Source organism: Cohnella caldifontis (assembly GCF_029360585.1).
Classification (GTDB): Bacteria; Bacillota; Bacilli; order Paenibacillales; family Paenibacillaceae; genus Cohnella; species Cohnella caldifontis.
Window position 1 is genome coordinate 230686 of sequence record NZ_JAQZSJ010000004.1, and the last position, 51781, is coordinate 282466.

43 protein-coding genes, 1 pseudogene and 1 riboswitch (1 of these 45 cut by a window edge) are annotated in these 51781 nt (G+C 60.2%); of the genes and pseudogenes, 8 read left to right on the forward strand and 36 right to left on the reverse strand.

What is annotated here, in order from left to right:
* The 20 genes from PTZ19_RS09320 to galU form a co-directional block, all read right to left on the reverse strand.
* Window positions 1-60: the beginning of a right-handed parallel beta-helix repeat-containing protein gene (locus PTZ19_RS09320; protein WP_276353937.1), read on the reverse strand. Its footprint begins 912 nt before the window's first position; 60 of the gene's 972 nt are visible here — the first part of the coding sequence; it begins with the start codon at window positions 58-60; its stop codon lies off the left edge, out of view.
* Between the two features lie 58 nt (window positions 61-118).
* Complete coding sequence (locus tag PTZ19_RS09325) at window positions 119-1207, reverse strand: glycosyltransferase (protein WP_276353939.1); 1089 nt, start codon at window positions 1205-1207, stop codon at window positions 119-121.
* Window positions 1107-2477: an O-antigen ligase family protein gene (locus PTZ19_RS09330; RefSeq protein WP_276353940.1), complete on the reverse strand. Its 1371-nt coding sequence runs from the start codon at window positions 2475-2477 to the stop codon at window positions 1107-1109. The genes PTZ19_RS09325 and PTZ19_RS09330 overlap by 101 nt, the downstream gene beginning before the upstream one ends.
* Window positions 2474-3865 carry a phenylacetate--CoA ligase family protein gene (locus PTZ19_RS09335; RefSeq protein ID WP_276353941.1) on the reverse strand — a complete coding sequence of 464 codons (1392 nt, stop codon included), beginning with the start codon at window positions 3863-3865 and terminating at the stop codon, window positions 2474-2476. Before PTZ19_RS09335 ends, PTZ19_RS09330 begins: the two co-directional genes overlap by 4 nt.
* A 46-nt stretch (window positions 3866-3911) precedes the next feature.
* Window positions 3912-5216 (reverse strand): lipopolysaccharide biosynthesis protein, encoded by a 1305-nt coding sequence (locus PTZ19_RS09340; protein WP_276353943.1) that lies wholly within the window; start codon window positions 5214-5216, stop codon window positions 3912-3914.
* A gap of 25 nt (window positions 5217-5241) precedes the next feature.
* The gene (locus PTZ19_RS09345; protein ID WP_276353944.1) at window positions 5242-5895 is read right to left on the reverse strand and encodes a CpsD/CapB family tyrosine-protein kinase; all 654 of its coding nucleotides are present in this window, start codon (window positions 5893-5895) and stop codon (window positions 5242-5244) included.
* On the reverse strand, window positions 5876-6613 hold the full coding sequence (locus PTZ19_RS09350) for a YveK family protein (RefSeq protein ID WP_276353946.1): 738 nt from the start codon (window positions 6611-6613) through the stop codon (window positions 5876-5878). Before PTZ19_RS09350 ends, PTZ19_RS09345 begins: the two co-directional genes overlap by 20 nt.
* 18 nt (window positions 6614-6631) lie before the next feature.
* Window positions 6632-7792 (reverse strand): acyltransferase family protein, encoded by a 1161-nt coding sequence (locus tag PTZ19_RS09355; protein ID WP_276353947.1) that lies wholly within the window; start codon window positions 7790-7792, stop codon window positions 6632-6634.
* Between the two features lie 18 nt (window positions 7793-7810).
* The gene (locus PTZ19_RS09360; protein WP_422614985.1) at window positions 7811-9145 is read right to left on the reverse strand and encodes a UDP-glucose dehydrogenase family protein; all 1335 of its coding nucleotides are present in this window, start codon (window positions 9143-9145) and stop codon (window positions 7811-7813) included.
* Window positions 9146-9205: 60 nt separating this feature from the next.
* Window positions 9206-10141, reverse strand: a complete 936-nt coding sequence (locus tag PTZ19_RS09365) for an NAD-dependent epimerase/dehydratase family protein (RefSeq protein WP_276353948.1) — start codon at window positions 10139-10141, stop codon at window positions 9206-9208.
* On the reverse strand, window positions 10138-11208 hold the full coding sequence (locus PTZ19_RS09370; RefSeq protein WP_276353949.1) for an NAD-dependent epimerase: 1071 nt from the start codon (window positions 11206-11208) through the stop codon (window positions 10138-10140). The genes PTZ19_RS09365 and PTZ19_RS09370 overlap by 4 nt, the downstream gene beginning before the upstream one ends.
* A 20-nt stretch (window positions 11209-11228) precedes the next feature.
* On the reverse strand, window positions 11229-11969 hold the full coding sequence (locus tag PTZ19_RS09375) for a YveK family protein (RefSeq protein WP_276353950.1): 741 nt from the start codon (window positions 11967-11969) through the stop codon (window positions 11229-11231).
* A gap of 26 nt (window positions 11970-11995) precedes the next feature.
* Window positions 11996-12490, reverse strand: coding sequence for a DUF1854 domain-containing protein (locus PTZ19_RS09380; RefSeq protein ID WP_276353951.1), 495 nt, complete (start codon window positions 12488-12490; stop codon window positions 11996-11998).
* Window positions 12487-14670 (reverse strand): ABC transporter ATP-binding protein, encoded by a 2184-nt coding sequence (locus PTZ19_RS09385; protein WP_276353952.1) that lies wholly within the window; start codon window positions 14668-14670, stop codon window positions 12487-12489. Before PTZ19_RS09385 ends, PTZ19_RS09380 begins: the two co-directional genes overlap by 4 nt.
* Window positions 14633-15142, reverse strand: a complete 510-nt coding sequence (locus tag PTZ19_RS09390; protein WP_276353953.1) for a S24/S26 family peptidase — start codon at window positions 15140-15142, stop codon at window positions 14633-14635. The genes PTZ19_RS09385 and PTZ19_RS09390 overlap by 38 nt, the downstream gene beginning before the upstream one ends.
* Window positions 15132-15401, reverse strand: coding sequence for a PqqD family protein (locus PTZ19_RS09395; RefSeq protein ID WP_276353954.1), 270 nt, complete (start codon window positions 15399-15401; stop codon window positions 15132-15134). The genes PTZ19_RS09390 and PTZ19_RS09395 overlap by 11 nt, the downstream gene beginning before the upstream one ends.
* Complete coding sequence (locus PTZ19_RS09400; RefSeq protein ID WP_276353955.1) at window positions 15398-16207, reverse strand: hypothetical protein; 810 nt, start codon at window positions 16205-16207, stop codon at window positions 15398-15400. Before PTZ19_RS09400 ends, PTZ19_RS09395 begins: the two co-directional genes overlap by 4 nt.
* A gap of 111 nt (window positions 16208-16318) precedes the next feature.
* The gene (locus PTZ19_RS09405; protein WP_276353956.1) at window positions 16319-16447 is read right to left on the reverse strand and encodes a hypothetical protein; all 129 of its coding nucleotides are present in this window, start codon (window positions 16445-16447) and stop codon (window positions 16319-16321) included.
* 88 nt (window positions 16448-16535) lie between these two features.
* The gene (locus PTZ19_RS09410) at window positions 16536-17546 is read right to left on the reverse strand and encodes a nucleotidyltransferase domain-containing protein (protein ID WP_276353957.1); all 1011 of its coding nucleotides are present in this window, start codon (window positions 17544-17546) and stop codon (window positions 16536-16538) included.
* A complete protein-coding gene (galU, locus tag PTZ19_RS09415; protein WP_276353958.1) occupies window positions 17543-18454 on the reverse strand; it encodes a UTP--glucose-1-phosphate uridylyltransferase GalU in 912 nt (303 codons plus the stop codon). Before galU ends, PTZ19_RS09410 begins: the two co-directional genes overlap by 4 nt.
* Window positions 18455-18855: 401 nt before the next feature.
* Between galU and PTZ19_RS09420 the strand changes: the two genes are divergently transcribed.
* Window positions 18856-20688 carry a hypothetical protein gene (locus PTZ19_RS09420; RefSeq protein WP_276353959.1) on the forward strand — a complete coding sequence of 611 codons (1833 nt, stop codon included), beginning with the start codon at window positions 18856-18858 and terminating at the stop codon, window positions 20686-20688.
* Window positions 20689-20791: 103 nt separating this feature from the next.
* Here PTZ19_RS09420 and PTZ19_RS09425 read toward each other — a convergent pair whose 3' ends face one another.
* From PTZ19_RS09425 to PTZ19_RS09435, 3 genes are all read right to left on the reverse strand, one after another.
* Window positions 20792-21559 carry an ABC transporter permease gene (locus PTZ19_RS09425; protein ID WP_276353960.1) on the reverse strand — a complete coding sequence of 256 codons (768 nt, stop codon included), beginning with the start codon at window positions 21557-21559 and terminating at the stop codon, window positions 20792-20794.
* Window positions 21552-22475, reverse strand: a complete 924-nt coding sequence (locus PTZ19_RS09430; protein WP_276353961.1) for an ABC transporter ATP-binding protein — start codon at window positions 22473-22475, stop codon at window positions 21552-21554. The genes PTZ19_RS09425 and PTZ19_RS09430 overlap by 8 nt, the downstream gene beginning before the upstream one ends.
* A gap of 119 nt (window positions 22476-22594) precedes the next feature.
* A complete protein-coding gene (locus PTZ19_RS09435; RefSeq protein ID WP_276353962.1) occupies window positions 22595-22759 on the reverse strand; it encodes a hypothetical protein in 165 nt (54 codons plus the stop codon).
* Window positions 22760-23114: 355 nt separating this feature from the next.
* On the opposite strand from PTZ19_RS09435, the gene PTZ19_RS09440 reads away from it, so the two are divergent.
* Window positions 23115-23483, forward strand: coding sequence for a helix-turn-helix domain-containing protein (locus PTZ19_RS09440; protein ID WP_276353963.1), 369 nt, complete (start codon window positions 23115-23117; stop codon window positions 23481-23483).
* A gap of 90 nt (window positions 23484-23573) precedes the next feature.
* On the opposite strand, the gene PTZ19_RS09445 is transcribed toward PTZ19_RS09440, so the two are convergent.
* Together PTZ19_RS09445 and gltB are read right to left on the reverse strand one after the other, a co-directional pair.
* Window positions 23574-23726, reverse strand: a complete 153-nt coding sequence (locus PTZ19_RS09445; protein ID WP_276353964.1) for a hypothetical protein — start codon at window positions 23724-23726, stop codon at window positions 23574-23576.
* Between the two features lie 214 nt (window positions 23727-23940).
* Window positions 23941-28554, reverse strand: coding sequence for a glutamate synthase large subunit (gene gltB, locus PTZ19_RS09450; protein WP_276354008.1), 4614 nt, complete (start codon window positions 28552-28554; stop codon window positions 23941-23943).
* 293 nt (window positions 28555-28847) lie between these two features.
* Here gltB and PTZ19_RS09455 point away from each other — a divergent pair, with 293 nt between their 5' ends.
* Window positions 28848-30164: an SGNH/GDSL hydrolase family protein gene (locus PTZ19_RS09455; protein ID WP_276353965.1), complete on the forward strand. Its 1317-nt coding sequence runs from the start codon at window positions 28848-28850 to the stop codon at window positions 30162-30164.
* A gap of 118 nt (window positions 30165-30282) precedes the next feature.
* On the opposite strand, the gene PTZ19_RS09460 is transcribed toward PTZ19_RS09455, so the two are convergent.
* The 4 genes from PTZ19_RS09460 to PTZ19_RS09475 form a co-directional block, all read right to left on the reverse strand.
* Window positions 30283-32628: an Ig-like domain-containing protein gene (locus PTZ19_RS09460; RefSeq protein ID WP_276353966.1), complete on the reverse strand. Its 2346-nt coding sequence runs from the start codon at window positions 32626-32628 to the stop codon at window positions 30283-30285.
* A 160-nt stretch (window positions 32629-32788) separates the two neighbouring features.
* Window positions 32789-34900, reverse strand: a complete 2112-nt coding sequence (locus PTZ19_RS09465) for a YhgE/Pip domain-containing protein (protein ID WP_276353967.1) — start codon at window positions 34898-34900, stop codon at window positions 32789-32791.
* 287 nt (window positions 34901-35187) lie between these two features.
* Window positions 35188-35331, reverse strand: a complete 144-nt coding sequence (locus PTZ19_RS09470) for a hypothetical protein (RefSeq protein WP_276353968.1) — start codon at window positions 35329-35331, stop codon at window positions 35188-35190.
* 451 nt (window positions 35332-35782) lie between these two features.
* Window positions 35783-36370 (reverse strand): TetR/AcrR family transcriptional regulator, encoded by a 588-nt coding sequence (locus tag PTZ19_RS09475; RefSeq protein WP_276353971.1) that lies wholly within the window; start codon window positions 36368-36370, stop codon window positions 35783-35785.
* A 219-nt stretch (window positions 36371-36589) separates the two neighbouring features.
* On the opposite strand from PTZ19_RS09475, the gene PTZ19_RS09480 reads away from it, so the two are divergent.
* The 3 genes from PTZ19_RS09480 (at window position 36590) to PTZ19_RS09490 (ending at window position 40398) form a co-directional block, all read left to right on the forward strand.
* Entirely contained in the window at window positions 36590-37708 is a 1119-nt protein-coding gene (locus PTZ19_RS09480) for an MGDG synthase family glycosyltransferase (protein WP_276353974.1), read from the forward strand.
* A 13-nt stretch (window positions 37709-37721) separates the two neighbouring features.
* Entirely contained in the window at window positions 37722-38042 is a 321-nt protein-coding gene (locus PTZ19_RS09485) for an MGMT family protein (protein WP_276353975.1), read from the forward strand.
* Between the two features lie 85 nt (window positions 38043-38127).
* A riboswitch (cyclic di-GMP riboswitch) is annotated at window positions 38128-38220 on the forward strand.
* Window positions 38221-38328: 108 nt separating this feature from the next.
* The gene (locus PTZ19_RS09490; protein WP_276353976.1) at window positions 38329-40398 is read left to right on the forward strand and encodes a stalk domain-containing protein; all 2070 of its coding nucleotides are present in this window, start codon (window positions 38329-38331) and stop codon (window positions 40396-40398) included.
* A gap of 41 nt (window positions 40399-40439) precedes the next feature.
* Here PTZ19_RS09490 and PTZ19_RS09495 read toward each other — a convergent pair whose 3' ends face one another.
* From PTZ19_RS09495 to PTZ19_RS09510, 4 genes are all read right to left on the reverse strand, one after another.
* Window positions 40440-42059: an ABC-F family ATP-binding cassette domain-containing protein gene (locus tag PTZ19_RS09495; RefSeq protein ID WP_276353978.1), complete on the reverse strand. Its 1620-nt coding sequence runs from the start codon at window positions 42057-42059 to the stop codon at window positions 40440-40442.
* Complete coding sequence (locus PTZ19_RS09500; RefSeq protein ID WP_276353979.1) at window positions 42056-43042, reverse strand: MBL fold metallo-hydrolase; 987 nt, start codon at window positions 43040-43042, stop codon at window positions 42056-42058. Before PTZ19_RS09500 ends, PTZ19_RS09495 begins: the two co-directional genes overlap by 4 nt.
* Window positions 43043-43263: 221 nt before the next feature.
* Window positions 43264-43770: an MgtC/SapB family protein gene (locus PTZ19_RS09505; protein WP_276353981.1), complete on the reverse strand. Its 507-nt coding sequence runs from the start codon at window positions 43768-43770 to the stop codon at window positions 43264-43266.
* Window positions 43771-43884: 114 nt separating this feature from the next.
* Window positions 43885-44193 carry a hypothetical protein gene (locus PTZ19_RS09510; RefSeq protein WP_276353982.1) on the reverse strand — a complete coding sequence of 103 codons (309 nt, stop codon included), beginning with the start codon at window positions 44191-44193 and terminating at the stop codon, window positions 43885-43887.
* A gap of 241 nt (window positions 44194-44434) precedes the next feature.
* Between PTZ19_RS09510 and PTZ19_RS09515 the strand changes: the two genes are divergently transcribed.
* Window positions 44435-45592 (forward strand): conserved virulence factor C family protein, encoded by a 1158-nt coding sequence (locus PTZ19_RS09515; RefSeq protein WP_276353983.1) that lies wholly within the window; start codon window positions 44435-44437, stop codon window positions 45590-45592.
* A gap of 149 nt (window positions 45593-45741) precedes the next feature.
* Here PTZ19_RS09515 and PTZ19_RS09520 read toward each other — a convergent pair.
* From PTZ19_RS09520 to PTZ19_RS09530, 3 genes and pseudogenes are all read right to left on the reverse strand, one after another.
* A pseudogene (locus PTZ19_RS09520) lies at window positions 45742-46203 on the reverse strand (substrate-binding domain-containing protein); the annotation flags it as partial.
* A gap of 1067 nt (window positions 46204-47270) precedes the next feature.
* Window positions 47271-47936, reverse strand: coding sequence for a LysE family translocator (locus PTZ19_RS09525; RefSeq protein WP_276353984.1), 666 nt, complete (start codon window positions 47934-47936; stop codon window positions 47271-47273).
* A gap of 23 nt (window positions 47937-47959) precedes the next feature.
* On the reverse strand, window positions 47960-48640 hold the full coding sequence (locus PTZ19_RS09530) for an HAD family hydrolase (protein ID WP_276353985.1): 681 nt from the start codon (window positions 48638-48640) through the stop codon (window positions 47960-47962).
* A 151-nt stretch (window positions 48641-48791) separates the two neighbouring features.
* Here PTZ19_RS09530 and PTZ19_RS09535 point away from each other — a divergent pair, with 151 nt between their 5' ends.
* Window positions 48792-50819: a hypothetical protein gene (locus PTZ19_RS09535; RefSeq protein WP_276353987.1), complete on the forward strand. Its 2028-nt coding sequence runs from the start codon at window positions 48792-48794 to the stop codon at window positions 50817-50819.
* Window positions 50820-51781: the final 962 nt, after the last annotated feature.

Here is a 51781-nt window from a genome sequence, read left to right on the forward strand (position 1 = left end):
GGCGGCGCCGATCGCGCACAGCAGGACGATCCCTATGGCCGCAGTCGTTTTTCGTTTCATCCGGATTCCCTCCAATAAACGGGATCGGGAGGATCCCTGGCCTCCGATTGGTTTTCGTTCATCCGATCAGCACCTCTTCGTACTTGCCCGTAATGACGGAGCTGTCGTAATCCATCGCGCGGACGAAACCTTCCCTGCCGGGCGTTCCGCCGCACCCGAGCAGCATGCCCTCCGCCAAACGCTCCGGACAACCCGCGGGAACGAGCAGCCCGTATTCCGGCCGGGTCAAAATTTCCCGCGGCCCGCTGGGGCAATCCGCCGCCACGATGTTGGCGCCGCAAGCCAGCGCTTCCAGCAGCACGTTGGGAAATCCCTCGAAACGGGAGGAGAGCACGAACAAATCGGCATGCTTCATGTAAGGATACGGATTTTTCCGGAATCCCGGAAAATGGACGCGTTCGCCGATGCCGAGCGAGACGGCCAGCCGCGACAGCTCCTCCCGCAAGCTTCCTTCTCCCAGCAAATGTAAATGGGACTCCGGTTCGCGCTCCAGGAACGCCCGGAAAGCGCGGATCAGAAGGTCGAAGCCTTTCTGAAACTCCAGCCTGCCGACCGCCGCGACATGTTTGCCGGGCCCTTCCGGGAACGGGTTCCTCTCCCCGGCGAGTTCCGCGATCGCCCTGGCGTCGATCGGGTTGTGGATCGTCACCACCTTCTCGGGACGGACGCCCGTATACGCGACGATCTCCTCTTTCATGCGCTCCGATTGGGCGATGATCCGATCCGCCCGCGGATACAGCTTCCGGTAGAGCATCCGGTACAAGCGCTGCCGGGAAGGAGGGAGCAAGGCGACCGTCTTGGAGGGCAGGTTGACTTCCCGGATGACGAGTTTCGCGCGGCGGCGGAAGAACGGCCTGGCCGCGAGCAGCGCGAAATTCATCCGCTCGAACGTCGACAGGATGACGTCCGGCCGCCTTCGGTTGATGGCGCCGAGCAGCTTCGGCATCACGTGGCGGACTCTCGCGACGCCCAAGTCCTCGGCTTCGGCGTCCGCGGGCAGTTGTCCGGCCAGGGGACCCGTAAGGCTGGCGGCGACGAGCACGGGGTCAATCCGCCCGCGGTCGAACGAATGCAAGAGATTGACCAGCACCCGTTGCGCTCCGCCCCCGTTCATGGTCGGGGTCAAGAGCATCAGCTTGGTTCGCATGTCTTTCCGTCTCCTTCTTCCGTTGCTTCGCGGCGGCCGGTTCACGATCCGTACCCGGCAATCGGTACGCGTGATAAGTGAGGCCGATCAACACGGACAGCGTGAACCATTGCAGCTTGCTGTAATACGAGACGAGCGCGAAATCCCAGAAAATCAGGATCAACACGACCGATACGTTCAGCCAGCCGTAGTGTTTCTGCCTGTCGTTGCCGCCCAGCAGCAAGCGCAATCCGGCCCCTAGCAGCGTCACCATCATCGAATAGTAGAGGATCAGGCCGACCAATCCGTTATTGCTGAGCAGCTCGACGTAATTGTTGTGCGAGTAGGTTTGGTAGCCGGACAAGTACCGGAACTGATCCGTCCCCCAGCCGAACCAAGGCTTCCGTTCCCATAAAGCCAGCCCCGTGCCGATCATGTCCGCCCGCTCGTTGAGGCTGCCTTCGACGACGTTCGAGCCCGTCAGCATATCCAAGGCGCGGCTGAATCGTTCGAAGAACACCGATTGCCGCATCATCGCGTACAATCCCGCCAACACGCCGGCGCCGGCGGCCAGGATGGCGAATTTCGCGAGAAACTTCACTTTGACGAGCATCCTCAGGAAATAGAAAAAGCCGAACAGGAACAAGCCGATCATCGCTTTGCGGGAACCGGCCAAAAACAGGATTTCATAAGCGAACAGCAAGATGAGCAGCAAATACAGGCTTTTGGAGACGGCCCGGAAGGCAAGGCTGCGGGAGCCCCCCGTTTCCTTGTTGGCCAACTGCTCCGCGCACAAAATGATGCCGATGAATAACGCGATCGCGAACACGTTGGCATTGCCCGCGAAGGAACTGATCCGGTCCCAGCCGTTCTTGACCGTAAAACCTCCGAGCTCTTTCCACACCTGGTAGGTCGCGATCAGCAAAGAAGCGACGAATCCGTACGTCAAATAGCGGACATGGCCCGCGTGCAGGATCAGGTTCACCATGAACAGCGAACTGACGAACAGAAGCAGCAGCGTGACGATCATGCTCAGGCTTTCGTTCGTCTCGATCAGGCTCAGGAACGAATAAAGCATGAACGCGAAGAAACAGCCCAGCGGCAAAGGCACGGAAAAGGCGAAACGCGGCGCCCGGAACATGACCTCGTAGAGGAACGCGGCGATGAACAGAAAGCCGCATGCCTGCGTGACGATCGTCAGTCCGCCGCGAAACGAGAACAACAGAATCGAGCAGACGTACAAGGCCGCGCACCATTCGGTCAGCGCCATCCGGTTGGCAGCGTGCGTCATGTCCCCGCGTTCTCCCCCGCGAAATGGGCTTCGGCCACCCGGGACAGCGTGTACCGGAATTTGCCGGAAGGGCTCGGCGGAATGTCGTCCCTCTCCTCGAAGATCACCTGGCAATCCCCTCCCATGACGAGCCGGATTTTCCCCGCGATATCGGAGATCGCGCGCTCCCCGGGTTTCGCCCGGCCATCCGCGCGATCGCCCGGAACCCAGACGACCCGGATGCGGGCGTAATCTTCCTGGATGACCTGGAACTGTTTCACCCAGTCCTGGAAGTAGAACAAATGGGTGAAATATTCCCCGTGCACGCGCGTGCCGGACCGCGTAACGAACGTATCCGTAACCCGGCCGGCCAACTGCCCGATCAGGGGGTAGGACCGGCCGCAGGGGCATTTGCCCTCCGCCCAAGCCCCCAGGTCTCCGATGCGGTAACGGATGATCGGCATCGCGTAGTTCGTCAGGAGCGTGACGACGATTTCCCCGGTTTCGCCGGGCGCGGCCGGGCGGCCGCCCGGACCGAGAATCTCGACGTAATGCGTCGGCACCGAAACGTGCAAGCCTTCGTGATGGTCGCATTCGCAAGCGATATCCCCGACTTCGCGGGAGCCGTAACGGTCGAAGACGGGACAGCCGAACGTCCGCTCGATCCGCTCCCGCATGGGACGGAACAGCGTGCCGGCCGAAGTCATGATCGCCCGCGGACGGTGCGCCGGCGTCCCGGTCCGCTCGGCATGCTGAGCCAGCTGGTCGATGCTGTCGGCGTACGCCAAAATCTGCACCGGTTTGAAATCGTCGATCGTCCGCAAATACCGGTCCATCTGCGTCTCCGTCATCCGGAACGCGTTCAGGTGGATTTCGTTTTTGACCCATCTCCCGACATAGGTCTTCAAGCTTTCCCTGCCGACGAGCAAGTCCCTTTCGGATCCCCACAGGCGGATTTGGCGGTCCCCCATCCGGCGGCCCGACCAGCTGTCGTCCAGCAGCTTCACGGCGGCGGTCCAATCGGCGTACTCTTTGTCCTGGATGAACCGAACGGGGTCCCCCGTCGAACCGCCCGAAGTATTGAAATACCACCGGCGTTCTTCCAAGTCGGCGGATTTCATTTCGTCCAAGCGGTCGCGGATATCGGCTTTGTCCAGCAGGGCCAAACGGCCGAAGCGGTCCAAATTCACGGAGAATCCGTCGCATACGCCCGCCTCCTCAAGCCGCTGCCGGTAGAACGGCACGTAGTGGTACGCATGAATCAGCAAGTCGGACAGCCTTTGGCGCTGCATGGCGGCCATCCGGCGTTCGTCCAGCCATTGCCAGCGGCTGAGCAACGCCAAATTCCGCATCGTGTTGCCCTGGTTGTTCAACTGCGTCCGATAAAGTTTTTGTTTGAGCACGTTCATTGGCACCTAAGTCCCTCCAAACGTTGCGGTTCTTCGGATCGATCCGCTAGACGGCCATCCTCGCCTTTTTCCTCACCGAGCTTTGCACGCCCAGGATCAAGAAGAGATTGAAAACGGCCCCGACGATACTGTAAACCGCGACGCATCCAAGCGGATTCAAGTAAAGGCCGCCGACATACAAAGCGCCGAATCGGAAAGCGAGCAGCGCGCATTCGTACGCGAGCAGCATGCGCTGCATGCCGAACACCGTCGACAGCACGTTCGCGGGCGGGTTCACGAACGCGAAGAACAGCCAGACGGCCATCCACCGCGCGTATTGCCCGGCTTCGTGCCATTCGGGGCCGAGCACGGCCTGGAACAGCGGAGGTCCGAACGCCGTGAGGACGATCAGCGGAACCGCCGCCAGCATCGCCAGCGTCAGCGTGAGCTTGCGGAACATGCGGACCGCGCGGTCCCCGTCATGCTTCGCTTCGCTGGCCTGCTGAAGGAACACTTGCCGCACCGACTGCGACACGAGCGTGACCGGTAGTTGCAGCAGCCGGATGGAAATGGCATAGAAAGCCACGACCCGCGTGTCATAGAAGATCGCCAGCATGAACACGGGCAAATTTTGCGACAAGGCGTTCAGCAGCGCCTGCGGGGTGCTGTACAGCGGAAACTCCGCGTATTGCCGCGCAAGCGACCGCAAATGGCGCCACGACATCGCCCGCTTCAACCGGCTTCCGCATTCCCGCCAGCCTTGCAAGCCCAGTACGGCGGAGGCGGCGGATTGGCCGGCAAAATGTCCACCGATCAATCCAACGGTTCCGATGCCGAAAAATCCCGCGGCGAGCTGCATGGCGGACACGGCGACGGAGCGGACGGCTTGCGACAGCGACAGCCGCTTGAACCGGGCGTTGCGGGTGCTCCAATAATTGAGGTTCTGATAAAGGCCCATCGCCAGCAGGGAGCAAGGAATCCAAGCGAGCCACGGCGTCAGCTCGGGCACGCCCATCCGCTCCGAGACGGCCGGCCCGGCGGCGAACACGACCGCGCAACAGATCGCGCTCATCAGCAGAACGGACAGGCTGGACAACAGGAACAGCCCGTCCCCGTCCCGTTCGTCCCGCGGCAGCACGATGGCCAGTTCATAACGGAAAGCCGCCGCGACGGACCAGACGCTGATGATCGAGACGTACATCGAATACACGCCCAGCGCGTCGGCCTCGTATAACCGGGTCAATACGGGGGCCGTCAGCACGGTGATCAGTTGGGCGACGATCGTGCCCGACATCATCAACGATACGTTTTTCAGAAAATCGCCTTTCAGGAAACCAAGCTTCCCGCTCTTCAAGCCCATCAATTGGTTCATCGCGTTCGACCGGACCCGGGTTCGCTTAACCGACGGAAGCTTTGCGCCGATGGGCGTAATGGAAAACAGCGCCGACGATCTCCGCGCCGACTTCCTGCAAGGCGGCTTTCAGCTTCAGGACGTGCTCCCGCTTCGTTCGGCCTTCTTTGACGACGAGCAGAACGCCGTCGCTCAAGGAGGCCAGCATGTGCGCATCCGACCATTCCAGAGCGGCGGGAGCATCGATGAGCACCATGTCGTAGTCGTTGCGGATTTCATTCAGAAAGGCGGAAAGCTTCGAGGAGGTGAGCAGTTCGATCGGGTCGATCCCTCCCGGTCCCGACGTGATCAAGCCCAGGCGGGGCACCTTGGAGCATCGCACGATCTCGCTGACGTCATATCGCTCCTCCGCCAGGTTGGATAACCCGCTTCGGTTGGAAACGCCGAACAGCTTGTGGAGGGTCGGATTCCGGAAATTCGCGTCGACGAGCAGCACGTCTTTGTCTTGCTGGGCATACGTGCAGGCCAAGTTGGCCGCGGTCATCGACTTGCCCTCGCCATGGCCGGCGGAAGTGACGGTGAGCACGTATCCCTTCCCGCCGGACAATATGGGCTCCAGCCGGGTCCGGATTTTCCAGCAGCTTTCGTATACCGGCGAGGCGGTTTTGATTTTCGTTTGTTTAGGACTCCATGGCCACATCGAGCCGTTCCCCCGCTTTCTTTTCGTTTGCCGACCGGATCGCCGGATAGGCGCAACGCTTTTTGGACCTCGGGACGACGCCGAGCACGGTTACTCCCGTAAACCGCTCGACCTCCGCCGCCGAGCGGAAATCCTCCCGCAGATGCTCCCGCAGCAGAAACCACGCGGCGCTGAGCAGCAAGGAGAACACGAAACCGATCCCCGCGTTCACCGTGTGACTCGGTTTGACGGGCCCGACATCCTCCGTTTCCCGCGCGGGATTGAGCAGGATCAGACGGTTCGACTTCAAAATCGCGGGAATTTCCCGGACCAGCGTCTCCGCCACGGCGTTGGCGGTCCGCGCGGCTTGCCCGTATGAGGAACCCCGCACGACGATGGTCATGATCTGATTGCCCGTCGACGCGGTCGCGACGCCCCCGAGCAGCTCGGCGGCGGAGAGATTCAGCTCCGGATGGGAGACGACGACTTCGTTCATGAGCCGCGGCGTTTCCACGATGTCGCGGTACGTTTGGAGCAGCATCCCGCTGGCCATCAGCGAATTGTAGTCGATTTCCCCGTCCGGGACCTCGGCCGTCGCGAGCAGCTCCGCGGACGCTTCGTATACGGGATCGATGAGATACAGGCTGTATGCCGCGCTGGCGACCGTGCCGATCAGAACCGCCAGGACGATCCAGGCCGATTTCGCCCGAAGCAGCCGGACGATTTGCTTGAAATCCATTCGCGTTCACTTCCCGTGTCATACTTGCGATCGGCCTTCGGGCACCTTCTCCGCGAGGGGCAGCACGACGTTCTTCCGCCCCCGCGGGGAAGGCCCGATGCCGATTTTGCCCACGATCAGGGCGCCGTACTTGAACTTGTTCAGGAAATGGGAGATCGCCGCGGATCCACATACCGCCAAGACGAAACACGCGACCGTGAACAGCCAGAAATAGGCTTCCGAAGCGTAAACGGGCAGCGCGTAATCGAGGGCGGCAAGCACGAATCGCGAAGTCAGGAAGATGCCGAACGAATATTGGCTGATCCGCATGAGAAGCCGCGGGATCTCTTGCCGGCGATTCGCCCATGCCATCAGGCAGAACAGCATCCCGAACGTATAGAACATGACGTCGAACCGCTTGGAATAGACCTCCGGAATCACCTCGGCCCGATACAGCCACAGCATCGAGGCGGCGATCGCGATCGTCGCGCCAAGGATCCGCATACTGTTTCGTCTCGCGAAGGCCGTCACCCGCTCGGCGTTTTTCCCGCAGTAGAACGCGACGGTGAAGTAGGAGATCCACGCGACGAAAGGAACTTTGTTCAAGAATCGCACGATGTATTCGCTGATCCCGAGAGCGGACGCGAGGTCGATCAGGTTAAAGGGCGCGAGGTAGAGCACGTTTACGGCCACGGCCGCCGCAATGGCGTAAACGGCCGGGATCCTGCCGTACACGTATTTCGCGAACAAGGCATGCAGGATATAAAATTGGAAAATCACGATCAGGAAATAACCGAAAAAGTCGGCCAACAGCACTTTTTTGGCCAGCTCGTATGCGTAATCCGCGAACGTCGGAGACGGAACGTTACGAAACGTATCAACCAAGGCATAGAGAACGGCGACGGAAAGGTAAGGGGTCAGGATGTATTTCGCGCGCTTCCGGTAAAAACCGTTCGGTACTTGAGCCCCGTATGACTTGGCCAGCAAAAACTCGGAGATGAAAACGAACGTCGGCGTGGCATACATCAGCAACAGCTGGAGGGCATACAGCACTTCGGCCCGGACGCTGCTGTCTTCCACGGAAAAATGGGACAGGGAAGTCGACAGCGTATTGTATAGCGCGATGCCCAAACAAGCCAGACTTCGAAGCGCGAATATTTCCTTCACGTATTTCGATCGGCCTTCCATTGGCACCAGCATCCTTTCGCCTTCCTGAAGTCAGGCGTATTGTTCGGACGGCTCGAATACGACGGGCTCCCGGCCCACGGAGTAGTAAGTCAGGAAATGCCGGCGCATCCGCTCCGGGGGGAAACAGTTGCGTCCGTCCAGCAGGATCGGCCGTTTCAGCAGCTCGCGGACGCGGTCCAGGTCGAGCTCGAGAAATTGCGGCCATTCCGTCAGGATCAGGCATGCATCGCATCCCGCGATCGCTTCGTAAGGGTCGGAAGCGTACGTCACTTCCTCTCCGAACGCCTTTCTCGCTTCCTCCATCGCGACCGGGTCGTATACGCGGACCTCCGCCCCTCCGCCAAGCAGGGCGGGCACGATGTCCAAGGACGGCGCCTCCCGCATGTCGTCCGTGTTCGGCTTGAAAGCCAAGCCGAGGACCCCGATCTTGGTTCCCTGCAGGGACCCGACCGCTTCGGCGAGTTTGCCCAGCAGGACGAACTTCTGCTCGCGGTTCGTGCGGATGACGGCTTCCAGGAGCGGAAAGGCGTATCCGGCGTTCTCGGCCATCCAGCGCAGCGCGTGCGTATCCTTCGGGAAGCACGAACCGCCGTAGCCGATGCCGGCTTTCAGGAACGAACGGCCGATCCGGCTGTCCGACCCGATGCCTTCCGCCACGTCTTCCACGTCCGCCCCCATCCGTTCGCACAGGTTGGCGATGGCGTTGATGAACGAAATTTTCGTGGCCAGGAACGCGTTCGCGGCGTATTTGATCATTTCCGCGCTTTCCCGGCCGGTCCGGTGAATCGGCACGTCCAGCGGAGCGAAGCACGAAGCGACTTCCTCGATCGTCTCCTCCCGGTCCGCTCCCACGATGCACCGTTCCATGTTCAGGAAATCCGAAACCGCGGATCCTTCCCGCAGGAATTCCGGGTTGGACGCGACGTCGAATCGGACCGAAGGATCGGCCATCTGGCCGGCGATCCACCGTTCCACCTTGCGGCTCGTGCCGACCGGCACGGTGCTTTTGACGACGACGGTTTTCGGCGTCCGCAGATGGCGCCCGATGAATTCCGCCACCGCCTGCACGTAGCGCAAATCCGCCGCCCCGTCATGCCCCATCGGCGTCCCGACGGCGATAAAGAGCAGGTCGGACCGTTCGACCGCCGCGGCCAGGTCCGAAGTAAAAGCCAATTTCCCTTCCGTGACGGCGCTGCGGACGATTAAATCCAGCCCCGGTTCGTAAATCGGAATCCGTCCGGCATTCAGCGTCCCGATCTTCCGGTCGTCGATATCGCAGCACAGGACGGAGTGGCCGATATGGGCCAGACAGGCCCCGTTCACGAGACCTACGTACCCGGTTCCGAACATCGCGATTTTTTTCACGTCGTTGCCTCCTGTAAACGGGAGTTTGACGGACGTCAAACCCTCACGGTATTCGCGCCTTCACAGGGCCACTTGGCTGGTCAGCTTGCCGCGGGCGTATTCCACGGTCCGCGACAAGCCTTCTTCCAGCGAAACGCGCGGGTTCCAGCCCAACGCTTCCCGGGCCCGCCGGAAGTTGAAAAAGCTGTGGGCGATATCCCCGGCCCGGGCGGGTTTGAATACCGGGGGTTTGTCGAACCCGCAAAAGCCGGCCGCGAGCTCGTAGAGCTCGAGCAGGTTCGTCGGCCGTCCCGTGCCGATGTTCAGCGTCTCCCCGTCTCCCGAGGTCAGGGCATGCAGGTTGGCCCGGGCGACGTCCTCGACGTATACGAAATCCCGGGTCTGGAGGCCGTCCCCGTAAATGACCGGCCGTTCTCCCCGGATCATCCGGTCGACGAACACCGAGATGACGCCCCCCTCTCCTTCCGCGCTCTGTCGGATGCCGTAGACGTTGGAATAACGCAAAATCGTATGCTCGATCCCGTACAGTTCGGAATAGCAACGAATATACATTTCCGGCGTGAACTTCGAGATGCCGTAGAACGAGATGGGCCGCGTGCGGTGGATCTCGTCGATCCCCAAATACTGGGGCTCGCCGTACACCGCGGCGGACGAGGCGTACACGATTTTCCGCACGCCCGCGTTCCGGCAGCATTCCAGCAAATGGATCGTCCCGTTGATGTTGTTCGCCGCGTCGAACATCGGGTATTGCAGCGATTTCTGCACCTGGATGTTCGCCGCCAGATGGATGACGGTATCCGGACGGTGCGTTTCGAGGGCGAGGGCCGTCGCCGCGCTCCCGATGTCCGCTTCCAGGAAGATCGCCTGCGGATGCACGTATTCCCGTCTGCCCACGGACAAATTGTCCAGGACGACCGTTTCATGACCGGCTTCGATCAAGGCTTCGACCACGCTGGAACCGATAAAGCCGGCTCCGCCCGTCACCAGCACTTTCATTGGCCCTCTCCCTTCCGTTCCGCGAAAGAAGACCCGGCGGGCACCCCCGCCAGCTGCCTTCCCGATCCGTGAAATTCCCCGTACCAATCGACGAAGCGGCGCAGGCCGTCTTCCAGTCGCGTCTGCGGCGCGAACCCGAAACGTTCTTCGAGCGGCCCCATGTCCGCGCAGGTGATCTCCACGTCGCCCGGATGCATCGGGCGATACTCGATCCGCGCCTTCTTGCCCAGCAATTCCTCCAGCAGCCCGATCATGTCGGCCAGCTTCACCGGGCGGTGATTGCCGATGTTATAGAGCCGGTAAGGCGCGTTGCTGCTCTCCGGCGACGGAATCAGCCCGTTCCATCCCTCGTCGGCAACCGGGGCATCGGGCAGCAGCAGCTCGATGGCGGTCACGACGTCATCCACGTATGTAAAGTCGCGCCACATGTCCCCGCCGTTGAACACCGTGATTGGCCGGTCTTCGAGAATCGCCCGCGTGAACGAGTAGTAAGCCATGTCGGGACGACCCCACGGTCCGTATACGGTAAAGAAACGGAGTCCGGTCACGGGCAGCCGGTAGATGTGGCTGTAAGCGTGCGCCATCATCTCGTTCGCTTTCTTGGTCGCGGCGTACAGGCTGACCGGGTGATCGGCCGGGTCTTGGACCGAATACGGCACCTTGCGGTTGGCACCGTACACCGAGCTCGACGAGGCGAACAGCAGATGAGGGATCCGGTGGGACCGGCACGCTTCCAGCACGTTCAGGAAACCGGTGACGTTGGAGTCGATGTACGCTTGCGGCTTCTCCAGGCTATACCGTACGCCCGCCTGCGCCGCGAGATGGACGACGGCCGAAAACCCGTTTTCCTCGAACAATTCCGTAAGCCGCTCCCGCTCTTCCAACGAACAAGGAACGAACCGGAACCGTTCGTGCCCAAGCAGACGATTCAGCCGGGCGTATTTCAATTCCACGTCGTAATAAGGGTTCAGGTTATCGATTCCGACGACGGTGTATCCTTTCATCAGCAGCCGTTCCGTCAAATGATAGCCGATGAATCCCGCCGAGCCGGTCACCAGGACGCGCATCTTTCGTAATCCCTCCATTTTCAAGTACTCACGGTGACGAATGCTTTTTCGCCCGTTTTTTCCTCCGGGACGTTCCGGATCAGCGGATAGGCTTCGGATCGCTTGACCCGGGGCAGCGCCGCCAGCGCCCTGAGCCCCAGCCTGGTTTCCAGCTCCTGCGCCGAGCGGACGCGGTCGTCCAAATAATGCCGCAAGAGGACGATCCCGGCCGAGAACACGACCGACAACACGAAGGCGATCGCCGTCTTGATTTCCGGCTTCGTGTTGATCGGCTCGGGATGCGGGGCGGCCGCCGCCTGGTCGAGCAGGAACAGATGGTTCACCTTGATGATTTCGGGGATTTCCGTCAGCACCACGCCGGCTACGGCGTTGGCGACGGCCGCCGCCCAGTCGTAGGAACCGTCCTGCACGACGATGGACATGATTTGGTTATTCGTCGTTTTCGTCGTCACGAGCGCCGCCAATTCGTCCGCCGTGGCGTGCAGTTCCGGGTGATTCTCCACGACTTTCTCCATGAGCCTGGGCGTGCGGACGATCTCGCCGTAAGTCTGGATCAACATGCCGTTGGCCATGAGCTGGTTGTAGCTGAGTCCCGTTTCGTCCGCTTGCCCGTTCGTCAGGATGAGCTTGGCCGAAGCTTCGTAGATCGGTTGAGCGTACAGGTAACTGTAAGCGCCGGCGAGGGACGTCAAGAGAAGCGTCGCGATGAAGACGAAACGCCACTTGGATCTCAGGATCCGGGCGACCTGTTTGAAGTCCATGTCCAACCTCTTTTCTACCGTGTGGATTACAGCCATTTCGCGAGCATCTTGCGGCTGCGGGCATCCCATTCGGACTCCGCGGGCAGCCCGTATTTCTGGTCCGTCACGTCCGTTACGAGCCGGAGACCGCCTTCCAGCTTCGCGATCGACTCATAGAACGGACCGGTGCGGATCCGCATCGGTCCGGCGTCGGTCAGCACGTCCCAGTGCCAATGGCCGAAGCGGCGCCGAATGCGCCGAATGCTGACGATCCGGGGGAGAAACGGACGGAAGCCCGCTTCCCGTTCGACCGCCGTCCGGCTGCCCGCCTCCATTCCTTCGAGCGAACGCAGCACGCCGAGCGGGCGGCCGGACGAATCCTGAACGGCGATATAGCCGTCCGGATGCGTAAGCGGAAAGAGCCGGCTCGCCGTCACCCTTTCCCTCCGTCCAAGCCACTCGGCAATCAAGTATCCTTGCCCGTCCCTCTCGAACCGAACCGAACGCGTTTCGATCCATGGCAATCCGCCGTTTTCCGTCATCGCGCTCCCTCCATCGCCGGACGGCCGGACTCCTGCGAACGGAGCAGCCGGAGATATACGCCGTCCCGTCCGGACAATTGCTCATGCGTGCCCGTCTCCGCCAGCGTTCCGCCGTCCAGAACGAAAATCCGGTCGACGCGGCGCAGCGCGGACAGCCGATGGGCGATCGCGACCGTCGTGCGTCCTTCGCTCAGCCGCTCCAGCGCTTCCTGGATCTCCGACTCCGTTTCCGTGTCGACCGACGAAGTCGCTTCGTCCAAAATGAGCACGGACGGATTCAGCAGCAGCGTCCGGGCGATCGAAATCCGCTGCTTCTCCCCGCCGGACAGCTGCACGCCCCGTTCGCCGACCATCGTGTCGTACCCGTAGGGCAGCCGGGAAATGAAATCGTGGGCCCGGGCTTGAACGGCCGCCTGCACGATCCGCTCCGGCGCGGCGTCCGGCAGCCCGTACCCGATGTTCTCCGCGACCGTGCCGTCGAATAGGTACGTCTCCTGGAACACGATGCCGACGTGCCGCCGCAAATCTTCTTTCGCGAGGCGGCGAAGATCGATGCCGTCCAGGCAGATCCGCCCGGCGTCCGGATCGTAGAATCGGCACAGCAGATGGATCAGCGTCGATTTTCCGGCGCCGGACCGGCCGACGATGCCGATCTTTTCGCCCGGACGGATCTGCAAGGAGACGTTCCGCAACACCTCGCGGCCTTGTTCGTATCCGAACCGCACGTCTTCGACCGTAATTTCTCCCCTCGCCTGCGGGAGCCGGACCGAGACGCCGTCTTCCTCCGATTCCGGCTCCGCCTGCAGCAAATCCAGGATCCTGTCCGCCGCGGCCAGCGCGGCATTCGTCCATCCCATCGCCCTGGCGTTCGATTCCAAGTGGCCGAGAAACATCGAGAAGTAAGCCGTAAACGCGACGACGGAGCCGAGCGTCGCGTCCCCGTCGATCACGCGCTGCCCCCCGACGAACCACGCCAGGGCGATGCCGAGGGACAGAGCCAAGCCCATCCCCGAATGCATCCACTGGGACCAGACGGCCTGTTCCTTCATCCGGCCGACGGCGATCCCGTTCAAGGTCCGGAACCGGGTTTTCTCCGTTTCCCCGCGATGAAAAGCCTTGATGACCCGGACGCCCTGCAGCGCTTCGGATATGTACTGCTGCAGGTCGTATTCCGCGTTCCATTTGCGATTCCGCAGCGATCGGAGCTTGGGCCACAGCGCCAAGACGACCGCCAGGCACACCGGCGCCAGCACCAGCATGAAGAGCGTAAGCCGCCAGTCGAGGAAGAACATCATGGCGAGAACGGCGCACGAAAGGATAAACTGGGCAAACAGCTGCGTCATGCCGAGGGCCAGGAACTCCTGCACGAATTCCGCGTCGTGCTGGATCCGGCTGATGAACGGCGCCGTTTTTCTCCGTTCGTAGTACCGGATGGGCAAATCCATCAGCTTGCCGAACATGTCCTCGCGGATTCGCCCGACCAGCAAACTGCCGAGTCGGATGCCGAGTTTCCCCCGCCACACCTGGAACACGGCTTCGAGCACGTAGGCGGCGACGAGCAGGCCGATCAGGCCCGCGAACGCGGCGGGGGAGGACGACAGCACCCCTCCGTCGATAATCGGCTTCATCAAATAGGGAGAAACGGCCTCCAGCGCCGCCGCGATCAGCAAAATCCCGCATAATCCGAGCATTTGCCGCTTGTATGGCGCAACGAATCGTGCCAAGTGGACGAGAACGCGCAGCCGGTCGGACCAGGACAACCGGACCGGCTCTTCCGCCCGTTCGTGATCTTCCGCCCGCGAAGCCGAGCCGGCTTCCGCGCGATCCCGGGACTCCGGAGGCGGCCCTCCGTCAAGAAACGCGCGGACTTGCGCGTCGAACGCCTGCATCGCCCGGATGCCGGACAATTTGCAAAAACCGAGGCGAACCGGTTGTCCGTCCAAGGTTAACGCCTCGATCCACGCGCCGCCTCCCGTTTCCCGCACGGCCGTCCCGGCCAAGTCGCGGACGGCCAGGCGCAGCACGGTTTCCCCATCCGATTTCCTGACTTCCAGCGCCTGCGGGGTGAGCACGACGGATCGGCTCTCCCACCGTCCCGACTCGGACGCGTCCGTGTCCAACCGGAACAGAACGGTTTCCCGTTCAGGAATCGAACGTTCCGCCCGAACCGCCGATGCCATACAGCTCCCACCTTCCAGGCGCCGCGCCTCCGGCTCGGACTTCCTTCCGTCTCGCCGCCCCCGCGAACGGGAGCAAAGCCAGCCGGCCGCGCGCCGCGATATAGGACCAACATTTCCGCAGCGCCGCCGACTCGCGGATCGTCTTCTCTTCTCTTCTCAGCTCGCTGAGTACGCCGACGATTTGCGACCGGTAGACGGGTTTGTCGAAGTACCCGTTCGTATCCCCGCGAAACACGTATTGAATGCCCGACCCGACGCGATCGATCCGATGCAGCCGGTGCGAGTACACGATGCCGCTCTCGCCGACGACGAGTCCGACTTGCCCGATTTTCAGTCCGGCGTAGAGGGGGCGGAACACGCAAATATCTTCGGGCAAAATATATGGATACATACTGTATCCGCGCGCCCGCAAAACGACTTCCTGTTTGCGCTGCATGACGGCTTGCAGCGTGCGAAGCGTTTCATTCCTCACGGCGGATCAGCCCGATCTCGGTCAATTGCTCCAGAAAATGCCGCAAATCCGCGTCCACGGCTTCGCGGCCCGTCCGGAACTCGTTCGATAACCGCTCCGCCAGATCCTCGAACGTCAGAGGTTCCGTCAACGATTGCCACACGAACCCTCCGGTTTCGTTCAGCTTGGTTACCGTGAACGTTTCCTGGTTCAGCAGGATCGCCTCGCCTTCCATGTCCAGCATTTCGACGGCACCGTGGCGCGAGTAGCTTCCGCTCATGAGATGACCTCCCAAAACCGATCGTTTTTTTGGAATTCCAGCACGTACACGGGCACCCGTTCGACAAGCGTTTTGCATTGCCGCACGAGCCCGGCCGACAAGCGGTTGTCGTATTTCCAATGCACGATTTTATCGAACAATGCCAACATCGCTTCGCTTCCGCGAAGGCGGCGCTTCCCGACGGAGGTCGACTGCTCGAGCAAATAGACGGCGCGCAGCGGTACCGGGCTCACCCCCGCCGGCTCCGGAAAATCGTTGCGGAACGGCGAATCGTGCACCAGGATCCGGCCGACCTCGGGGACTTGCAGGATCGAAGATTCGTCCGCGAGCAGCGGTCTCGGCCGGGACAGCGCGGCGACGGTCGATTTGCCCGCCCCGGAATATCCGGTGAACAAATGCGCTTCCCCGTCGTTCACCACGCAAGAGGAATGGACGATGAGGCCCCACCGCCGTTCCGTCAAAACCGTGCTGAGCCAATTCAGGAGCGCCGTGCGGAGCGAGAAATAGTCGCAGAAGCCGATGTCCGCTTCCCTGCGGTCCGCGCTGATCGCCAAGCGGTAATCCGCCCTCGTGAAAGTCAGTCCCCGCGGCGTCTCCTCGAACGCAACCGGAACTTCCGCGTCTTCCGCGATCTCCAGCGGATGGCCGTATCCGGAACTTACGGCGATCGTGTAATCCGGCGCACGGCGAACGGCCGGCGGCACCGGGCGACTGCCGATCGTCATGGCCAAATACCGCTCCGCTTCGGGTCCGGACAACCGGAACCGGATGAGGTTGTCTCCTATTAACCGCAGCGCTTCAATCATCTCGTTTGCTCTCCCTCCGGGAAATAAAAAGAGAAAGAAAGAGTCGCCTCTTTCTTTCTCCGCTTAGGAATTACGATTCATTCCGCGTCCGCGGCCAGCCGCGGAAGAGGATCAATGTCTGCCCGGAGGCCACTTCGGCGGCTTCGGGGGTTTCGGCGGCTTTCTGCCGGAAGGCTTCGAGTGCCGCTCGAATACGACGGCTTGATGGACGATGACTTGCGGTGCCGTATAAGCTTTCATGATTATCACCTCGCTTTTCTGAGACCCATTCTATGATACGTTTTGTATCGTTGTCAATACGGAAAATTAAAATATTTTCATTATCATCCTATTTTTGGAATGCCAGCTCTCGCAAATACCTGGCCCGATATCGGTTGCGGTCGTATTTGGCGAGCTCGAAGATCGTCCGCTGCACGTAATAAGCGAAACCGCCGCGGAAAGGCGCATACCCTTCCACCCGCTTCCATGCCAAACGCTGGTTCCACGGAAACCAGTTTCTGCAAGACCCGAAAAATTTCCTTCGGTGCAGCAGGGGGAACAGCCGGTAAACGACGGATAAGCACATCACGACCATGCCGTAGGTATCCTCCGCTTGCGCCCTCGCCAGCAGCGGTTCGAACTCGATTTCGTCCGGATAACGCCGGAGCGCGGCGACGATGTCGAGTACATGCTTGAGCGAGGACATCCCGTGTTTGGCTCCATGCAAGCAAAGCGTGTAGAACAGATCGGCAGCGGAAAGCTCGTACACCCTCCCATAAGGAGCGACGCGGGTTGCGCGTTCCCATAGCGGAAGGCAGTCCAACCGGAAAAAATCGGGTTTGACCAGATGCCAGTGCAGCTCCACATGGAAATCCAAGCCGCCGGCAGGCATCGGCATCGTGAACTCCGTATGATAGGGGCTTTTCCGATCGGGCGGCAAGCTCTCGTATCCCAAGGCGCGGACGATTTCCCCGGCGGCAAGCAAATCCTCGGGCTTCACCAGCAAATCGATGTCGGAGGTGCTGCGGACGCCGGCGTTTCCGTACAGCCTTTCGGACAGCCGGGCTCCCTTGAGCACCATGGCCGGGATTCCGCGGTCGTCCAGCGCGGCAACGACGCGGTCCCCCTCCGCCTTGAGCACGAGGTTCAAAACCGACTGCGCGTTCCGAAGCTCGATCAGCGAAGCCAGGAAAAAAGCAGGCACGTCCTTCAGCCGGCCCTGTGCCTTCAATTCTTCATAGACTTGTCCGGCGATGTACTGCTGCGCGGTCTCCTCCAGGGCGGCCGCATAATCGCGGTCATCCGGAAGCAACGGAAGCCGATCTCCGTAAGCGCGATTCAACAGCTCGACGATTTTCATCGGGTCCGGTCTCCCAAGGCGAGCAAATCGAGCTCGGCGCGATGGGGTTCCATCATCTGCCGCAACGCTTCCAAGAGCGGGCCCTTCAATTCTTCGTTGTGCAGCGCGAAGTCGATCGTCGTTAAGATATACCCCAATTTTTCCCCCACGTCGAACCGGGTCCCTTCGAAATGGTAGGCGTAGACGCCTTCCCTCTCGTTCAGCCTTTGAATGGCGTCGGTGAGTTGAATCTCCCCGCCCGCTCCGGCTTCCTGATCCGCCAGAAAACCGAAGATCGCCGGGTTCAGCACATAACGTCCCATAATCGCCAAATCGGACGGCGCATGTCCCAGCGGAGGTTTTTCGACGAATCGGTTGACCTCGTACAAGCGTCCGTTCGCCGAAATGGGATCGACGATGCCGTAACGCGCCGTTTCCCTCAGCGGAACTTTCTGGACCCCGATGACCGAACGGCCGAGCGCTTCGTATTGCGCGGTCAACTGCCTCAGGCAAGGGACTTCGGAGCGCACGACGTCGTCGCCGAGCAGCACCGCGAAAGGCTCGTCGCCGATAAAGTTCCGCGCGCACCAGACGGCGTGGCCGAGCCCTTTGGGCTCCTTCTGGCGGATATAGTGAATGTCGACTTGGGATGGCTTGCGCACTTCGCTCAGCAGCGCGTATTTTTCTTTCATTAGCAAATTCCGTTCCAGTTCGTGCGAAATATCGAAATGGTCTTCGATCGCCCGTTTTCCTTTGCCCGTTACGATGATGATGTCCTCGATGCCGGAGTCGATCGCTTCCTCCACGATGTACTGGATCGTCGGCTTGTCGACGATCGGCAGCATTTCTTTCGGCATCGCTTTGGTCGCCGGCAAAAAACGAGTGCCGAGACCGGCTGCCGGAATGATGGCTTTTCGTACTTTCTTCAACCGGATCACCCTGTTCTTCGATTGGGATAAAATTGATCTTCGCCTATCTGACTCTCCGTCAGAGGGGCAAAGGTCAATTTTCCCGTAAAATGAAAATAAAACGGGGCATTCAACCCCCCCTCACGCCACACCACCGACGATTCACGTCTAAGGCAGTGGAATACCCACAGCATGGCCGAGTGCCCGCGGTGATAATGGTTCAGCAGGCGTCACCAACGTTACATTGATACATAGTGTAACTTTTTCGTCTCTAACGATACGATACAATTTGTATCGTGTCAAGGGGATTCCCTCGATTTATTCGGGCGTTTCGATAGCGAGAGACGCGGTTCCCCCTCTCTGACGAAATGAATAGAGTATTTGAAGAGAGAGATCAATCAACAAGAAAGGGAGGAATGAAGATGAGTTTGAATCCGGACGGCATCGATTTGGATTCCTACGGGGCCGGAACGGGGAGGGACGATACCGCGGCCGTCAAAAAGGCGGTCGCCGACGCGCTGGCCGCGAAGGTGCCGCTTTATCTCGGAGCCGCAACGTACCGCGTTTCGGACACGATTCTGAATGCGGTATCGGTCAACAACATCACGATCATCGGAAAAGGGATCGGCGTGAGCATGTTCCGCTTCTCCCCGTCGGACCAAACGAAGCCGCTGATTCGAATGGAGCTGTGTTCCCACCCGGTGTTGAAGGATTTTTCCATCGAGAGCTCGGACCGAAAAGGAATCGGGCTTCTGCTCGGGCGCTACAATACCGCGGCATCCGGCGATGCCAGATGGAATGCGGTCACTTACGGAAGATTCGAACGGATCAAAGCGTACGGACTTTACACGGGGATCCACCATGACGCCGGTTGGAATAACGATTTTCTCTCCTGCAACACGCAAAATTGCGCCACGGGGCTCAAAGTCCACGGGAATGCGCTCAATTTCCATACGTTTCTCAGCAGTCTGAACGATACGGGGATCGACATCCTCAGAGGGGAAGAAAACAGCACGATCAATTTCCACGGCGGCACGATCGAAGGCAACGGCCTCGGGATGAAAATCCGGTACGCGCATGACGTCAATCTGTTCGGCGTCTACTTCGAAAATAATCCCGCCGGGCACATCGCGGCCGGTACGGACTCCGGGGACGATATCGTAGCGGTCAATATCGTCGGCGGCTCGCTCCATTATCCGCACCCCGTCATCTTCGACCGCGTGAAGTCCCTGAACATTACCGGGCTCGCCGAACACATGACGCCCGCTCCCCTGACCGTCACGAGCAACGTCCAAATGGCCAACCTTCCCGCCTTCCAGCAGAACTTCGGCACGACGAGCCACTCGGAGATCGAGGCGATCGAAATCACGGGCAGAAACCGCCAATCCAGCGCGCCTTGGTTCGTAACCGACTTCTCGGATCTGAACGTCCCGACGGGCAGCACGGGCGCGTTCCCGCTGGATCGCAGGGGCGAAATCACGATCCAGCCGAACGGCGCGACCAGCACGCTCAGCCCGTATACGTCCGACTATCTCAGCGGGAACAAGGCCATCCGCTGCAATCTGGTCCGCAATCGGAATTATGCCGGACTGACTTTCGCGATCAGCCCGACGTACTTGCCGACGAACACCTTGTCCGCGAAAATTCCGGTGCTGCTCGGAAGCACGCTCGACTCGTTCCGCATCCAGGTCACCGTCCGGTACAGGGTGCAGGACGGCAGCCTCAAATCGTACGATCCGTTCGATTACGTCCCGGCGTTCAGCGGCGAATACGGCGTGAGCAAAATGCTGGGCAAGTGGATGTCGTTCATCGTGCCGATCGATCTGGCTTCCGTTCAAGCGTTGTCCGGATTCCGAAGCCTGAACGATATCCGAATCAACCTGTACGGGACCAATGCGCAAGCGGCCAACGGAGACGAATGGTTCGCCGTCGACGCGCTCGAACTGTATCCGACGAAATCCATTACCGCCCCCCATACCGATTCGCGCCATTTGATGTACCGGCCGCTCGAGCTGAAGCCCGCTACTTTGGAAGCCGACCTCCTCGTGCAAGGCGGCTTGAAAACGACGTACGCGTCCGCCAAGCCGACTTCCGGCAGCTACAATCAAGGCGATTACGTGCGAAACGCCAAACCCGTCAAATCTGGCAACCGAGGCAGCCGATACGTCGTCAAGGGATGGATCCGGCTGACGACGGGATCGAACCACGTGCTGAACACGGACTGGGCGGAAGATCGTTCTTTGACGGGAGATTAAGTTCTCCGCATTAACGAACCGTACCCGCGTAACAAAAAGGACTTCCGAGCGCGCTTGGCGGCGGCTTGGAAGTCCTTTTCGCGTTGCTTGGCGGAGGGTCAGTCTAGGCCGCCACGTCGCGCTTGCGGAAGACGGTCCACGTCACGAGATTGAAAACGACGACGTATACGGCGACGACGGCCACGGAAAAGCCGAGCGTCGTCTCCTGGTTCGGAATCGGACCGGCGCCGCCCTCGAGATAATTCACGAGATTGAGGTGCATAAAGCCGACGTACTTCACCCAAGCCTTGTCGGTAAGCCCGAACAGCGCGTCGAACAACCGCGTGATGCTGGCCATCAGCAGGAAGATGGAAAGCCCGATGGCCAGTCCGTTGCTCCGGAGCGCGGCGGAGAGCATGAAAGCGAACGTGACGACGAACACGAGGGCGATGGCATGCAAACCGTAGTAGGCCAGCGCTTTGGACCCGTCGATCGACCCGAACAACGGCAGGTTGATCGCCATCGAAACGGCGAAGGCGGCAATCATCAGCGCGAGCGCGAACAGAAAGAGGGCCGCGTATTTCGAGAGCAGGATCGACGAGCGGCTCCACGGGCGGATGAGCAGCAATTTGATCGTCCCCCGGGAGAATTCCCCGGCGACCGAATCCGCGGCGATGACGACGGCGAATATGTTAATGAGGAGAAACAGGATTTCCCCTTCGACGACCGTCACCGACCAACTGTCGAACACGCCGACCCCGCGGTCGGCATAATAGAGCATCGGGGACACGGCCAGCGGCACGATGACGACGAACGCGAACATGATCCAGGTCCGGAGGCGGCGGTAGATTTTCATGTTCTCGTTCAGGATGAGCCCCCAAAAGTTAGCCAATGGATTCACTTCCCGTCACTTCGAGGAATTGGTCTTCGAGCGATTTGGTCTTCGGCCGGATTCCGTACACTTGGATCCCGGCCTCCACCAGCCTCCGGTTGATGGCCGCCACCGTGTTCGGATCCGCGTGCACGACCAGCCCTTCGTCCGTCTTCCTCGCCGCGCCCATATCGCCGAGCGCGTCTAATGCCGCAGCGGAGCGGTCTACGTCGAACACCACGTCCGCCGCTTGCGCGGCGGTTCCTCCATCCGAATCCGCGCGAAGGGATCGGATGTCGATGATTTGTCCCTTCTGCAATATGGCCACCCGGTCGCACATGAGCTCCATCTCCGAGAGCAAGTGGCTGGACACGAACACGGCCGTGCCCTCTTCCCGGGCCAGCCTGCGCAAATAGTCCCTCAGTTCGCGAATCCCGGCGGGATCGAGCCCGTTCGTCGGCTCGTCGAGGACGAGCAGCTTAGGCCTGTGCATGACCGCTTGCGCGACGCCCAGCCGCTGGCGCATGCCGAGCGAGTAACGTTTCACTTTGTCGTGGATGCGCCCTTCCAGGCCGACGAGTCCGACGACTTCGTCGATGCGGGACCGGGAGACGCCCGACATTCTCGCGAAGTGCAGCAAATTCTGATATCCGCTTAGGAACTTGTACATCTCGGGATTTTCCACGATCGCGCCGACCTGGGCGACCGCCGCGGAAAACTCCGTTTGGATGCTGCGCCCGCCAATGCGGATGTCGCCGTCCGACAGCCCCATTAAACCGACCATCATGCGGATGGTCGTCGTTTTGCCTGATCCGTTGGGCCCGAGGAAACCGAACACTTCGCCGGAGCCCACTTCCAAGGAAATGCGGTCGATAATCGTCCTGCCGCCGATTCGTTTGGACACGTTCTGCAGGCGGACGATCGGTGCCGAAGACATGGGTTTCCCTCCATCGCCAATTTCATATTGAAATCCACGATGTCCATTATACCAATTTTGGAATCCCATGGCTTTCTTTTTCTATCCTTGGCCGGCTCGGCCGGTCAGCCGAACGAAGGTCAATCCCGCTGGCCCGAATCGGCCGACCCCCGATCCGCGGCGGCCGCGCATGCCGAACAGCAGCCCAGACGGTAATGGATTCGGTAATACCCCGTGCGGAACAGCGCCGCAGCCTGTCCGATCGAGCCTAACTTCCCGCATGCGATGCAGAAAAACAGCTCCATGCCGCACCCTTCCTTTCCCTGTTTCAACCGGGACCCGATCGGGTATAAACTATCGTTAGCTTTGAATGCGAACCTTGAGCCCCTTTTATGATGATACTATCTGTAACATATGCGCTTGGATTTATTAGATACGATACGTATCTCCATGTCAAGGGTTTTTTGGGCATTCAGAAGCGGCTAGCAACTCGGACGTCTGGAGTCTCGCGATACTGACGTCTAAAAGACGGACATGAGGCGTAAACTGACAGAAGAAGCGTTCTATGAATTTTTTGCGACATTTTGTTTCAACCGATGAAAACATCATGCTTTCATATTATGATGGTAGATAATAGGGATACAGTTAGGAGAGAATCCGATGAACATCGGCAATCGCATCGCGTTCCTCCGGGATCAGCGCGGTTGGACCCAGGAACAGTTGGCCGCATCGTTGGGAATTTCCCGGGCGGCTTTGTCTCACTACGAAAAAAACCGCCGGGAGCCCGATTCCGTCACCCTCACCAAAGTCGCCGATTTGTTCAAAGTGACCCTCGATTATTTGGTCGGCCGCACGGAGAATCCCCATATGAACATGGATGCGGACGTTGGCAGTTTCATCGACCATTTGGAGTTGTCCGACGAAGAGATTTTGGAGAAGTTCGCTTTGACGATCGACGGCCGCAAGCTGACGGCCGATGAAGCCCGCCGGTTTATCGCTTTCGTGCGTGCCGAGCGCGCCATGAAATAATCCGCGCAAATGCTTGAACCCCCAAGAAGAATTTCGCCTGACCGGCGCTTCTTGAGGGTTTGTTTTTATGTTTGCGGAAAGCGGAATTCGTTATGTAGCGATTTTCTTATCTTCCCATTCCCTCCATTCTTGCGGCCAGCGTTCCACGTCCAATCCCATCTGCGCGAGTATTTTCCGAATGTCGATTTCGAGCTTGTGCCCTCCCTCGGAAGTCCCCAACCGCAAATCCTGCTCCATCCCCATCCAAATCCTCTCACTGGTAAATGGATCCTAAAACATAAATTTATTATATGAAATGCTAAATGCAGAGGGTGTCGAGCGTTGGGGCCGATTCCTACTTTTTTCTCAGGAGTTTTGTCGAATGAACCTCGCGGAGCCGGAAAAGAAAGAAAAAACCGGACGGCTCCCCCCGCCGGCGGGAAGATTCGTCCGGTTTGATTTGAATTGGTTTGCTGGTTTAGTTCCCGCCTACCCGGGACAAATCGCGCATATTGGCTTCGAAGGCGGCCAGCAGGGCTTGCTCTCCGCTCAAGCCTTGGGCCTGGACTTTCGCGATCTGTTCCATCATGCGTTTGTAGTCCTTCGGAATGACCTTGACGATTTTGGGAAGGACCGCGTTCCAATCGGCGAGCACGGATTGGCCGAGTTCGCTGCCCGTATAAGCGGCGTGCTTCTCGATCATGCCGCGCACCTGCGCGATCTCCTGCTCCTCTTCCAAGCTCTCCAAGAGAACCATCTCGAAGTTGCACCGGTTCACGAAGCTGCCGTCTTCATCGACGACGTACGCGATGCCGCCCGACATGCCGGCCGCGAAGTTCCGTCCCGTACGGCCGAGCACGACAACGCGTCCGCCGGTCATGTATTCGCAGCCATGGTCGCCCACGCCTTCGACGACGACGTTCGCGCCGCTGTTGCGGACCGCGAAGCGTTCGCCCGCGACGCCGCGGATGTAGGCTTCCCCGCTCGTCGCGCCGTAGAAGGCCGTGTTGCCGATGATGATGTTCTCTTCGGCTTTGAACGTCGCCTTAGGAGAAGGATAAATGGCGATTTTGCCGCCGGACAATCCTTTGCCGACGTAGTCGTTCGCGTCGCCTTCCAGCGTCAGGGTCATGCCTTTCGGCACGAATGCTCCGAAGCTCTGGCCGGCGGTGCCGGTGAAGTGGAACTTGATCGTGTCCTCCGGCAGACCGTCCTTGCCGTGCCGCACGGTAACCTCGTGGCCGAGGATCGTGCCGACGACGCGGTTCGTGTTCTTGATCGGGAAGGAAGCTTCCACCCGCTCTCCGCGCTCCAACGCGGGGGCGGCCGCCGGCACGAGCTCCCGGACGTCCAGCGATTCCTCGAGCCCGTGGTTCTGGGACTTCACGTTGTAACGGCCCGATTCGCTCGGCAGCTCCGGCATGTGCAGCAGATTGGCCAGATCGATGCCCTGCGCTTTGAAATGGCTGACCGCTTTTTTCGTGTCCAGCCGGTCTACCCGGCCGACCATCTCGTTGATCGTGCGGAACCCGAGCTGGGCCATGATTTCGCGAAGCTCCTGCGCGACGAAATACATGAAGTTGACCGTGTACTGCGGGTCGCCCATGAACTTCTGGCGAAGCTCCGGATTTTGCGTGGCGACGCCGACCGGGCAAGTGTCCAGATGGCAGACGCGCATCATGATGCAGCCCATCGTGACGAGCGGCGCGGTCGAGAAACCGTACTCTTCGGCGCCGAGCAGCGCGGCGATCGCCAGGTCGCGGCCCGTCATCATTTTGCCGTCCGTTTCGACGACGACGCGGTCGCGCAGATTGTTCAGGATCAGCGTCTGATGCGTCTCGGCCAAGCCGAGTTCCCACGGCAGGCCCGCGTGGCGGATCGAACCGATCGGGGACGCCCCGGTGCCGCCGTCGTATCCGCTGACGAGGATGACGTCGGCGCGGCCTTTGGCCACGCCCGCGGCGATCGTGCCTACGCCGACCTCGGAAACGAGCTTGACGTTGATGCGGGCTTTCGGGTTCGCGTTCTTGAGATCGTGGATCAGCTCGGCCAAGTCCTCGATCGAATAGATGTCATGGTGCGGCGGCGGCGAAATCAGGCCGACGCCCGGCGTCGAGCCGCGGACTTCGGCGACCCACGGGTACACCTTCTTGCCCGGCAGCTGACCGCCTTCGCCCGGCTTCGCGCCTTGCGCCATCTTGATCTGGATTTCGTCCGCGTTGCTCAAGTAGTAGCTCGTCACGCCGAAACGTCCCGAGGCGACTTGCTTGATCGCGCTGCGGCGGGAATCGCCGTTCGCGTCCGGGATGAACCGGCGCGGATCTTCCCCGCCTTCGCCGGAGTTGGACTTGCCGCCGATACGGTTCATCGCGATCGCCAGCGCTTCGTGCGCTTCCTTGCTGATCGAGCCGAACGACATCGCGCCGGTCTTGAACCGTTTCACGATCGACTCGACCGGTTCGACTTCCTCGATCGGCACCGGCGGCTGGTCGAACTTGAAGTCCAGCAGCGAGCGGAGCGTGCGGAGTTCTTCGTATTCGCCCTGCACGAGCGCCGAATATTTCTTGTACGTCTCGTAGCTGCCCGTCCGGGTCGCCATCTGCAGGGTGTGGATCGTTTTCGGGTTGAACAGGTGGTCTTCTCCGTCTTTGCGCCATTGGTAGTCGCCGCCGGAATCGAGCTCGCGGACGGCTCCTTCCTGCGTCGCGAAAGCGCGGATATGGGCCGCCAGCGTTTCTTGGGCGATCACGTCCAGGCCGACGCCCCCGATCCGGGACGGCGTCCAGGTGAAGTACCGGTCGATGACGTCCTGGTTCAAGCCGATGGCTTCGAAAATTTGCGCTCCGCGGTAAGACTGGATCGTGGAAATCCCCATTTTGGACAGGATTTTCACGACGCCTTTCGTGGCCGCCTTGATGAAGTTTTTGACCGCTTTCTCATGCGAGATGTTGCGGAGCATGCCCTGGCGGATCATGTCGTCCAGCGTCTCGAACGCCAAGTACGGGTTGACGGCGTTTACGCCGTAACCGAGCAGCAAGGCGAAATGATGCACTTCGCGCGGCTCTCCGGATTCGAGCAGGATGCCGACTTTCGTCCGCGTGCCTTGCCGGATCAGATGGTGATGCAGCGCCGATACGGCCAGTAGGGAAGGAATCGCCGCGTTCTCGGCGTCCACGCCCTTGTCGGACAGGATCAGGATATTATGCCCTTTCGCGATGACGCGGTCGGCCGCCGCGCACAGCTGGTCAAGCGCTTCGCGCAACCCTTGCTCGCCTTGGTCCGCCGGGAAGAAGATCGGCAGCGTGATCGATTTGAAGCCCGGCCGATGCACGTGGCGCAGCTTCGCGAAATCCTCGTTCGACAGTACCGGCGAATACAGCCGGATGTGGCGGCAGCTTTCCGGTTCCGGATTCAGCAGATTGCGCTCCGGCCCGATGGACGTATAGGTTGAGGTAATGATTTCCTCGCGGATCGCGTCGATCGGCGGGTTCGTCACCTGAGCGAACAGCTGCTTGAAATAGTTGAACAGACGCTGCGGGCGTTCGGACAACACGGCCAGCGGCGCATCGTAGCCCATGGACGCCAGCGGCTCGACGCCGGTCAGCGCCATCGGTTCCATGATTTTGCGGATGTCCTCGAACGTGTAGCCGAACGCCTGCTGGCGCTGCTGCACCGTGGCGTGGTCCGGCTCCGGAAGCTCGGGCGCCTCCGGGAGGTCTTCGAGGTCCACGAGGTGTTCGTCCAGCCACTCGCGGTACGGATGCTCGGTCGCGATCGCGCGCTTCACTTCTTCGTCCGAGATGATGCGCCCTTCCTTCGTGTCGACGAGCAGCATCCGGCCCGGGCGCAGCCGGTCCTTCAGCACGATGTCTTCGGGCGGAATCTCGATGACGCCGGCTTCGGAGGCCATGACGATGACGTCGTCTTTCGTCACGTAGTAACGGGCCGGGCGAAGGCCGTTGCGGTCCAGCACGGCGCCGATCTGCACGCCGTCGGTGAAGCCCATCGCCGCGGGGCCGTCCCACGGCTCCATCAGGGTCGCGTGATATTCGTAGAAAGCTTTCTTGTCCGGATCCATGCGTTCGTCGTTCTGCCACGGTTCCGGCACCATCATCATGGCGCAATGAGCCAAAGAACGGCCGGCCAAGTACATGAACTCGAACGTGTTGTCGAACATCGCGGTATCGGAACCGTCCGGCGCGATGATCGGCAGCACCTTCTCGAGGTCGTCGCCGAACAGCTCGGAGGCGAACAGCGTCTGCCGGGCATGCATCCAGTTGATGTTGCCGCGCAGCGTGTTGATCTCGCCGTTGTGGATCATATAATGGAACGGATGCGCGCGCTCCCAGCTGGGGAACGTGTTGGTCGAGAACCGCGAGTGAACGAGCGCCATGGCGGTCTCGACGTCGGGATCGTGAAGCTCCGGGTAGAAGCTGCCGACCTGCTCCGTCGTCAGCATGCCTTTGTATACGATCTTCTTGCTGGAGAGGCTCGGGAAATAGAAGGAATCGGCTCCTTCCATGTCGTCCGCATAACGGATCGCCTTCTCCGCCCGCTTGCGGATGACGTACAGCTTGCGCTCGAACGCCATGTCGTCCGGGCCCGCGAGCGCTTCCGATCGGCCGATGAAGACCTGGCGCACGAACGGTTTCACGCGGACCGCGGATTCCCCGAGCTTGCGGTCGTCGGTCGGAACCGTCCGCCAGCCGAGCACCGTCTGGCCTTCTTCCGCCGCGATGGTTTCGAAGATTTCCTCATGCTTGCGGCGGACTGCCTCGTCTTGCGGCAGGAACACCATGCCGACCGCGTAAGCGCCCGATTCCGGCAGCGAGAAGCCCAGCTTCGCGGTTTCCCGGGAGAAAAACTTATGCGGAATCTGCAGCAGGATGCCCGCTCCGTCCCCGGAGTTCGGCTCGCTGCCCTGACCGCCGCGATGCTCCATATTGATCAGCAGGGACAAGGCCTGCTCTACGATCTCATGCGACTTGCGCCCTTTGATATGGGCGACGAACCCCATCCCGCAGGCATCGTGCTCGTAGCTCGGATCGTACATGCCCTGCTTCGGCGGCAAACCTCTCACGATCTCAGTCATCATTCGTAACCTCGCTATTACAAGTATTTTGAACAGGTGCGGCAGATCGGCGCTTCATTTCCCGGACGAATTGACCTACAATGAAAATAAGTGCCGTTTCGGCGGATTTCTTGTCAGGAACGATTGAAAGCGGGCTTGTCATACAGACAATATTCATAATTATTCATCGTAGATTATTATGTTATTTTAACACCACGTGAAGTTTTATGGCAATTTAATATTTTTATGGCGCCGATAAGCGACGCTTGGGAGAGCGGGGTTTTCGCACCTGAAAAATCGGGAGGATTGCGGGGATGTTAAACGTTCGGCGGCAAATGCTGGGCGCGGCGCTCGCCATGGCCGTCCTGGCGGCGGGATTGGCGGGATTCGGGGCCGCGAAGGCGCAGGCGGAAAGCGCGGAGGCGGGCTCCGCGTACCGGATCGTCGCGATCGGCGACTCGCTGGCGGTCGGGTACCAGCCGGGGATGTCGGAATCGTCGGTTCCGTACGGCTTTGCCGACCGGTTGTACGAGCAAGCGCTGTTCCGCGGAGATGCGGCTCTCGCGAATTACGGGATCATCGGGCTGCGTTCCGAAGGACTGCTCCGCTTGCTGCAAGGCGCTTCGGCCGGTAAATCGCTGAAAGCCGCCCAACTCGACGATTTCTCGAAGTACCCGGAGCGCGAAAGGCTGGAAGTGCTGGCGGACGGCGTCGGGGCCCGAACGGCGGAGCTCAAGGCATCGCTGGCGGATGCCGATCTCGTCGTCGTCACGGTCGGTGCCAACGACTTCAGCGATTATCTCCAGTCGCTCCTGACGCTTCCCAAAAAGGAAGCCGTTTCCTCGCTCGAAGGAAATTTCAGCATACTCCTGAATAATTATGCAGAAAACGCCGAGCAAGTCCTTCGCCTGACCGCCAAACTCGCGCCGCGCGCCCGCATCCTCTTCAGCGACCAATACTTGCCCCTTCCCCAGTTGTTCGCTCCCGGGCTCTACGACGTCTTGTACGAGAAGGCGGTAGGCCCGATCACGGCGGCGGTCGACTCGCTCGCCGCCAAGCTTCGAGAAGAAGGCATCCGCGCGGATGCGGTACATGTGGCGGACAAATTCAAGGGCAAGGAAGGCAGCATGACGCATATGGCAATCCAGCTTGGCGGCGTTTCGCAGCCGGATAACCATCCTAACGACGAAGGCTATGAAGCGATAGCCGAAGCGTTCGCGCAAGCGGTCTGGCAAGAATACCGGAAACCGGGGCCGAGGCCGGCCGGCGTTCCGATCTCGGTGATCGTGGCCGGCAAGGAATCGGAGACGGACTATCATCCGGTCCTTAAGCCTCCGGGCATCACGTTCGTGGCGCTGCGCGACATCTCGGACGCCATGGGCGCCGAGCTGCAATGGGACGATGGAACCCAAACCGCGACCTTCCGCCTGAAAGGCCGGGTCGTGTCCGTCACGATCGGCGCAGAGACGATGACCGTGGACGGGACGGAGCGTTCGATTCCCGCGCCCGCTTATCTTCAGCCCGTCGGCAAGGAAAAGAAAACGTATGTCCCGCTCGCGGTGATCGCCGACGGACTCGGCTTCCGCGTGAAGTACAGCAAACCTTTGCAGACGGCCTTCATCAATGCGTAAAACTAGCATACCCGATTTTGCCGGATTTCCCAATCGCCGCATGACCAAGAAGCCGTTCCCTCGATGCTGCGGGGGAACGGCTTCTTCTTTACTGGACGACTTCTGAATTCGCCAAAACTTATTTAACCGTTACGATCACTTTCGTGTTTTTGCCCGCGAAGGCGGCGGTGATCGTCGCTTTCCCTTTGCCGGTCGCCTTGACGATTCCGTCTTTGACGGTAACCACCGTGATCTTGGACGAAGTCCACAGGGAAGGTACCGTGACGTCCGCTTCCGAACCGTCGGCGTATGTCGCCGTCGCGGTCAGTTTCATTTGTTGGCCGACCTTCAAGGTAATGCTCACTTCGTTCGTTTGGTAATATTTCAGGGTGTCCACGTCGACCGCGACCTTCGCCGATTTGCCCGCGTATTTGACGGTCACCGTCGTTTTCCCCGGACCTGCGGCCGTGATCTTCCCGCTCTTGACCGTCGCGATGCGGAACGCCGTCGTAGCCCAATCCGCCTGGTTCGTCACGTCCAAAGTTTTGCCGTCGACGAAGGTGGCGACGACTTTCACTTGAGCGCTGCCGCCCGTCTTCAGGGACACGCTCAAATCCGAAACTTCGATTTTGGTCACCTGGTCCACGCGCACGGTGATCGCGACGGATTGCCCGCCGTACGTCGCCGTGATCGTCGCGTTGCCCTGGCCGTAAGCCGTGACGAGCCCTTTCTTGACGTCGGCGACGGTCGGCTTGTTCGACAGCCATTTCGCTTCGGCCGTGACATCCCGCGAGACGCCGCTCGCGTCCGTCGCCGTCAGCTTCACTTGCTCGCTGTTGCCGAGCGACAAGGAGAGCAGCCGGGAACTCGGCTCCAGCTCGGCGGCCAAACCGACGTTGACCGTGATTTTAACCGTCATCTCGCCGAACGAGGCGGTGATCGTAGCCGTGCCTTGGGCAACGCCCGTAATGAGGCCGTCCTTTACCGTCGCCTTGCTCTCGTCCGACGAGGTCCAAGTCGCGGCTTCCGTGACCGTATCCGTATGCTCATCCGCGTATTGGGCCGTCAGCACCGCTTGGTAGTCTTCCTCGACGCCGATGCTCACCGATTTGGAGGAGGCCGTCAGCTTGGACGGCAGGTCGACGGAGACGGAGACGGAAGCGCTCTTGCCGCCGTACGTCCCTTTGATGACCGCCGCGCCCATCGAGAACGTGACGATCTGCCCGTTCAGCACGAGAGCGACCTCGTCCTTGCTCGTCGTCCATGTCGCGATGGAAGTCACGTCCTCCGTCGAGCCGTCCGCGTAAGTCGCCGTAAGCTTCACTTCGGCTTTTTCCTTGGCCTTCAGCGTGATTTTCGACGGGTTGATGTCCAAATACCGGGGGGTATCGACGTCAACGGCGATCTCGACCGTTTTGCCGTTATACGTCCCTTTAACGGTCGCCGTACCGGATTTGACGCCGGTGATCAGCCCCTTGTTCACGAAGGCGACGGACTCGTTGCTCGACGTCCAGGTCGCGCTGGCCGTGACGTCCGTCTCGTTGCCGTCCGCGTTCACCGCGGTCAGCTTCAATTGGCGGGTTTGCGCAACGTGCAGGAATACGCTGTCCGCATCGACGCCCAGCTTCATCGTCTTGTCCACGTCGACCGAGATCGTCGTCTTCTTCGTTCCGTATTCCGCCGTGATCGTGGCCGTACCGGAGCCGTATCCTTTGATGACCCCGTTCACGGCGCCGGCGACTTCATCGTCGCTGGAGGACCACTTCGCCTCGCTCGTCACGTTTCTCGTCGTGCCGTCGGGATACGTGGCCGTCAGCGTGATCGACTGCGTTCCTTGCAGCAGAAGCGACACTTGCTTTTTGTCCGCTTCCACGCGGTTCACGATCTCTACGTTCACGTCGACCGTGACCGATTTCGAGCCGTATTGGGCGGTAATCACGGCGGTACCGGAAGAAAGGCCGGTTACCTTGCCGTTCACGACCGTCGCGACTTTCTCGTTGCTGGACGTCCAGTCCGCTTTGTCGGCCACGTTTTCGGTCGAATTATCGCTGTACGTCGCCGTAAGGCCGATGGTCGCCGAATCGTTCTTGCGCAAATTGAGCGTCTGGGCGTCTTTCGTCAGCGCCTTCACTTTTTTGGTGACGATGACATTCACCGATTGCGACATGTCCTCGTACACGGCGACGATCGTCGCGGTACCTTCGGTCTTGGCGGTGATCGTTCCGTTATAGACCGAGGCCACGGCCGCGTTCTCGCTGCTCCAATCGGTGTACACGGTTACGTTCTTCGTCGAACTATCGCTGTAGACCCCCGTGGCGGTCAAAGTAAACGTCGAGCCGATTTCCAACGTGACGTCGCTGGCCGACAAAATCAGCTTGGACAACGTGACGGTCGCCGCGCCGGCAACGGACGCGAAGCTCCCGGCTATGAGCGCAACCGCAAGCCATGCGGTCAAGATCTTGTTCCAAAGCGTTCGTGATGCCAAGTCGATCAAACCTCCTGCAAGTCCGGGACGCGCGAAGCCTTCCTTCGAATCCCATTTTTGTCGTCTTCCTTCTTATCGGCGCTTGGGCGCGATATGTTTAGCCGGTCCGAAAGCAAAAAGCCGTCCGCCGGTACTTGAAACCGGACGAACGGCGATTGTTTTAAGAGGCGGACGCCGCTTCGGACGTTTGACCCGATGCTTTCCTGCCGCGCAGTGCCATGAGGTGCGCATAGGCGAGCGTGAGCGCGATGAAGACGGCGGCGCAGACGGCCAGCCTGACCAGCGGGGCCGCGAGATCGGCTGCCGTCGTTCCGGCGATCACCATGCGGACCGCTTGAATGGCGTAAGTCATCGGCATCCAAGGGTTGATCGCTTGCAGCCAACCCGGCAGCAGTTCCACCGGGTAGGTACCCGCGCTCGACGCGAGCTGCAGCGTGAGCAGGATGACGCCGACGAAGCGGCCGATCTGGTCCGCCAGCGAAATCAGGAACTGCAGGATCGTCATGAAAGTCAGGGCGATCACGGCGGTGACCCCGTAAAATTGGGGAACGTTCGTGACTTTGAGCCCAAGTCCGTATAGCAAAATGGTATCGACGAGCACCGTCTGCGCAAGAACCAAAGGAGCGAATAGCAGCGCCTTGGACAAATACCAGCGGAACCCTCCGGCTACGCCCGCAGGCGCGTCGCGCAGCGGCAGGATCACGGTGGACAGCAGGGCTCCGACGTACAGGCCGAGCGAGAGGAAGTACGGCGCCATCCCCGTCCCATAGTTCGGGATGTCGGCCAGCTTGTTCTCGGAAACCTTGACCGGATCGGCGAATTGATCGGCCGTCCGGTCTCCGCTCTTCACGCCGCCGGACTCCGATGCCGCGCTTCCGAGCTTGTCGGACAGCGTTCGGGAGCCGCTGGCGAGCTGATCGACTCCGCCCGCCAACTCGCGGGAACCGTCCGCCAGTTGAGCCGTTCCTTCCGTCACCGTGCGGAAGCCGCTGCCGGCGTCGGCGACGCCTTGCCGCACTTGATCCGCGCCGGCCGCCACCTGCCGGGTCCCCTCGGCCAGCTTGCCCGCGCCGGCCTCCGCTTCTCCCAGCTTGTCGCCGAACGTTGCCATTCCGGATTGCAGCTGCTTCAAGCCGCCCTGCAGCTGAGCTGCCCCGGCCGAGGCCGCGTTCCCGGAATCGGCGAGCTGCCCTGCGCCGGACTGCAAACCGGCCGCGCCCTGCCCGAGCCGATCGGCGCCGGCTTTCACCTGGCGCGCGGCCGCGATCAGCTTCTGGAACGACTCGTCGGCCGCCAGCTCCTCATGCGCTTTGGCATATTGCTCCAAACTAGCGGCCAGCTGATCGGCGCCGGCGGAAACCGACTGCCCCGCGCCGGCCAACTGGCCGGCACCGTCCGCCAGGGAGGACGCCCCGGCGGCCAGCTTGGAAGTTCCCTCCGCCAGCTGCCCCGCGGCGGCCGCGCTTTGGTCCAGCCCGCCTGCGAGCTGCTTCTCGGCCGATAGCAAACCGCTCAACCCTCCGGCCAGCGACGCCGCTCCGGAGGAAGCATCCTGCGCCCCCGCGGCCAGCGACGCCGTGCCGTTCTTCAACTTGCCCATCCCTTGCTCCAGCTGGAGCGTGCCGTCCGCCAGCTTGGCCAGATTGTCCTGCAGCCGCAACGCGCCTTCCTGGGCCGACTTGGCGCCATCCGCCAGTTGCGCGGCGCCGTCCCCCGCTTCCTTGAAGCCGTTCGCCGCGTCGCCGAGCGAGTTCAGAACCGCCTTCGCGTAGGCTCTGGTCACCGATCTTCCGACTTCGGTCCGCAGCTGGTCCGCCGCGGTGGAGCCGATCTTCGAATTGAGGTAGTTCCATCCGTCGTCCACGTAGTACCGGATCTCCGCCGGATGCGGCGTCTCGTCCTGCAGCGTCGAAGCCTGCTTGGAAAAATCCGCGGGAATCACGAAGGCCAAGGCGTATCGATGGTTCTTCAATCCCTGGGCGGCATCGTTCTCGTCCGTGAACTTCCATTGAAACTCCGCGTTCTTCTTCAATTCGTCGATCAAATCTTGGCCCGCGCGGATCGTTTCTCCGTTCATCTCCGCGCCGGCATCTTGGTTCACCACCGCGACGGGCAGCCGGTCCAGCTTGCCGTACGGATCCCAGAAAGCGCCGATCAGCATGCCGCTGTACAGCAGCGGGATGAACAGCAGCCCGAACACGGACAGCAAAGTCATCGGGCTCTTCGCGAGTCTGCGGAATTCCGCGAAGACGACCCCTTGTTTTTTCTTCATTTTGGCTTCTCCCCTGTCTTCTCCTGGCTGTAGATGAAAATGACCGTTAAGCACGAACTGACCGAACTGACCGATTTGGCCATTTGGTCATTTTAATGGATGGCAAGGTCGAACATTCGTGTTCGTTCCGCCATCCGTATACACATCAGCTCGTTCCATCATTTGAAGTCCTGGCGTATCTGCCATCCGTCACCGGTCATCAATCATCCGTCACCGGTCATCGGTCATCGGTCATCCGCCATCCGTCATCCGCCATCCGTCATCCGCCATCGGTCATCCGCCTAGCGTCATCCGCCATCCGTCATCCGCCATCCGCCATCCGCCATCCGCCATCCGCCATCCGCCATCCGCCATCCGTCATCCGCCATCAGACATCCGTCATCGGTCATCCGCCTAGCGTCATCGGTCATCCGCCTAGCGTCATCGGTCATCCGACATCCGTCATCCGTCATCGGTCATCCGCCATCCGTCATCCGCCAGTCCCGCTAACGGACATGGCAGACGTAATGGAACGGAATATTGACCTCTGCAATTTCTAACGGACACAGATGCGCTTATTCGCCGTCACGAACGGATATCTTCATGATTTTCGAGCCAATAAGAGCCCCGGTGTCCGTTACAATCCGAATACCGCCGAAGTGGCCGAAATAACGGCCTCCATGTCCGTTAGCCCAACGCACGCTATTCCTCTCGCGGCTTTGACTGAGCCGCATCCGTTTCGCCGCTCTGGCCGAGCCGCATCCGTTTCGCCGCTCTGGCCGAGCCGCATCCGTTTCGCCGCTCTGGCCGAGCCGCATCCGTTTCGCCGCTCTGACCGAGTCGCATCCGTTTCGCCGCTCTGGCCGAACCGCAACGGAGTTGCGTTCCAGTCGCAATTTGCATTCACCGGGGCGCCAGCCCCTCGAGCCAATAGGTCCGGAAATAGTCCAGCACTTCTTCTTTCCCGAGCGGCCGGTGCAAGTGGGGACTTTCCGAAGAGAGCGCCAAATACGTCTTCAGCATGACGTATGCGGTCAATTCCGGATCGCAGGGCCGGATCTCCCCACGCTCGGCCGCTTCCTTGACGTGGCGGGCGATGTAAGCCACGACCGCGCGCTCCAGCGTCACGAGCCCTTCCTTCGCCATCGGCGTGCCGATGTCCCGCACTTCCTGAGACAGCTTGGCGGCGAGAGCATGCTGCTCCCGGTAGTCGAGGATGCGGTGCAGCACTTCCATCAAGTTGTCCACGAAGGGCAGCTCCGGATTGACCGTTCGGTCGGCCATGTCCCTCAGCTGGCGGATCATGCCCGACATGATTTCCCCGAACAGCTCTTCTTTGTTGTCGAAGAACGTGTAAATCGTGCCTTTGCCGACCCCCGCGAGCTTGGCCACTTGGTCCATGGTCGTCGCTTTGTAGCCGAACGTCTCGAACGAGCGGGCCGCGGCCTCCAGCACCTGTCTCCTGCGATCGACCGGTTTGCGGTCCAACATCGTCCGACTCTCCCTCCAACGAATTGACCGAAATAACAATTTGGTCAGTCGGTTCTGAAGTTCAATGTAGCACAAAATCTTCTGCGGGGCAATCCCGTTCCGGCCCCCGCGGAAGACCGCCCGGCCCAAAGTCCGGCCGGAAGGGCGCTTGAACCTGGACTTGTTCGCCGTCCGACTTACGCTTAATATGGGAATAGAATAAATGGGGGATTCATTCCAATGCGCAAAAAACGGGTTTTGCTGCTTTCCGAAGGTTTCGGCACCGGCCATACGCAAGCCGCCTATGCGCTCGCCATGGGTCTGCGCCAGCTTTCCCAGAGCGTCCAGCCTCGCGTCATCGAGCTGGGCACTTTCCTGAACCCGGTTATCGGACCGATCATCCTGGGCGCTTACCGCAGGACGGTGTCCAAGCAGCCCAAGCTGGTCGGCAAACTTTACCGAAGCCAATACGACAAGTCCCTCAACCGGCTCGCCCAATTCGCCCTGCACCGCCTGTTCTACAATCAGGTGTCGGACGTGATCCGCCAGCTCAAGCCGGATACCATCGTGTGCACGCATCCGATTCCGAACGCCGTCGTCGGCAGGCTCAAACGGGTCGGCGGTTTGGACTTGCCGTTATATACGCTGATCACCGACTACGACGCCCACGCCACCTGGACCAACCCCGGGGTGAACAAGTACCTGGTGAGCACCCAAGCCGTCCGCGACAAGCTGATCGCCCGCGGCATCGCGGATTCCCTGATCGAAGTCACGGGCATCCCGGTTCACCCGAATTTCTGGCACCCGCACGACCGGGCCGAAATCCAGGCGCAATTCGGGCTGAAGGACATGCCCACCGTGATGGTGATGGGCGGCGGCTGGGGTTTGCTCTACGGGGAGCATCTCGTCGAACACATGGCCGGCTATGCGGACCGCGTGCAGTTGATTCTGTGCATGGGCAGCAACGAGAAAGCGCGGGAGAAGCTGGCGGCCGATCCGAAGTTCCAGCACCCCAACATCAAGATCATCGGGTTCACCAAGGAAATCAGCAAGCTGATGGACGTCTCCGACCTGCTCGTCACCAAGCCGGGCGGCATGACGTGCACCGAAGGCATGGCCAAAGGGATGCCGATGCTGTTCTACGAGCCGATTCCCGGCCAGGAGGAAGAGAACGCCGAATACTTCATCCATCAAGGCTTCGGCGAGCTCATGACCACCGCCGAACCGATCGACCGGTGGTTCCGCCTGATCCAGGAGCCCTATGCCGCCGACCGCCATCGGGACGCCTTGCTGGCCGTGCGCAACGCGGAATACCATCCGGCCAAATGCTCGGAAGCCGTTCTGGCCCTGATGGAATGAGGGAGGAAAGCGGATGCGGGATTTTACGGCAAACGCGCTGGAAGTGATCCGGAGCATTCCGCCGGGCAAGGTCATGACCTACGGCCAGATCGCGGCGTGCGCCGGCAGTCCCCGGGCCGCCCGGCAAATCGTGCGGATCCTCCATTCCATGAGCGCCAAATACGATCTGCCCTGGCACCGGGTCATCAATTCGAAAGGCGAAATCGGCCTCATCGAACCTGTCGGAAGAGAGATGCAGATCCAGCTGCTTGAGGCGGAAGGCGTGACCGTAACACCAGGCGGCCGGGTGGACCTAGAGGCTTGCCTTTACGTCTCCAGGCCGGCTGTAGAGTGACGATACGTGACTGACCTTCCGGCGCCGTCTTGTCTCTTTCGAGAATTTTACTATACTGGAAATAGCTCGCGCAGCGACGCCATTTTACATGAAAAGGCAAAATTTCCGAAAGGAAATGACGCAAAGCCATGGGTCTGCAGCCCTGTCAGGGACAGGGTATGACCGCCAGGTCGCCAAGGTAAACCGGACGAATCCGCTGCTTTTTTTGCGCTGATGAAGCGTCCCTTAACCTTGCACGGCCTGACGGCATGCGGCAAGGTTATTTGACGTTGGAGGGGATTTTCGGATGAGACGGTTGGGTATCGCGATTTTTATATTATTATTGGCAATGGCCTGGGTACCAACGGAACAAAAAGCGTTTGCGCAAAATGCAGAACGATACGCGGTACGGCATCTGCCATATGACCTGCGGGTCGACTACACCGAAATCAATTTCGACAAAACACTCAGAGCGAAATTCGTCGTTTACCAACGCAACGATGCGCAAAAAATCAGCGATTTGGTGTTTTATCTCGTGGACAAAGAGAAAAAACCGATTGCCAAGATCACCAATATCGAGCATAAAGGAGATTACGCGAATTGCCCGTTCCAGGGCGAGACGTACGCGTGCATGAATTTTGAGGGTGACCCTATCCCTTATCCGGCTAACGCGATCGGCATCGCCGTCTATGCCGCGTCGGACGACAAGCTTCAGCACGCGCTGGGCGTCGATCAGATCTGGGAATCGGTTCCCTACCGAGGGAGTCACACCGCGCAAAAGGCCGTATTCAAAGACGAAAATCCGTACCGGAATGAAATCAAAGGCACGCTGACCTGGAAGCCCGCTCCGGACGAATCCCGCCTTACCGGCTACGAGGTATACATGGAGTTTGATTTAAACTCAAACTACTTTATTTACGTGGGCACTGTGCCGAAAGGCGCTTCTTCTTATAATCTAAAAATACCAGAGACCGTATATCCGGAATATGACCAATTGCTTTCATTCAATATCTATTCCAAAAGCCTGTATGGCGGCCTATCGCCATTCTATGCATACACCGAGCAAGAAGACGTGGATTCGGCAGGCGTGAGAGCGAATCCCGCCGCCGCCTCGTATGCCGATCCGGACGTAGAAGTTCCCGTGCCTGCCAGTGTAAAGCCGATCCCGGCGCCGAAAGCACCGACGGGCAAACCGCCGATCCGGGTGTTCGTCCAAGGTGAAGCCGTGGATTTTCAGACCGCTCCCTACCTGGACCGCGGCAATACGCTCGTTCCGTTCCGGCCCATATTCGAAAAGCTCGGCCTCGCCATCGAATGGGACGCCAAAAGCCGGAAGATCACCGGCAGCAAGGATAATTTGACGATCGATTTGACGGTTGATCAGCGGCAGGCCAAGGTGAACGGGAAGACCGCGACGCTCGCCGTCGCGCCAATCATCAAAAACGGTTCCACCTTCGTGCCGCTGCGATTCATCAGTGAAGCTACGGGGCTTCAAACGATCTGGGACGGCAATTTGCCCGCGGTTTATATCTACGATGGCAGCACGGAAGGAAAACTCTATTATCCGGATGGTACGCTCCGGTATGAAGGTCAGTTGAAAGACGGCAAAATGAACGGCAAAGGGAAGCTTTACCGCGAAGACGGCACCCTTTGGTACGATGCCGAATTTGTTGACAATGAAGTAACCGGGCTCGGCACCATTCATTTCGGCCGCAGCGCCGTACTCGGCATGCCGGGTGAGGACATCATGATCGGCGAATTCCGGGACGGGCTGCCGCATGGGCATTCCCGATATTATTACGGCGATGGTTCGCTGGCCTATGACGGAGAATTCGAAGACGGCGAACGCACCACCGGCAAGCAATATGATCACGGTGTGCTGGTGTATGATGGACAGTGGAAAAATCTCATGTACGAAGGAAAAGGCAAATACTATAAGGACGGGTTCCTCTCTTACGAGGGAGAGTTTTCCGAGAACGCCCGCCACGGGTACGGAAAAACCTACAACAAAGCCGGCTATGTCAGCAGCGAGGGGGAACACCGAAACGGCGTGCTGGAAGGCTACGGTAAAACGTATTATCCGAACGGCAAGGTACAGTTCGAAGGCGAGTTTCAGGAAGGCGTCAAATGGGGAGGAGGCAAGGCGTACTACCCGAACGGCAAACTTGAATTTGACGGCGTCTACGAGTACGGCCACATGAGAACGGGAACCTACTACTTTCCCGACGGAAGGTATTACACAGGGGAATTCGCCAATGATTCACCCCGCGGGAAAGGCAAATGGTTCAGTGCTGACGGGAAGCTGATCTTGGAAGGCAATTTCGATGGGGGCATCCCGCCTGCCAACGAGAAAGACAGAATATACGGTTTGCAATAATGACGAGAAAGCCCGCCTCCACGATGGAGACGGGCTTCTTCTTAAGCCGGAAGCATGCGCAGGCGCAGTTCCTTCACTTCCGGATGTTCCAGGTACTCTTCATAGGTCATCAGACGGTCGATGATGCCGTTCGGCGTAATTTCGATGATCCGGTTGGCGATCGTCTCGACGAACTGGTGGTCATGCGAGGTGAAGATGATCGGGCCGTCGAAATCGATGAGTCCGTTGTTGAGCGCCGTGATCGACTCGAGGTCGAGGTGGTTGGTCGGTTCGTCGAGCAGCAGCACGTTGCCGCCGGACAGCATCATTTTCGAGAGCATGCAGCGCACCTTCTCGCCCCCGGACAGCACCGACGCCTTTTTCAAAGCCTCGTCTCCGGAGAACAGCATCCGGCCGAGGAACCCGCGGATGAACGACTCGTCTTGGTCCTTCGAGTACTGGCGGAGCCACTCGACGAGGTTCAGCTCCACGCCGTCGAAGTAAGCCGCGTTGTCCTTCGGGAAATACGCCGCCGTCGTCGTGACGCCCCAGGTAACCGAGCCCGAATCGGGTTCGCGTTCGCCCATGAGAATCTGGAACAGCACCGTCTTGGCCAAGCCGTTCGGCCCGACCAGCGCGATTTTGTCGCCTTTGTTCACGACGAACGAAACGGAATCGAGCACCTTCTCCCCGTCCACCGTCGCCGAGACGTTTTCCACGGATACGACCTGCTTGCCGACCTCGCGCTCCGGCTTGAAGTTGATGAACGGATATTTGCGGCTGGAAGGCTTGATGTCGTCAAGCGTGATTTTATCCAGCAGCTTGCGGCGGCTGGTCGCCTGCTTCGCTTTGGACTTGTTCGCGGAGAAGCGCTGGATGAACGCCTGCAGCTCCTTGATTTTGTCCTCTTTCTTCTTGTTCTGGTCGCGCATCAGCTGGAGCGCCAGTTGGCTGGACTCGTACCAGAAGTCGTAGTTGCCGACGTACATCTGGATTTTGCCGAAGTCGATGTCGGCGATGTGCGTGCACACCTGGTTCAGGAAGTGCCGGTCGTGGGAGACCACGATGACGGTGCCTTCGAAGCGCGACAAAAAGTCCTCCAGCCAGCGGACCGACTCGATGTCCAGGTGGTTGGTGGGCTCGTCGAGCAGCAGGATGTTCGGGTTGCCGAACAGCGCTTGCGCGAGCAGCACGCGGACTTTCTCGTTGCCGCCGAGCTCCGCCATTTTCTTGTCATGCAGGTCGGTCGTGATGCCGAGGCCGTTCAGCAGCTCGGCCGCTTCGCTCTCGGCTTCCCAGCCGTTCATTTCGGCGAACTCCGCTTCGAGCTCGCCCGCCCGCATGCCGTCTTCGTCGGTAAACGGGTCTTTGGCGTAAATGGCGTCTTTCTCCTTCATGACGGCGTACAGGCGGTCGTGGCCCATGATGACGGTCTCGAGCACCGGGAACTCGTCATAGGCGAAATGGTTCTGCTTCAGCACGGCCATCCGTTCGCCCGGCGCGATGAAGACTTCGCCGCTGGTCGGCTCGACCTCTCCGGAGAGGATTTTGAGAAACGTCGACTTGCCGGCGCCGTTCGCGCCGATCAGGCCATAGCAGTTCCCGGGCGTGAATTTGATGTTCACGTCTTCGAACAGAGGGCGCTTGCCGAACCTCAGGCTCACGCCGTTAACGGTAATCATGAATCGGATCCATCCTTTGCTTCATTATCGTCATTGCCTTTATGAAAACGCATCGTCTCTCCATGCTGCAGGAGAAACAGCCGGTCTTCCGGAATGTTCATGCGGTCTCTGGCCGCCTCCAGGCGGTCCAGCGCTTCCTTCGGCGTATCGTCGGCCAGTTTGAAAGAACCGTAATGCATCGGCACGAAATATTTCGCCTTCAGGTCGAGGAAAGCCCGAAGCGCTTCTTCGGGGCTCACGTGCTGCGCCGACATGAACCACTCCGGATCGTAAGCGCCGATCGGCATGAGCGCCACGTCGATCTTGAAGCGGCGGCCGATGTCCCCGAATCCCCGGAAATAACCGCTGTCCCCGGCGAAGTAGATCGTAGGGCCGCTGTCCGGCTGCATCACCCATCCGCCCCAATGGGACAAATTCTTGTCCCAAGGATTCCGGCGCGTCCAGTGCTGGGCCGGGACGAACGAGAACGTCACGCCGCCGCACCTCTCGTCCTCCCACCAGTGCAGCTCGACCGTGTCCTTGAACCCGCGGAGGAACAGCTTCGACCGGAGGCCGGCCGGCACGAGCAGTTTTTTGTCTCCCCTCAGCCGACGCAGCGAGGACATGTGCAGGTGGTCGTAGTGGGAATGCGAGATGAGCACGACGTCCGCGGCCGGCATGTCCGACAGCTCGATACCGGGCGGGGATAAACGTTTCTGGAAGGCCATCCGCCTGGCCCATACGGGGTCGGTCACGATGTTCAGTCCGCTGAGCTGGATCAGGAAGGTGGAGTGGCCGATCCAGGTGACGGACGGTTCGCTTCGGTTGTGCTGCAGGAAAGCCAGATCGGGCTCGACGTTGGGGACGCATTCGCTGTAATCCCGGCTGGAACGGATCCGGCTGAGCCTTTCCGCGCTCCAGCGCCCGACTTGCTTGATGGGAGCATGGTTGACATGGGCGGAATCGAGGTTGCCGAAGCGCTGCAGGAACCTTTGCTTGCGCATGTAATCCCTCCGATGACTGTGCTCATTCATACTATAGCAGGAAACAAGCGAATGTACCAAGCCGCGGGCGGATAAAGGAGAGCGTACTTTAAGCGAAGGAGCGTTGGAGGCGTTGGTGCCGAGGGAGTTCCGCCGGCAACCAATGAAGGTCGGCGCGGCGGCGCCCGAAGGACGCGGGCATGGCCCGAGTAAGGGCCGTATATATTCCCGGTTGATCATGGTTACTCATAGCCGTTGGCGTCTGACTCCCCTATCTTCCCCGGTTGTATTTTTCGATACTTATGTTTCTCGATAAAATTGGCGATTCGGGCCATCGACATGCACAAGGCAGCCGCGAAAAAAACAAAGCCGTAGAAACCCGCTCCGATTCCGATGCCTAATCCGCCGACGAACAGGATCATGGAGGCGGAAGTGAGTCCTTTGACTTTAAGCCCGTCCTTTAAAATGAGACCGGCTCCGATAAAGCCGAGTCCGGTCACGATTTGGGCGGCCAAGCGCATAGGATCCATCATCGTATTTTTATATAACGTACTGTAAGCCCCCGCGCTTTGAATGGAAATAATCGTGATGAGCGCGCTTGCGGAGCTCACATACATATAGGTCTTTAACCCGGCGGGTTTACTCTTCGACTCGCGGTCCCATCCGATTACGAATCCCAGCAAGACGCTGAGCAAAATACGAATGTAGCTTTCATAATGCAGTGCAAAACAGGGATAGATGTGTTCCACGACGTTTCTCCTTGAATGATGTATGGTTTCATGCAAACCGAAAGCCATACCTTAATTGCGGTATGGCTTTCGGTTTTTAGGCGTGCGATTGTTTCCGTCACGATCCGAATGCCGTTAACGGATGTCCCGACGGTCATAGCCGAGGCTGTCGCCTTCCATGTTCATCAACTTGACCGGCCACGGCATATAGGACAGCTGCACGGCGAACGTGTTGAGCGACTGGAAGTTCCGGTCGATCTCGTTGCGGATATCCTCCAATACGTTGGCGTAAGTGCGGTAAGTCTCTTTTTCCATCGTGTTCGTCAGCCAGTAATAGGCGGCGCAGCCGAATGCGATCATCGGCAACGTTATGATCAGAAGATAGGAGTAGAGCACTTTCACGAATATGGAGCCAGGCCGGTTCCGTTTCAAGAGTGTTTTCATTTTGTTCCCTTCTTTGTTGTTGGTTTCGCGTTCGCCGACGATATATTCGCAATGGATTCCCGCGTTTCCTGCCGGGATCAAAAAGTGTATGGCCGGCAGCAAATGATGATCGTTGACGCTGCGGCGCTCCCCGCACGGAGCGGGCCTCGGCTCATGGTCGGATGCCCGCTCCATTTTGGCAACCGGAGCGAAATGAGGTATTGTTAAGGAAAGAGCGTGCGGAAAGGAGAAACGAGCGAAAATGAAACTGTTGTCGATCGAGCCGACGCCGAGCCCGAATTCGATGAAGCTGAATCTGGACGAGAAGCTGGAGGCTGGCGTCCGCCGCGATTATCGCGCCGAACAGGCAGAGCAAGCGCCGCCGCTCATCGCCCGGCTGCTGCGGATTCCCGGCGTGAAGGGCGTGTTCCACGCCGCGGACTTCCTGGCCCTGGACCGCAAAGGAAATGCCGACTGGGCCGTGATTTTGCAGGAAGTGCGGGAAATTTTCGGGGCTTCGGGGGAAGGCGCGGCAGGCGCGGCGGCACCGGAGGCCGGCGGCTTCGGGGAGGCGCACGTGCTCGTGCAAATGTACCGGGGCATCCCGATCCAAATCCGGGTACGGAGCGGAGGACAGGAATCCCGCGCGGCGATGCCGGAACGGTTCGGGCAGGCGGTGTCGGAAGCCGCGGGCGCGACCATGATCCGCGAACGGAAGCTGGAGGAATATGGCGTCCGATACGGGGAGCCGCAGGAAATTCTGGACGAGGTCATCCGGGAGTTGGACGCCGCTTATACGGAAGAACGGCTGCGGGATTTGATCCGGCAAGCCCAGGCAGCCGGCCCCGAAGCGCCGCCTCCGTCCCCTCCCGCGCCGCTCGGCGCGGATGAAGTGGACCGGGCGCTGGATTCCCCGGAATGGAAGGAACGGTATGCCGCGCTGGAGAGGTTCAAGCCGGAACCGGCGGATCTGCCCGTCATCGCCAAAGCGCTGCGCGACGATCAGATGTCCGTCCGTAGGCTGGCGGTCGTCTATCTCGGCGATCTCCGGACGCCGGAAACGATGCCTTATCTGTTCGCCGCGCTGAAGGATGCTTCGGCGGCGGTCCGGCGGACGGCGGGCGACACGCTGTCCGATCTCGGCGACCCGGCCGCGATCGGGCCCATGATCGAAGCGCTGGAAGACCCCAACAAGCTGGTGCGCTGGCGCGCGGCGCGGTTCCTGTACGAAGCCGGAGACGAGTCGGCGCTTGAGGCGCTCCGCCGCGTTGCCGCGGAGGAGCGGGAATTCGAGGTCCGGCTGCAAGCCGAGATGGCCGTCGCCCGGATCGAGCGGGGCGAGGAAGCCGCCGGCTCCGTCTGGCAGCAGATGACCCGCATGCGGGAGCAGGAGAAGGATTCGAACGAGCAGCGACTGTAAAACAGGCAGTCGATTTTCCGCAAAAAACCGCGAATCCGCCGAATTTCGAATGAGCAAGAACGCGGAGAAGACCTCGGAAAGAGGCAGAGCGGCCTCTTTCCGGGGTTCCTTTAATACGAAACTATTCCTATAGAACGAACGGATCCGAATTACTCGTACCGCACTGCCTTGATCTTCTCGTCGTCCAGGTTCGTCTTGTCGTACCAGTAGAAGCCCGTATCGATGTTTTTCTCCACCTTCTCGCCTTTGATCGCCGCCACGGCCGCCTTCACCGTTTCGTAGCCGATGCCGATCAGCTCCGCCATTTTATCCGCTGCGAGCGCCGCCGCTACGTTGTCCGTCGCCGCGGTGGTCAACGGAATATCGCTGTCGACGCCGGAATCGAATGCGATGACCGGAATGCCGGCGTCTTTGGCTTTCTGCAGCAGCGGGATCGCGGCCTGGCTGTCGAGGGCGGCGAAGCCGATGGCGTCCGGCTTTTTATCCAACGCCACCTGCAGCATCTCCAGCTGCTTGTCGACCTGCGACTCCGTCTCCGGGCCTTCGAACGTGATCTCGACGCCAAACTCGGCAGCCGCTTTCTCGGCGCCTTGTTTGACCGCCTGCCAAAACGTCCCATCACTTGGCGCGCCTCATCAAGACGGGACGCACCGCTTCGGAAATCCGCAAAATGTCCTGGAGCGGCCATCGGAAGGCCTGAGCTCGGAGACAGCGCTTTCCGTTTTGTAACGCAACCGTAATATAACCTTCATCATTCTTTCATATTGGGGGGTTACAATACAAACATGACCCCCCTTTTCAATATATTTTCTTGACGGGCTTGCGGCGAACGCCGTGAGCCCATTTTCTTTTTGCAGGGCCGGATCCTCCTCCATTCACCGAATCCGGGCGGGCGCATATCCTGTATCACCAGCATTCGCCTAACCCCAAAGGAGGAGCAACGATGCCCAAAACGCGTCCGGCCGAATTCAAATCGCAATCTCGCAAATCAGCCGGCGATTCGAAAACTTCCGTCAGAACCGCCAAGGCCCAAGCGGCCGCCGTGCCGAATCCGGAAAGAGTCCAACTGCATCATAAGGAGTCCGAGCCGCAAAACCGCGGATTATTCCCCGGACTGTCGCCCGGAGCAGGCTTCCCCGGCGGTGCATTCCCGGGCGGTACGTTCCCCGGTGGCACATTCCCGGGTGGCACATTCCCTGGAGGCGCGTTCCCGGGTGGCATGTTCCCGGGCGGTGCCTTCCCCGGCGGCGCATTCCCGGGCGGTGCCTTCCCCGGCGGCACGTTCCCTGGCGGTATGTTCCCGGGCGGCGCGTTCCCCGGCGGCACGTTCCCTGGCGGTATGTTCCCGGGCGGCGCGTTCCCTGGCGGGACGTTCCCCGGCGGGACGTTCCCCGGCGGTATGTTCCCGGGCGGCGCGTTCCCCGGCGGGACGTTCCCCGGCGGGACGTTCCCCGGCGGTATGTTCCCGGGCGGCGCGTTCCCTGGCGGGACGTTCCCTGGCGGGACGTTCCCCGGCGGCGGCTTCCCTGGAGGCACGTTCCCCGGCGGCACATTCCCCGGCGGTTCGTTTCCCGGGATGACCACATCCAGAGGAACTTACACCCCTTAATGCCGGCGATAACGCCAATGACCGCCCTCATAAGGGCGGTCATTGGTCCGTTATGCACGAATCTTCGGCTTACGGCAAATGAGGCACCAGCAACCGCGCTCCGATCAACGCGTAAATGATCGCCTGGACCTGAGCGGTCCGGCGATGCGCCGCGACCCCGCGAATCCACTTTCTGCCCATACTGCCGGCAGCGAACGCAACAGCATGGAAGATTATCAACGCCTGCACGAGGAAGGTTGCCCCCAGCATCGCCATCTGTAAAGGTACCGCGCCCCCCTCGGCCGTAACGAATTGCGGAAGCAGCGCCACGAAGAACAGCGAGACTTTCGGATTCAGCACGTTCATCCAGATTCCCCGTCGATACAACTGTCCGAAACGAAGCATCCGGCCGGCCTCCGTCTCGTTCCCCGCCCTGTCCTCGGATTGTTCCCCCGCAGCGTCCTTCGGCTTCCGGGATGATTGCCAGGCTTGCCAAGCCAAATAAAACAAGTACACCGCGCCAAGCCACTTTACCGTCAAAAACGCGGCATGCGATCGGTAAACCGCAGCCGATACGCCGAGCGATGCGGCCGCGATATGGACGAACAGTCCGGTGCACAGTCCGAGCGCGACCGCCGAGCCGGCTTTGCGGCCGACGGACGCGCTTTGGGCCGCTACGAATAGAATATCCGGCCCCGGCATCAGGGTCAGCAGGATCGCCGTTCCCAGAAAACCGGCCCAAGTCCCCCCATCCATTCCCGGCTAAGCCTCCAGAGTCATTATCGCGCGTTCTCCGCGGATTCAAGCTGCGCCAGGATGTCGCGGAGCTTGCGGCCGGCCAACGAATCCAGCACCAGATCGACCCCCGCGGATTCGAAGTCCATATGCCGGGTCATCGGGTTCGGCACCACTACCGCCTTCAAGCCGGCAGCTTTGGCGCCAAGCAAGCCGTTCCGCGAGTCCTCGATCGCGACGGCTTCCTCGGGCCGGACGCCGAGCGCGGCCGCCGCTTGACGATACAATGCCGGATCCGGCTTCACCTTCTCCACGTCGTCCGCCGTTTGAATCGTTTGGAAAAACCCGCGGATCCCCTTCTCCTCCAAGTGCCGGTCAATCCAGTCCCGGTGGGAACTGGACGCCAGCCCGATCCGCAAACCAAGCTGCCGGGCTTCCTCGAGCGTCTCCCGAACCCCGGGCAGCAGTTCCATTTTCAGCGATCGGTTCATCAATTCCGTTTCGTAACGGTCCTTCAGCGCAGCCCGGTCCAACTTTCGGCCGGAGCGCTTCTCCAACTCGTCATATGGCTCGAAAGGCCCGCCATGCGTTCCGATGCACAGCGCCCACTCTTCCAACCGCAGTTCCAGCCCGTATTCGGCGTATAGGTCGCAAAACGCCTCGTACCCGCAAGTCTCCGAATCCAGAATCGTTCCGTCGAAGTCGAAAATAACCGCTTTGATCATCCGTCAGTCGATACTCCTTCCTTTCAAGTGTCCCTAGTATAACATCCCGACCCTTCCACGGCGATCATTGCGCAAAAAGTCGAATCATCGTACTATGGAAACATGAGGAAAAAACGGCTGTCCATTACGTGAATTCGGAAAGGGGATTCCCATGCCCAGGGAACGGAGCAACGCGATATCAGGAGGCAGGGCCCCGTTCATCGGCGCGAAGCCGGGACGCGGCCGCAGCGGCGCCATTTCTCTCGGTTCCCACCGGCAGGAACTCGAGCTGCAGCAAACGGTCGGCAATCAGGCGGCACTTGCTAGCGACGGATATATCGATCCCTTGGCGGGTCCCGTCGGGAGCAACGGCTATCTCGTGTCGCAGCAATCGGCGAAGCCGAGCGGTTCGGCCGCGCCCAGTCCCGCAGCAAGCAACGGGTATCAAGTTTTGCCGGTCACGGGCGGGCCAAGCAGCTCCGCTGCACCTGCAAGCCCCAAACCTTCTTCGCCCCTTGCAGGTCCCACGGCAAGCAACGGATATCTCGTGTCGCAGCAATCGGCGAAGCCGAGCGGTTCGGCCGCGCCCAGTCCCGCAGCAAGCAACGGGTATCAAGTTTTGCCGGTCACGGGCGGGCCAAGCAGCTCCGCTGCGCCTGCAAGCGCCAAACCTTCTTCGCCCCTTGCAGGTCCCTCGGCAAGCAACGGATATCTCGTGTCGCAGCAAACCGCGAAGCCGAGCGGTTCGGCCGCGCCCAGTCCCGCCGCAAGCACCGGTTATCAAGTTTTGCCGGTCACGGGCGGGCCTAGCAGCTCCGCTGCACCTGCAAGCCCCAAACCTTCTTCGCCCCTTGCAGGTCCCACGGCAAGCAACGGATATCTCGTGTCGCAGCAATCCGCGAAGCCGAGCGGTTCGGCCGCGCCCAGTCCCGCCGCAAGCAACGGTTATCAAGTTTTGCCGGTCACGGGCGGGCCAAGCAGCTCCGCTGCGCCTGCAAGCGCCAAACCTTCTTCCCCCCTGGCGGGTTCCGTGGCTAGCGACGGTTATGTCGTACCCCAACATTCGGCGCTGAACGGAACCTATGTCGATGTCGGGGAATTCGGATTCGATGAATCCGAAGAGAAAGAATCGGAGGATTCGGGCCCCAAATTCGACATGAAGTCCATGGTTTCGGGCATGACGAGCTTCGACACGAGCGTGCAACGGCCGAACCCGCATATGAAGACTTCCCTTCCCTCGAAAACCTTCTACGCCGATACGGACGAGAAGCGCGAACCCTATGCGCGCAAATTCGACGAACAAGGCAAGATGCGCAACGCCGACGGCTCCGCGCTGAACACGATCGGAGCGGACAGGCCTGCCGCGATCGGGGCGAAGGGCGACCGGCATATTTTCGCCATGGACGGCCAGGGGCAGATCTACACCGCGGACGCGATCAAAGAGAACGTGGAACGCGGCAAGAAAGCCCAGGAATCCGGCGAAAGCACCCAGGAACGGTTCCACCATTCCAGCTTTCTCGGCGGCGAAGACGTCGCGGGAGCCGGGGAAATGCAAGTACGGGACGGCCAGGTAGAGCTCGTGTCGGACACAAGCGGCCATTATCGGCCCGGCTCCAAGCAAATGATGCAAGCGGTCCAGCAGCTGGAGAAGAACAACGTGCCCGTCGAGCAGCTCGGCGTCGAATTCGTCGGCAAGTCCCAGGGACAAGGAGCGCTGCAAGCGTCCGCGGTGGAACTGCTCGGATACCAGAACCACAGCCCGGAGACGGCCGAATCGCAAATGCGCGCGATGCACGGCAAGAAGGACCAGGTGCTCGGCGAGATCAAGAACGCCGGCCAGCAGGCGGCGGACGGGGCCAACCTGAAGCCTTCCCAATTCAAGCGGCAGCAGGCGGCTGCCCAAGCGTCTTCCGCTTCACCGGCGACGCCGCGGTCGTCGGACGACTCCTATTTTTATTCGGCTCCCTCACACGATGACGAAGCCGTTTACGTGGACATCGACGAGGAAGCCCCGTACAACAACGACGCGCCGCAATTCGTCCCGGAAGAAGATCCGTACAACAACGACCTGCCCGGCCTCGTTCCCGAGGAAGATCCGTACAACAACGACCTGCCCGAGCTCGAGCACGAGGAAGAGGAAGCACCGTACAACAACGATTTATCGGGCCTCGTCCCGGAAGAAGATCCTTATTACAACTGAATCCTTTTAAGAAAATCCGTTAGGTCGTTATTCATCTCTGACGGTCCTTCGGAAAACGGACGAGAGTAAGGGAACACCTCCCTTTAATCGCAGCATCCAAGAAATACCGTCAGGGAAAAATTCGTCCCTGACGGTATTTTTGATTCGTGCCTCTGAAGTCACTTTTCAGCCACTTTCCCACGAACATCCTCAATCCTGTTCTCAAATGAACATGACCATTGGAACCCGTTTACCCAGAGGGGCGGAGGATTATGCTTGCGCGGCAAGCATAACCAGCTGTTGCCCCACGCGGTGGCGGGGATTATGCTTGCGCGGCAAGCTTAACCAGCTGTTGCCCCACGCGTTGGCGGGGATTATGCTTGCGCGGCAAGCTTAACCAGCTGTTGCCCCACGCGTTGGCGGGGATTATGCTTGCGCGGCAAGCTTAACCAGCTGTTGCCCCACGCGTTGGCGGGGATTATGCTTGCGCGGCAAGCTTAACCAGCTGTTGTCCCATGCGTTGGCGGGGATTATGCTTGCGCGGCAAGCTTATCCCGCTGTTGCCCACGCGTTGGCGGGGATTATGCTTGCGCGGCAAGCATAACCAGCGGTTGACCCACGCGTGGGCGGGGATTATGCTTGCGCCGCCAGCTTATCCAGCTGTTGTCCCAGGCGTTGGCGGGGTTTATGCTTGCGCGGCCAGCTTACCCAGCTGTTGCCCCACGCGGTGGCGGGGATTATGCTTGCGCCGCCAGCTTATCCAGCTGTTGTCCCAGGCGTTGGCGGGGTTTATGCTTGCGCGGCCAGCTTACCCAGCTGTTGCCCCACGCGGTGGCGGGGATTATGCTTGCGCCGCCAGCTTATCCAGCTGTTGTCCCAGGCGTTGGCGGGGATTATGCTTGCGCGGCAAGCTTAACCAGCTGTTGCCCCACGCTTTAGCGGGGGTTAAGCTTGCGCGGCAAGCTTAACCAGCTGTGGCCCCT

What these genes read in the sequence shown, in the direction of transcription:
- PTZ19_RS09380 (WP_276353951.1), bottom strand. Translation starts at nt 12,490, where the DNA reads ATGACGGAAAACGGCGGATTGCCATGGATCGAAACGCGTTCGGTTCGG.
- PTZ19_RS09345 (WP_276353944.1), bottom strand. Translation starts at nt 5,895, where the DNA reads ATGTGGCCATGGAGTCCTAAACAAACGAAAATCAAAACCGCCTCGCCG.
- PTZ19_RS09340 (WP_276353943.1), bottom strand. Translation starts at nt 5,216, where the DNA reads ATGAACCAATTGATGGGCTTGAAGAGCGGGAAGCTTGGTTTCCTGAAA.
- PTZ19_RS09385 (WP_276353952.1), bottom strand. Translation starts at nt 14,670, where the DNA reads ATGGCATCGGCGGTTCGGGCGGAACGTTCGATTCCTGAACGGGAAACC.
- PTZ19_RS09515 (WP_276353983.1), top strand. Translation starts at nt 44,435, where the DNA reads ATGAAACTGTTGTCGATCGAGCCGACGCCGAGCCCGAATTCGATGAAG.
- PTZ19_RS09400 (WP_276353955.1), bottom strand. Translation starts at nt 16,207, where the DNA reads ATGATTGAAGCGCTGCGGTTAATAGGAGACAACCTCATCCGGTTCCGG.
- PTZ19_RS09480 (WP_276353974.1), top strand. Translation starts at nt 36,590, where the DNA reads ATGCGCAAAAAACGGGTTTTGCTGCTTTCCGAAGGTTTCGGCACCGGC.
- PTZ19_RS09370 (WP_276353949.1), bottom strand. Translation starts at nt 11,208, where the DNA reads ATGCGCGTCCTGGTGACCGGCTCGGCGGGATTCATCGGCTATCATTTG.
- PTZ19_RS09350 (WP_276353946.1), bottom strand. Translation starts at nt 6,613, where the DNA reads ATGGATTTCAAGCAAATCGTCCGGCTGCTTCGGGCGAAATCGGCCTGG.
- PTZ19_RS09410 (WP_276353957.1), bottom strand. Translation starts at nt 17,546, where the DNA reads ATGAAAATCGTCGAGCTGTTGAATCGCGCTTACGGAGATCGGCTTCCG.
- PTZ19_RS09510 (WP_276353982.1), bottom strand. Translation starts at nt 44,193, where the DNA reads ATGAAAACACTCTTGAAACGGAACCGGCCTGGCTCCATATTCGTGAAA.
- PTZ19_RS09465 (WP_276353967.1), bottom strand. Translation starts at nt 34,900, where the DNA reads ATGAAGAAAAAACAAGGGGTCGTCTTCGCGGAATTCCGCAGACTCGCG.
- PTZ19_RS09470 (WP_276353968.1), bottom strand. Translation starts at nt 35,331, where the DNA reads ATGACCGATGACGCTAGGCGGATGACCGATGACGCTAGGCGGATGACC.
- PTZ19_RS09395 (WP_276353954.1), bottom strand. Translation starts at nt 15,401, where the DNA reads ATGAGCGGAAGCTACTCGCGCCACGGTGCCGTCGAAATGCTGGACATG.
- PTZ19_RS09405 (WP_276353956.1), bottom strand. Translation starts at nt 16,447, where the DNA reads ATGAAAGCTTATACGGCACCGCAAGTCATCGTCCATCAAGCCGTCGTA.
- PTZ19_RS09430 (WP_276353961.1), bottom strand. Translation starts at nt 22,475, where the DNA reads ATGTCTTCGGCACCGATCGTCCGCCTGCAGAACGTGTCCAAACGAATC.
- PTZ19_RS09535 (WP_276353987.1), top strand. Translation starts at nt 48,792, where the DNA reads ATGCCCAGGGAACGGAGCAACGCGATATCAGGAGGCAGGGCCCCGTTC.
- gltB (WP_276354008.1), bottom strand. Translation starts at nt 28,554, where the DNA reads ATGACTGAGATCGTGAGAGGTTTGCCGCCGAAGCAGGGCATGTACGAT.
- PTZ19_RS09485 (WP_276353975.1), top strand. Translation starts at nt 37,722, where the DNA reads ATGCGGGATTTTACGGCAAACGCGCTGGAAGTGATCCGGAGCATTCCG.
- PTZ19_RS09325 (WP_276353939.1), bottom strand. Translation starts at nt 1,207, where the DNA reads ATGCGAACCAAGCTGATGCTCTTGACCCCGACCATGAACGGGGGCGGA.
- PTZ19_RS09420 (WP_276353959.1), top strand. Translation starts at nt 18,856, where the DNA reads ATGAGTTTGAATCCGGACGGCATCGATTTGGATTCCTACGGGGCCGGA.
- PTZ19_RS09490 (WP_276353976.1), top strand. Translation starts at nt 38,329, where the DNA reads ATGAGACGGTTGGGTATCGCGATTTTTATATTATTATTGGCAATGGCC.
- PTZ19_RS09495 (WP_276353978.1), bottom strand. Translation starts at nt 42,059, where the DNA reads ATGATTACCGTTAACGGCGTGAGCCTGAGGTTCGGCAAGCGCCCTCTG.
- PTZ19_RS09500 (WP_276353979.1), bottom strand. Translation starts at nt 43,042, where the DNA reads ATGCGCAAGCAAAGGTTCCTGCAGCGCTTCGGCAACCTCGATTCCGCC.
- PTZ19_RS09455 (WP_276353965.1), top strand. Translation starts at nt 28,848, where the DNA reads ATGTTAAACGTTCGGCGGCAAATGCTGGGCGCGGCGCTCGCCATGGCC.
- PTZ19_RS09365 (WP_276353948.1), bottom strand. Translation starts at nt 10,141, where the DNA reads ATGAAAGTGCTGGTGACGGGCGGAGCCGGCTTTATCGGTTCCAGCGTG.
- PTZ19_RS09355 (WP_276353947.1), bottom strand. Translation starts at nt 7,792, where the DNA reads ATGCTGGTGCCAATGGAAGGCCGATCGAAATACGTGAAGGAAATATTC.
- PTZ19_RS09525 (WP_276353984.1), bottom strand. Translation starts at nt 47,936, where the DNA reads ATGGATGGGGGGACTTGGGCCGGTTTTCTGGGAACGGCGATCCTGCTG.
- PTZ19_RS09335 (WP_276353941.1), bottom strand. Translation starts at nt 3,865, where the DNA reads ATGAACGTGCTCAAACAAAAACTTTATCGGACGCAGTTGAACAACCAG.
- PTZ19_RS09445 (WP_276353964.1), bottom strand. Translation starts at nt 23,726, where the DNA reads ATGGGGATGGAGCAGGATTTGCGGTTGGGGACTTCCGAGGGAGGGCAC.
- PTZ19_RS09435 (WP_276353962.1), bottom strand. Translation starts at nt 22,759, where the DNA reads ATGGAGCTGTTTTTCTGCATCGCATGCGGGAAGTTAGGCTCGATCGGA.
- PTZ19_RS09530 (WP_276353985.1), bottom strand. Translation starts at nt 48,640, where the DNA reads ATGATCAAAGCGGTTATTTTCGACTTCGACGGAACGATTCTGGATTCG.
- PTZ19_RS09330 (WP_276353940.1), bottom strand. Translation starts at nt 2,477, where the DNA reads ATGACGCACGCTGCCAACCGGATGGCGCTGACCGAATGGTGCGCGGCC.
- PTZ19_RS09375 (WP_276353950.1), bottom strand. Translation starts at nt 11,969, where the DNA reads ATGGACTTCAAACAGGTCGCCCGGATCCTGAGATCCAAGTGGCGTTTC.
- PTZ19_RS09475 (WP_276353971.1), bottom strand. Translation starts at nt 36,370, where the DNA reads ATGTTGGACCGCAAACCGGTCGATCGCAGGAGACAGGTGCTGGAGGCC.
- PTZ19_RS09440 (WP_276353963.1), top strand. Translation starts at nt 23,115, where the DNA reads ATGAACATCGGCAATCGCATCGCGTTCCTCCGGGATCAGCGCGGTTGG.